General features: G+C 64.5%; 43 protein-coding genes (2 of these 43 running past the window's edge). 22 read left to right on the forward strand and 21 right to left on the reverse strand.

The window, feature by feature from the left end; genetic code table 11:
- Together serA and ACSYDV_RS21705 are read right to left on the reverse strand one after the other, a co-directional pair.
- Nucleotides 1–264: the 5' end (the start) of a phosphoglycerate dehydrogenase gene (gene serA / locus ACSYDV_RS21700; RefSeq protein WP_438326158.1), read on the reverse strand. Its footprint begins 1,323 nt before the window's first position; only the first 264 of its 1,587 coding nucleotides appear in the window; its start codon is at nt 262–264; its stop codon lies beyond the left edge, outside the window.
- Between the two features lie 114 nt (nt 265–378).
- The gene (locus tag ACSYDV_RS21705) at nt 379–1,506 is read right to left on the reverse strand and encodes a phosphoserine transaminase (protein WP_438326159.1); all 1,128 of its coding nucleotides are present in this window, start codon (nt 1,504–1,506) and stop codon (nt 379–381) included.
- A 171-nt stretch (nt 1,507–1,677) separates the two neighbouring features.
- Here ACSYDV_RS21705 and ACSYDV_RS21710 point away from each other — a divergent pair, with 171 nt between their 5' ends.
- Together ACSYDV_RS21710 and ACSYDV_RS21715 are read left to right on the forward strand one after the other, a co-directional pair.
- Complete coding sequence (locus ACSYDV_RS21710) at nt 1,678–2,379, forward strand: extensin family protein (protein ID WP_438326160.1); 702 nt, start codon at nt 1,678–1,680, stop codon at nt 2,377–2,379.
- 37 nt (nt 2,380–2,416) lie between these two features.
- Entirely contained in the window at nt 2,417–3,289 is an 873-nt protein-coding gene (locus ACSYDV_RS21715) for an LOG family protein (RefSeq protein WP_438326161.1), read from the forward strand.
- A gap of 87 nt (nt 3,290–3,376) precedes the next feature.
- Here ACSYDV_RS21715 and ACSYDV_RS21720 read toward each other — a convergent pair whose 3' ends face one another.
- A complete protein-coding gene (locus ACSYDV_RS21720; RefSeq protein WP_438326162.1) occupies nt 3,377–3,808 on the reverse strand; it encodes a c-type cytochrome in 432 nt (143 codons plus the stop codon).
- Nucleotides 3,808–4,461 carry a c-type cytochrome gene (locus tag ACSYDV_RS21725; RefSeq protein ID WP_438326163.1) on the reverse strand — a complete coding sequence of 218 codons (654 nt, stop codon included), beginning with the start codon at nt 4,459–4,461 and terminating at the stop codon, nt 3,808–3,810. Before ACSYDV_RS21725 ends, ACSYDV_RS21720 begins: the two co-directional genes overlap by 1 nt.
- A 182-nt stretch (nt 4,462–4,643) precedes the next feature.
- Here ACSYDV_RS21725 and ACSYDV_RS21730 point away from each other — a divergent pair, with 182 nt between their 5' ends.
- Nucleotides 4,644–5,537 carry a prephenate dehydratase gene (locus ACSYDV_RS21730; protein ID WP_438326164.1) on the forward strand — a complete coding sequence of 298 codons (894 nt, stop codon included), beginning with the start codon at nt 4,644–4,646 and terminating at the stop codon, nt 5,535–5,537.
- Nucleotides 5,538–5,543: 6 nt separating this feature from the next.
- On the opposite strand, the gene ACSYDV_RS21735 is transcribed toward ACSYDV_RS21730, so the two are convergent.
- The 5 genes from ACSYDV_RS21735 to ACSYDV_RS21755 all read right to left on the reverse strand — a co-directional run bounded on the left by ACSYDV_RS21735 (nt 5,544) and on the right by ACSYDV_RS21755 (nt 11,947).
- A complete protein-coding gene (locus tag ACSYDV_RS21735; protein ID WP_438326208.1) occupies nt 5,544–6,212 on the reverse strand; it encodes a CDP-alcohol phosphatidyltransferase family protein in 669 nt (222 codons plus the stop codon).
- Nucleotides 6,213–6,374: 162 nt separating this feature from the next.
- Entirely contained in the window at nt 6,375–6,878 is a 504-nt protein-coding gene (locus ACSYDV_RS21740) for a hypothetical protein (RefSeq protein ID WP_438326165.1), read from the reverse strand.
- Complete coding sequence (gene polA, locus ACSYDV_RS21745; protein ID WP_438326166.1) at nt 6,875–9,688, reverse strand: DNA polymerase I; 2,814 nt, start codon at nt 9,686–9,688, stop codon at nt 6,875–6,877. Before polA ends, ACSYDV_RS21740 begins: the two co-directional genes overlap by 4 nt.
- 401 nt (nt 9,689–10,089) lie before the next feature.
- Nucleotides 10,090–11,268: a formate-dependent phosphoribosylglycinamide formyltransferase gene (purT, locus tag ACSYDV_RS21750; RefSeq protein WP_438326167.1), complete on the reverse strand. Its 1,179-nt coding sequence runs from the start codon at nt 11,266–11,268 to the stop codon at nt 10,090–10,092.
- A gap of 184 nt (nt 11,269–11,452) precedes the next feature.
- On the reverse strand, nt 11,453–11,947 hold the full coding sequence (locus ACSYDV_RS21755) for a GFA family protein (RefSeq protein WP_438326168.1): 495 nt from the start codon (nt 11,945–11,947) through the stop codon (nt 11,453–11,455).
- A 298-nt stretch (nt 11,948–12,245) separates the two neighbouring features.
- Here ACSYDV_RS21755 and ACSYDV_RS21760 point away from each other — a divergent pair, with 298 nt between their 5' ends.
- From ACSYDV_RS21760 to ACSYDV_RS21825, 14 genes are all read left to right on the forward strand, one after another.
- Entirely contained in the window at nt 12,246–12,890 is a 645-nt protein-coding gene (locus tag ACSYDV_RS21760) for an STN domain-containing protein (protein WP_438326169.1), read from the forward strand.
- Nucleotides 12,887–13,558, forward strand: a complete 672-nt coding sequence (locus ACSYDV_RS21765) for an energy transducer TonB family protein (RefSeq protein WP_438326170.1) — start codon at nt 12,887–12,889, stop codon at nt 13,556–13,558. Before ACSYDV_RS21760 ends, ACSYDV_RS21765 begins: the two co-directional genes overlap by 4 nt.
- A gap of 67 nt (nt 13,559–13,625) precedes the next feature.
- Nucleotides 13,626–14,138 carry an RNA polymerase sigma factor gene (locus tag ACSYDV_RS21770; RefSeq protein ID WP_438326171.1) on the forward strand — a complete coding sequence of 171 codons (513 nt, stop codon included), beginning with the start codon at nt 13,626–13,628 and terminating at the stop codon, nt 14,136–14,138.
- Between the two features lie 14 nt (nt 14,139–14,152).
- Entirely contained in the window at nt 14,153–15,103 is a 951-nt protein-coding gene (locus tag ACSYDV_RS21775) for a FecR family protein (RefSeq protein ID WP_438326172.1), read from the forward strand.
- A 72-nt stretch (nt 15,104–15,175) separates the two neighbouring features.
- On the forward strand, nt 15,176–15,973 hold the full coding sequence (locus ACSYDV_RS21780; RefSeq protein WP_438326173.1) for a response regulator transcription factor: 798 nt from the start codon (nt 15,176–15,178) through the stop codon (nt 15,971–15,973).
- A 251-nt stretch (nt 15,974–16,224) separates the two neighbouring features.
- Nucleotides 16,225–17,892: a ShlB/FhaC/HecB family hemolysin secretion/activation protein gene (locus tag ACSYDV_RS21785; protein WP_438326174.1), complete on the forward strand. Its 1,668-nt coding sequence runs from the start codon at nt 16,225–16,227 to the stop codon at nt 17,890–17,892.
- 10 nt (nt 17,893–17,902) lie between these two features.
- Nucleotides 17,903–19,594 carry a DUF2341 domain-containing protein gene (locus tag ACSYDV_RS21790; protein ID WP_438326175.1) on the forward strand — a complete coding sequence of 564 codons (1,692 nt, stop codon included), beginning with the start codon at nt 17,903–17,905 and terminating at the stop codon, nt 19,592–19,594.
- Between the two features lie 12 nt (nt 19,595–19,606).
- Entirely contained in the window at nt 19,607–20,014 is a 408-nt protein-coding gene (locus tag ACSYDV_RS21795) for an ExbD/TolR family protein (RefSeq protein ID WP_294028452.1), read from the forward strand.
- 55 nt (nt 20,015–20,069) lie between these two features.
- Nucleotides 20,070–20,729 (forward strand): hypothetical protein, encoded by a 660-nt coding sequence (locus ACSYDV_RS21800; RefSeq protein WP_438326176.1) that lies wholly within the window; start codon nt 20,070–20,072, stop codon nt 20,727–20,729.
- Between the two features lie 32 nt (nt 20,730–20,761).
- The gene (locus tag ACSYDV_RS21805) at nt 20,762–22,351 is read left to right on the forward strand and encodes a putative porin (RefSeq protein WP_438326177.1); all 1,590 of its coding nucleotides are present in this window, start codon (nt 20,762–20,764) and stop codon (nt 22,349–22,351) included.
- A gap of 8 nt (nt 22,352–22,359) precedes the next feature.
- A complete protein-coding gene (locus tag ACSYDV_RS21810; RefSeq protein WP_438326178.1) occupies nt 22,360–22,839 on the forward strand; it encodes a hypothetical protein in 480 nt (159 codons plus the stop codon).
- A 53-nt stretch (nt 22,840–22,892) separates the two neighbouring features.
- The gene (locus ACSYDV_RS21815) at nt 22,893–35,087 is read left to right on the forward strand and encodes a filamentous hemagglutinin family protein (protein WP_438326179.1); all 12,195 of its coding nucleotides are present in this window, start codon (nt 22,893–22,895) and stop codon (nt 35,085–35,087) included.
- 91 nt (nt 35,088–35,178) lie between these two features.
- The gene (locus ACSYDV_RS21820) at nt 35,179–35,937 is read left to right on the forward strand and encodes a SapC family protein (protein ID WP_438326180.1); all 759 of its coding nucleotides are present in this window, start codon (nt 35,179–35,181) and stop codon (nt 35,935–35,937) included.
- 1 nt (nt 35,938) lies between these two features.
- A complete protein-coding gene (locus tag ACSYDV_RS21825) occupies nt 35,939–36,541 on the forward strand; it encodes an OmpH family outer membrane protein (protein ID WP_438326181.1) in 603 nt (200 codons plus the stop codon).
- A 67-nt stretch (nt 36,542–36,608) separates the two neighbouring features.
- On the opposite strand, the gene ACSYDV_RS21830 is transcribed toward ACSYDV_RS21825, so the two are convergent.
- Nucleotides 36,609–37,307, reverse strand: coding sequence for a pirin family protein (locus tag ACSYDV_RS21830; RefSeq protein WP_438326182.1), 699 nt, complete (start codon nt 37,305–37,307; stop codon nt 36,609–36,611).
- A 53-nt stretch (nt 37,308–37,360) separates the two neighbouring features.
- The gene (locus tag ACSYDV_RS21835) at nt 37,361–38,059 is read right to left on the reverse strand and encodes a pirin family protein (RefSeq protein WP_438326183.1); all 699 of its coding nucleotides are present in this window, start codon (nt 38,057–38,059) and stop codon (nt 37,361–37,363) included.
- A gap of 112 nt (nt 38,060–38,171) precedes the next feature.
- Between ACSYDV_RS21835 and ACSYDV_RS21840 the strand changes: the two genes are divergently transcribed.
- Complete coding sequence (locus ACSYDV_RS21840) at nt 38,172–39,101, forward strand: LysR family transcriptional regulator (RefSeq protein WP_438326184.1); 930 nt, start codon at nt 38,172–38,174, stop codon at nt 39,099–39,101.
- 48 nt (nt 39,102–39,149) lie between these two features.
- Here the strand turns inward: ACSYDV_RS21840 and ACSYDV_RS21845 are convergent, their stop codons facing one another.
- The 9 genes from ACSYDV_RS21845 to ACSYDV_RS21885 all read right to left on the reverse strand — a co-directional run bounded on the left by ACSYDV_RS21845 (nt 39,150) and on the right by ACSYDV_RS21885 (nt 50,715).
- Nucleotides 39,150–40,742: an MFS transporter gene (locus ACSYDV_RS21845; protein ID WP_438326185.1), complete on the reverse strand. Its 1,593-nt coding sequence runs from the start codon at nt 40,740–40,742 to the stop codon at nt 39,150–39,152.
- The gene (locus ACSYDV_RS21850) at nt 40,739–41,146 is read right to left on the reverse strand and encodes a DoxX family protein (protein ID WP_438326186.1); all 408 of its coding nucleotides are present in this window, start codon (nt 41,144–41,146) and stop codon (nt 40,739–40,741) included. Before ACSYDV_RS21850 ends, ACSYDV_RS21845 begins: the two co-directional genes overlap by 4 nt.
- Before the next feature lie 3 nt (nt 41,147–41,149).
- A complete protein-coding gene (locus ACSYDV_RS21855; RefSeq protein WP_438326187.1) occupies nt 41,150–43,081 on the reverse strand; it encodes an amidohydrolase in 1,932 nt (643 codons plus the stop codon).
- Complete coding sequence (locus ACSYDV_RS21860) at nt 43,078–43,326, reverse strand: DUF1427 family protein (protein ID WP_438326188.1); 249 nt, start codon at nt 43,324–43,326, stop codon at nt 43,078–43,080. Before ACSYDV_RS21860 ends, ACSYDV_RS21855 begins: the two co-directional genes overlap by 4 nt.
- Nucleotides 43,327–43,346: 20 nt before the next feature.
- Nucleotides 43,347–44,183: an alpha/beta fold hydrolase gene (locus ACSYDV_RS21865; RefSeq protein ID WP_438326189.1), complete on the reverse strand. Its 837-nt coding sequence runs from the start codon at nt 44,181–44,183 to the stop codon at nt 43,347–43,349.
- A gap of 71 nt (nt 44,184–44,254) precedes the next feature.
- Complete coding sequence (locus ACSYDV_RS21870) at nt 44,255–44,914, reverse strand: hydrolase (protein ID WP_438326190.1); 660 nt, start codon at nt 44,912–44,914, stop codon at nt 44,255–44,257.
- A 207-nt stretch (nt 44,915–45,121) separates the two neighbouring features.
- Nucleotides 45,122–46,504 (reverse strand): efflux transporter outer membrane subunit, encoded by a 1,383-nt coding sequence (locus ACSYDV_RS21875; RefSeq protein WP_438326191.1) that lies wholly within the window; start codon nt 46,502–46,504, stop codon nt 45,122–45,124.
- Entirely contained in the window at nt 46,497–49,574 is a 3,078-nt protein-coding gene (locus tag ACSYDV_RS21880; RefSeq protein WP_438326192.1) for an efflux RND transporter permease subunit, read from the reverse strand. Before ACSYDV_RS21880 ends, ACSYDV_RS21875 begins: the two co-directional genes overlap by 8 nt.
- Nucleotide 49,575: 1 nt before the next feature.
- Entirely contained in the window at nt 49,576–50,715 is a 1,140-nt protein-coding gene (locus ACSYDV_RS21885) for an efflux RND transporter periplasmic adaptor subunit (protein WP_438326193.1), read from the reverse strand.
- A gap of 116 nt (nt 50,716–50,831) precedes the next feature.
- Between ACSYDV_RS21885 and ACSYDV_RS21890 the strand changes: the two genes are divergently transcribed.
- The 3 genes from ACSYDV_RS21890 (at nt 50,832) to ACSYDV_RS21900 (ending at nt 55,217) form a co-directional block, all read left to right on the forward strand.
- A complete protein-coding gene (locus tag ACSYDV_RS21890) occupies nt 50,832–51,491 on the forward strand; it encodes a TetR/AcrR family transcriptional regulator (protein WP_438326194.1) in 660 nt (219 codons plus the stop codon).
- Between the two features lie 355 nt (nt 51,492–51,846).
- Complete coding sequence (locus ACSYDV_RS21895) at nt 51,847–53,982, forward strand: TonB-dependent siderophore receptor (RefSeq protein ID WP_438326195.1); 2,136 nt, start codon at nt 51,847–51,849, stop codon at nt 53,980–53,982.
- Entirely contained in the window at nt 53,979–55,217 is a 1,239-nt protein-coding gene (locus tag ACSYDV_RS21900) for a PepSY-associated TM helix domain-containing protein (protein ID WP_438326209.1), read from the forward strand. The genes ACSYDV_RS21895 and ACSYDV_RS21900 overlap by 4 nt, the downstream gene beginning before the upstream one ends.
- Before the next feature lie 59 nt (nt 55,218–55,276).
- Here ACSYDV_RS21900 and ACSYDV_RS21905 read toward each other — a convergent pair whose 3' ends face one another.
- Complete coding sequence (locus ACSYDV_RS21905; protein ID WP_438326196.1) at nt 55,277–55,726, reverse strand: Fur family transcriptional regulator; 450 nt, start codon at nt 55,724–55,726, stop codon at nt 55,277–55,279.
- 196 nt (nt 55,727–55,922) lie between these two features.
- On the opposite strand from ACSYDV_RS21905, the gene ACSYDV_RS21910 reads away from it, so the two are divergent.
- Nucleotides 55,923–57,671, forward strand: partial view of a TonB-dependent receptor domain-containing protein gene (locus ACSYDV_RS21910; protein WP_438326197.1) — the 5' portion only. It continues 342 nt past the right edge of the window; the window shows 1,749 of its 2,091 coding nt (coding positions 1–1,749); the start codon lies at nt 55,923–55,925; its stop codon lies beyond the right edge, outside the window.

Raw genomic sequence — 57,671 nt, forward strand, 5'->3', positions numbered from 1 at the left:
CTTTTTGGACGCCTCCGGAATGTCGACATTGTCGACGCCGATGCCGGCGCGGCCAACGACTTTCAAATTGGTCGCGGCGGCGAGAACCTCTGCGGTGACTTTGGTGGCCGAGCGGATCGCGAGGCCGTCATATTCGCCGATCATCGCGATCAGCTCGTCCTTGGTCTTGCCGGTGATTTCGTCGACCTGAATACCGCGTTCCTTGAAGATCGCGGCGGCTTTGGGGTCCATTTTGTCGGAAATGAGAACTTTGGGTGCGGTCATTTTTCTATTCCTGTTTTCCCGTCACCCCGCGAAGGCGGGGGCCTGCTATGATGCTGGCGATGACGGCGGAAAAAGCTGGATTCCCGCCTTCGCGGGAATGACGATTAAGCGAGGTTAGCCGTTGAGCGAGGCGTAGGCCCAGTCGAGCCACGGGCCGAGGGCTTCGACGTCGGCGGTGTCGACCGTCGCGCCGCACCAGATGCGCAGACCCGCAGGGGCGTCGCGATAGCCCGCGATGTCGAACGCGGCGCCTTCCTTCTCGAGCAGTCCTGCGAATTTCTTGATGAAATCCGCGTCGGCACCGGCAACCGACAGGCAGACCGAAGTCTTCGAGCGGCTGGCGGGATCTGCGGCGAGGTGAGAGAGCCAGTCGCGGTCGGCGACGATCTTGTCCAGCGCCGCGGCATTTGCATCGCTACGTGCCTTCAGGCCTTCGAGACCACCGATCGACTTTGCCCATTCGAGGGCGAAGATCGCATCCTCGACCGCGAGCATCGACGGGGTGTTGATCGTCTCGCCCTTGAACACGCCTTCGGTCAGCGCACCCTTCGAGACGAGGCGGAACACCTTCGGCAGCGGCCAGGCCGGGGTATAGGTTTCGAGGCGTTCGACCGCGCGGGGGCCGAGGATCAGTACGCCATGGCCGCCTTCGCCGCCGAGCACTTTCTGCCAGCTGAAGGTCGCGACGTCGATCTTGTCCCATGGCAGATCGTAAGCGAACACGGCACTGGTTGCGTCAGCGAAGCAGAGGCCGGTGCGGTCTTCGGCAATCCAGTCGCCGTTGGGGACGCGCACGCCGCTGGTGGTGCCGTTCCAGGTGAAAAGAACGTCGTTCGACCAGTCGATCTCGGTCAAATCGGGGAGCTGGCCATAGTCGGCGCGAATGACCGTCGGGTCGAGCTTCAACTGCTTCGCGGCATCGGTGACCCAGCCCTCACCGAAGCTCTCCCAAGCGAGCGTCGTGACGGGGCGGGCGCCGAGCATCGTCCACATCGCCATTTCAAAGGCGCCGGTGTCGGAGCCCGGAACGATGCCGATGCGGTGGGTGTCGGGAAGCTGGAGCATTTCGCGCATCAGGTCGATGCACAGCTGCAGACGCGTCTTGCCGATCTTGGCGCGGTGCGAGCGGCCGAGGCATTCGGTGTCGAGCTTTTCGGGGGCCCAGCCCGGCGGTTTTGCGCAGGGGCCGGAAGAAAAATGGGGGCGCACAGGGCGCAATTCGGGTGTCGGCACTTCACTCATATATTCTCTCCTTGCAGAGAGCTCGCGCGGCGTTGGGACCGCGTGGCCCGTCGCCGCGTTTAGGGAGGCGGGCGCAACTGTCAAACAAATTGCTTCGGGCGTGTGAAATTATCGACGAGCCGAGCAAATAGGTTAGCGACATGTTAACTATATTCGTTGCACATTGGCGCCATGGCGATCCCCCCGTTCCTGAAGCCCCGGATGCTTATGGCGGCCGCCGCGGCCCTGTCGCTTTCGGCCTGTTTCGGTTCCCCCGACGTCATGAAGCGTGGCGATTCGAAGCGCCCGTCGACAAGCGCCGGCAAGCGCCCGCAAATTAACAGCACACCCTCTTTCACGAGCGCCGAATCGCGGCAATGCGCGGTCGATCTGAAGCAGGCGGGGGTGCGGTTCACGCCGCTGGCCAATGAGGACCATGGCGGCGGATGCAGTTCGATCGATTCGGTAAAGCTGCTCGACATCGGAACGCCGACGACCAATCTTGGCGCGATGACCTGTCCGCTCGCGCGCAACTTCGCAGCTTGGGCGCAATATGCGGTAAAGCCCGCGGCGCGAAAATTTTTCGGGACCGAAGTGGTGAAGATCGAGACCTTTGGCACCTATAGTTGCCGCAACATCTATGGCGGCCGATCGGGCCGCTTGTCGCAGCATGCATCGTCGAACGCGATCGACATATCGGGATTCGTCCTCGCTGACGGGCGGCGGATCATGCTCGATGGCGGATGGAAGGGCGACAAACCGTCGCAGGATTTCCTGCGCGCGCTCCACACATCGGCGTGCCGGCGGTTCGGCACGGTGCTGGGCCCCGACTATAACGCCGCCCATTATAATCATTTTCACATGGACATGAGCGGCAACGGTTACTGCCGCTGACTTGGCTTTGCGCGCGGAAGGCGCTAGCCGTCCGTTAATGACAGAAGATAAACAACCCCATCGTTCGCGTTTCCACAAAGCCAAGGATGACGCGCAGTTCGCCAAACAGGCGACCACGACCCCGCAGACCGCCAGTGCCGCATATAAGCTGGCGTTTCAGGACAAGGAGTTCCTGCTGCGCGAGGATTTGCGCCCGGTGCGCTTCCAGCTGGAATTGCTCAAGCCCGAATTGCTGCTCGACGAAGCCAAGATCGAATCGATGCTCGTCATCTATGGCTCGGCGCGCATCCCCGAGCCGGCAGTGGCCGACGCACTCGAAGCCGCGGCGACCGACGACGCCAGCCGCAACATCGCGCGCCGGCTGAAGGCCAAGGCGAAATATTATGAAGAGGCGCGGGCGCTCGCGCGGATCGCAAGCCAGGTGCCGTGCGATGAAAACGGCTGCCGCCACTTCGTCGTCTGTTCGGGCGGAGGTCCGTCGATCATGGAGGCTGCGAATCGCGGCGCGGCCGACGAGGGCAAGGAATCGGTCGGGCTCAATATCGTGTTGCCGCACGAACAGGCGCCGAACCGGTTCGTGACCCCGGACCTCAGCTTTCAGTTCCATTATTTCGCGCTGCGCAAGATGCACTTTCTGCTTCGCGCGCGGGCGGTTTGTGTTTTCCCCGGCGGCTTTGGCACGTTCGACGAGATGTTCGAGCTGCTGACCCTGATCCAGACCGGCAAGATCAAACCGATCCCGATCGTGCTGTTCGGCGAGGAATTCTGGCGCCGTGTGGTCAATTTCGATGCGCTGGTCGAGGAGGGCGTGGTCAGCGCCCGCGATCTCGACCTGTTCAAGTTCGTTGAAACCGCGGACGAGGCGTGGAAGATCATCCAGGATTTCTACGCGGCGATCGAGCCGGATTGAGGAAAAGGGCGTCGCCCCCGCGAAGGCGGGGGCCGCTCTCGGCCAAGCGCCAAGTTGCCAGCGGCTCCCGCCTTCGCGGGAGCGACGCTATTTCTGCGTTTCCATATACAGGATCAGCGCTTTGCGATCGGCGGGGTCGATGACCCCGGCGAACGCCATGCGCGTTCCGGGCAGCGCCTTCATCGGTTCTGCCAGAAAGGCATCGAGTGCGGCGGCGTCCCAGGTGCCGCCCTTGGCCTTCATCGCGCCTGAATAGGAGAATCCTGCGTGCGAGGCGACCGGACGGTCGACAATGCCGTGGAGGTTCGGGCCAATGCCGTTCCCGCCGCCCGCGTCGATCGTATGGCAAGCATCGCAGCGCCGGAAGACCTGTTCGCCCATGGCGGCGGTCGGTTCGATCGTGGGTGCGGGCGCTTCGACGGCGGTACCTCCGCCCGCCGGTGCATCGGCGGGCTGGTCGCTCTTGCCGCAGCCTGCGAGGGCGAAAGCACCCGCCAACAGGACGGGCGCGAGGCGCATTATTTCTTGGCTTCGGCCGGAGCGGGAGCCGCGGCGGCATCGGCTGCCGGTGCGGCGGCGGGAACTGCGCCATCGGCGGGAGCCGCAGCGGCATCGGCCGGAGCCGCCGCAGCGCCTTCAGCCGGGGCGGCTTCGGGTGCGGGCAGCGGCAGGTTCGAACCCATGCTGTTCATGTAGACGATCAGGTTCGCGCGATCTTCGGGGCTGCTGAGGCCAGCGAAGGACATTTTGGTGCCGGGCGCATATTTACGCGGGCTGGTCAGCCAGGCGTCCATGCCAGCGAAATCCCAATTGCCCGGAACGCCCTTGAGCGCGTCCGAATAGGCGAAGCCCGGGACATGGCCGTGAGCCTTGCCCAGCGCGCCGAACAGATTCGGGCCGATGCCGTTGGCACCGCCCGAATTGATCGTGTGGCAGGCGGCGCATTTGGCGAACACGGCTTCGCCCTTTGCCGGATCGGCGGCGGCGAGCAGATTGGCGATCGGCACGGCCGGCTTTCCGCCGCCCGCGCCGCCATCGGCGTCCTCAATGGGAAAACCGGGCTTTTCGGGGGCGTGGCCGGCGAAGATCATGCTCGATCCGATCGTCAGGCCCAGTGCGCAAATGCCGGCAAACAATACCCAGCCAGCAATAGTGTTGTTGCGATTGTCCATGCTCTGCAAGCCCCGTGTTCGTTCGCGCCCTTGATCGGGACGCATGATCTGATTTGGTCGCTCCCTTACTGGTGCGGGCACGGCGGCGCAAGGGGGCGCGCGCCGATGAATCGGCCGTCGCTCCGGTTGCGTGGCTGCGTTCGCCCCGCTATGCGCCGCGGTTCGGGCGCGGAAGGGCAGACATGGGCAGTTATACGGCTTCGGCACAGCGGTTGGTTGACGAAATGAAGGTTGCGGCCTTGGCCGATCCGGCGCGCGGCCTTGCCTTTCAGGGCGCCCCGGGCGCGAACAGCGATCTTGCCGCGCGCGAATATGATCCGGATTCGCTGCCGCTCCCCTGCTATTCCTTTCAGGATGCGATCGACGCCGTGCGCGAAGGCCGCGTCGACCGGGCTATCATCCCGATCGAAAACAGCCTGCACGGCCGCGTCGCCGATATTCACTTCCTGCTGCCCGAATCGGGACTGTCGATCGTCGGCGAGCATTTCCTGCCGATCCGTTATGGCCTGATGAGCCGCGACCTCGGTCCGATAACGCGAGCGATGAGTCATGAGCAGGCGCTGGGCCAGTGCCGCAAATGGCTGCGGGCCAATCATATTTCGCCGGTCGCGCACAGCGACACTGCGGGCGCGGCCGCGTGGGTCGCCGACAGCGACGAGGTCGGGCTCGCGGCGCTGGCGCCGCCGCACGCCGCCGAGCTTTACGGGCTGACGCTGCATGGCACCGGAATGGAAGATGCGGACCATAATATGACGCGCTTCGTCATTCTGGCGCGCGAGCCGCTCGCCGATCTGTCGGCGGCCCGCGGGCCGCTGATGACGACCTTCATGTTCGAGGTGAAGAATATTCCCGCGGCGCTTTACAAGGCGCTCGGCGGCTTTGCGACGAATGGCGTCAATATGACCAAGCTGGAAAGCTATCAGGTCGCGGGCAGCTTTGCCGCGACGCAATTCTACACCGACATCGTCGGTGCGCCGGGCGACGAAAATATCGACCGCGCGCTCGAAGAGCTGGATTTCCAGACCAAGTCGCTGCGCTTGCTCGGCACCTATCCGATGGCGCGCGTCCGGGGCTAGGTGGCGCTATTCACCCCGGCGCGCGAGGACGCGCGCGGTGGCATAGCTCTGAAGGATGAACAGGGTCACCAATATGCTGGCGACGACCAGCGCGAACAGGTCAAAGGCGGAAAAGGGCGTGTGCGGCACCAGCCCCGCGCCGACGATCGGCATCAACACGGTCATCGTCATCAGCATCAGCCTGAGCTCGGTCGGCCCGCCTGCCATATAGGACAGGCGGAATTCGCCGACGACCTTCGCGGCGAGGAAGGTGTGGATCGACAGCAGGAAATAGCCGACGATCGCCATCAGCGCGACGTCGAGACGCATATAGGGGCTGACCCCGATCGCGCCGATCATCAGCAATGTCCCCATCGCATCGACGCTATGGTCGACGAAATAGCCATAGGACGGGCGTTCGATGCGGCGCCAGCGCGCGAGGCTGCCGTCCAGCGAATCTCCGAACCAGTTGACGACATAGCCCAGAAGCGAAAGCCCCAGCCATTCGCTGTCGAGCCAGCTGAGCACATAACCTGCCGCCACCATCACCGCGCCGGCAAAGCCCAGCGTGGTCAACTGGTCGGGCGTGACCCAGGCGGGAAGGCGCGGGCACAGCCAGTTCAGCAGCCGCCGTTCGCTGCGGGCGAGGATATTTTGCTGGATTCGCACGGGCGGCTTGGCAGCGGTGGGGTTGATATTGCTCAAAAAAGGGGCCTTCGTCAGGGCTGTCACAAAGGTGTCAGCCAGCTGTCATGGCCTCGCCATAGAAAGAAATGGCAGAGCGGGGAAGGGCGTAGGTCTCAACGTGCCTTGTCAGGGGCGCTATTCAGCCGAGAGAGATGGCGCCGATGCGGCCTTTCAGTCCTGCCAGGGGCCGATTTCGCCGACTTCGCCGACGGTACGAAAGCGAACCGCGTCGCCGAGCCAGGCAATTTCCCACATCGGTGCGGGGCGTGCCCATTCGCCGACGACGAAGAGCGGAAATTTGTTTGCCGCGACAAAGGCAAGATCGTCGGCCGAGGGGCCTGGAACGATGGTTTCCGATTTCTGGCGCAGACGGACAATGGCCAGCGTGCCCGGCGGCGGCGGCGGCAGCGACTGCCGCGTCGGCATGCCAATGCTGGTCCCGATGGTGGGATAGCCATTTTTGTCGCGGGTCAGCAGCAGCAATTTGTCGGCGGTGGCATAGGGGCCGCCGACCGGCTGCCCCGCAATCTTGCGGCCCGCGAGTGCGGCGAATTCCCGGATATCGGCGTCGGCGATCGACCCGGGATTCGGCGCGGGAACTTCGGCCTGGGGAAGCGACTGCGCGGCGAGGGGATCGGCGGCTAGCGCCGCCAACAGCATCAACGCCGCGATCAATGCGCTTCGCCCCAACTTTTTCCGGTGCCAATTTCCACTTCAAGCGGGACCGACAGCTTGAGCGCGGGTTCGGCGGCACCCGCCATCACCGCGCGGATGACTTCGCTGGCGGCCGCCGCCTTGTCCTCGGGTGCCTCGAACACCAGTTCGTCGTGGACCTGGAGCAGCATTTTGACGTCGGACAGGCCAGCGTCCGCCAGCGCTTTCGGCATCCGCGCCATCGCGCGCTTGATCAGGTCGGCGCTCGTTCCCTGGATCGGCGCGTTGATCGCGGCGCGTTCGCTGCCCGCGCGTTCATTCTGGCTCGCGGCCTTGATGCGCGGGAACCAGGTTTTCCGGCCGAACAGCGTTTCGGTATAGCCCGTCGCGCGGACGCCTTCGAGCGTGTCGGTGATATAGTCCGAAATGCCCGGGAAACGCTCGAAATAGCGGGCGATCAGTGCCTGAGCCTCGTCTGGGGTGATTTCGAGCCGCCCCGCAAGCCCCCAGCGCGAAATGCCATAGAGGATCGAGAAATTGACCGTCTTTGCCTTGCCGCGGGTGTCACGATTGCTTTCGCCGAACAATTCGATCGCGGTCGCGCTGTGGATGTCCTGTCCCTGCGCAAAGGCTTCCTTGAGTTCGGGAACGTCCGCCATGTGCGCCGCGAGCCGAAGTTCGATCTGGCTATAGTCGGCGGCGATCAGCACACGGCCGGGCGCCGCGATGAAGGCGTCGCGGATCTGACGACCGGTTTCGGTACGGATCGGGATATTCTGCAAATTGGGGTCGGTCGACGACAGCCGCCCCGTCTGCGCGCCGACGAGGCTGTAGCTGGTGTGGACGCGACCGGTTTTGGCGTTGATCTGTTGCTGAAGTGCGTCGGTATAGGTCGACTTGAGCTTGGCCAGCTGGCGCCACTCAAGAATCTTGCGCGCGATCGGTACGCCGTCGCGTTCCAACCGCTCAAGTTCGCTCTGGTCGGTCGACCAGTCGCCGGACTTGCCCTTGCGTCCCCCCTTGAGCCCGAGCTTGTCGAACAGGATTTCGCCAAGCTGCTTGGGGCTGCCGATCGAGAAGGGTTGACCCGCCAGACCGTGAACTTCGCCCTCGATACGCAGCATTTCGGTCGCGAACTCACCCGACAATTTGGCGAGATATTCGCGATCGACCATGATGCCGGCGCGTTCCATCGTCTCGACGGTGGCGGCGAGCGGACGGTCGACCATTTCGTAGATACGCGTCCCGCCCTCGATCGGCAGACGCAGCTTGAGCATTTTCCACAGCCGCAGCGCGACATCGGCATCTTCGGCGGCATATTCGGTCGCGCGGTCGAGCTGGACTTCGGCAAAGCTGATCTGCGATTTTCCCGTCCCGCACATTTCCTTGAAAGTCAGGCAGGTGTGATCGAGGTGCAGTTTCGCCAGCTCGTCGAGCCCATGCTGATGCTTGCCCGCGTCGAGTGCGAAGCTCATCACCAGCGTGTCGTCATAGGGCGCGATGGTCACCCCGTGCTGCGCGAGCACACCGATGTCATATTTCAGATTGTGGCCGACCTTCAGCACGGCGTCGTCCGCGAACAGCGCGCGAAGGCGCCCGAGGGCGTCGTCCATCGCGATCTGGTCGGGCTTTTCGGCGAACATGTCGGTGCCGCCGTGGCCGAGCGGGATGTAGCAAGCCTTGCCGGGCGCGGTCGCCAGACTGACGCCGACCAGACGGCCGGTGACGCTGTCGAGACTGGCGGTTTCGGTATCGACCGCGACGACATGCGCCGCCCTGGCTTCGGCGATCCAGCGGTCGAGCGCATCGACCGTCGTCACACATTCATAGGCGGAACGGTCGATTGCGGGCATCGGCGGCAAGGTCGGGGTCGATGACGCGTCGGCGGCTGGTGCGCCAGGCGTTGCGCCGGCGCGCGGCAATGTCGGCGGACCGCCCGGCGTCGCACCCGTATCGACCTTTGCCGAGAGCGAGCGAAAGCCATGCTCATCGAGAAAGGCCTTGAGCGGCAAGGGCGGAATCGCGCCCAGCTTGAGGTCGTCGAGCGCATCGGGCAGCGGAATGTCGCATTTCAGTTCGACCAAAACGCGCGACAATCGCGCCTTGTCGGCATGTTCGATCAGATTGTCGCGGAGCTTGCCGGGCTTCATAGCCGGCGCAGCCGCGAGCACGGCTTCCAGATTGCCATATTCGACGATCAGCTTGGTCGCGGTCTTGGGGCCGATACCCGGGACGCCCGGTACATTGTCGGCGCTGTCGCCCATCAGTGCGAGGATGTCGCCGACCAGTTGCGGACCGACGCCGAACTTCTCCACCACCCCGGCCTCGCCGATCCGGACATTCTTCATCGTGTCGAGCATATCGACGTGCGGCGCGCCGTCCGGCTCACGGACGAGTTGCATCAAATCCTTGTCACTGCTGACGACGGTGACGTCCCAGCCCGCTGCGACGGCCGCCTCGGTATAGCAGGCGATCAGGTCATCAGCCTCGAAACCCTCAAGTTCGATGCAGGGTAGCGAAAAGGCGCGCGTCGCGTCCCGGATCAGCGGGAATTGCGGCACCAGATCTTCGGGAGCGGGCGGACGGTGGGCCTTGTAATCGGCATAGATATCGTTGCGAAACGACTTGCCGCTGTGGTCGAGAATGACCGCCAGATGGGTCGGACCGTCGGCGTCGTGAAGATCCTTCGCCAGTTTCCACAACATCGTCGTATAGCCGTAAACCGCGCCGACAGGGACCCCTTGCGGGTTCGTCAGCGGCGGCAGGCGGTGATAGGCGCGGAAGATATAGCCGGAGCCGTCGACGAGGTAGAGATGATTCTTTTGGGACATGCGGCGCGGTGTAGCAGGGGTGAGTGGGGCGGCCTAGCTATGTCGAAGCCAAGGTCGGGTGCGAGCGTCGGCTTTGGGGTGGGGAGCTGCCATTCCCCTCTCCCGTCGAGAGAGGGGTACGCAGGCTTGGTTGCATAGCAACCTAGCCGAAGTTGGGTGAGGGGATCGCCGGTAGATTGCTGAAATTGCCGGTTGCGAAGCCTCACACACCCTCACCCAACCCTCTCCCAAAGGGAGAGGGCTTTTACGATAAGTAACGGTCGTTAGCAGCCGTCACCACTTCGTCACCCCGGACTTGATCCGGGGTCCATGACTTCAACGCTGCTGTGGATCCCGGATCAAGTCCGGGATGACGAGTAAGGCGAAGTCGACTTTCGGTCGAAACCGGTCTTGGGGTCGCGTTATCGATAATCGATAACGAGCTTCGCCGCCGCCGCGACCGCGGCGGTGCGGGCTTCGTCGGTGTCGCCTCCTTCGACGCGCGCCAGCGTGATCCCCATGCGGCGCCAGGGGCGCGTCACCGGCTTGCCAAAGATGCGGGCGTCGATCGCGGTTTCGGCATCGGGCGCGGCAAGCGCGTCGGCGAGGCCGGAGATCGCGAAATTTTCGGCATCGCGGTCGGCGAGCAGCACCGCGCTCGCGCTCGCGTCGGGCGCTGCGATGCCGGGGATGGGCAGGCCGAGGATTGCGCGCGCGTGAAGGTCGAACTGGGTGAGCCGCTGGGAGATGAGTGTTACCATGCCCGTATCGTGCGGGCGGGGCGAGAGTTCGGAGAAGATGACCGTGTCGCCCTTGACGAAAAATTCGACGCCGAAAATGCCATGGCCGCCAAGGGCATCGACGACCTTGGTCGCCATCGCTTGCGCGCTCGCGAGCGCGGCGGCGGACATGGCGGCGGGTTGCCAGCTTTCGCGATAGTCGCCGCGTTCCTGGCGGTGGCCGATCGGGGGACAGAAGGAGACGCCGTCCTTGTGGCGGATGGTCAGCAGCGTGATTTCATAGTCGAAGTCGATGAAGGCTTCGGCGATCACGCGCAGCCGGTCGCCGCGCATCCCGGCGGCGGCATAGTCCCACGCACCGTCGACCCCGGCAGCGTCCTTGACCGTGCTCTGGCCCTTGCCCGACGATGACATGACGGGTTTGACGACGAGCGGGAAACCGATCCGCGCCGCGGCGGCAGCCAGTTCCTCGCGGCTCGTCGCATATTCGAAGGTCGAGGTGACAAGCCCCAACTCGCTCGCGGCAAGATCACGGATCGCGTCGCGGTTCATCGTCAGCTGTGCGGCGCGCGCCGACGGGACGACGTGGAAACCCTCGGCCTCCAGTTCGACCAGTATTTCGGTGCGGATCGCTTCGATCTCGGGAACGATATGGTCCGGGCGATATGTCTCGACCGCCTTGCGCAGCGCGTCGCGGTCGAGCATCGAGAAGACCTCGAAGCCATCGGCGACCTGCATCGCGGGCGCCCCTGCGTAACTGTCGCACGCGATCACGCGGCATCCGAGGCGCTTGGCCGAAATGACGAACTCGCGGCCGAGTTCGCCCGAGCCGAGGAGGAGGATGGTGGCGGTGGGGGTCATATGCAGCTCCGAATCTGAAGCCACATCCACACCCTATATCGCGGCGAAGCGCAATGCGCGTTTGTTCAACGCGCCCGTCCGCAATGGCGTCCGCACCGGTCAGGTTGATCCGACGTGTCTTCGGCCGGACGCTGAGTGTCTGAATCGCGGGCTTCGCCCTCTGAGGCGGGGCGTTGTACTGCCTTCACTCCGGCCAATTCGCGGTATCATGGTCGGGATGCTGGTGATTGCTTGCCCGGATCGCGCCGACGAGATCGCTCATCGTGTCTTCGGTCGTGCCCTCTTCGGTCAGGCCGGGAAGCGTATCGAACCACGGCATCCGCCCCTCGACACCGAACTGGACCCGCGGCGGAAAGTCCGCCGGATTGTCGAGCGATCCGGTGGTGACGCTCAGATGCTTGCTTGCCGCATAATCATAATAGAGCGGGGTGCCGCATGCCCGGCAGAAACCGCGCTCGACCTGATCCGAACTTTTGAAGGTCGCGGGAGTGCCGCGCGTCCAGCTGAGCGCATCCTTCGGAATACCGATCAGCGCCGCGAAATAATTGCCCGCCGCCTTCTGGCACATGCGGCAATGGCAGATGTGCGACGTGTCGAGGATCGCGCCCGCATGATAGCGCACCGCGCCGCACTGGCAGCCACCTGAGGCTTGGACATCGAGGCGTTCGGGACGGCTCATTGCGATTTACTCCCATTCTTGCTCGCAAGTTACGCTTATCCTGAAATGCCGTCATCACCCATTTTGGAATGAGCCGAACGATTTTTTAAGCTGCCGTCCGATTGGCTGTCGCATCGGGCCCCGCCGTGGGATGGTCGGCTGCCGTGATTTCCATTCAGTTCGCGTTTTGGTGCCGTCGACAGCGCATGGTCACCAAACTGCAACGCTGGCAGCGCAACTCGCCTGCATTTCGGCGATGGTCTCTATGAGGGGTCGATCAGGCTAAATGGGGCGGACGAGATATTCCGGCGGTGGGGTGTTGCGTACATTCCTTCTGTCACTGGCGTTGCTGTTGCAAGTGCTGGTGGCTGAGCCCGTTGCTGCGCGCGGACAACAGGATGATTGGGGAGTCACGGCGGGTCAGCCGCTTGCCGACGCGCTGCGCCAGTTCGGCAAGCGCAACGGATATGATGTGGTCGTTGCCGAAGAGCTGGTTGAAGGCAAAAGAGCGGCTTCGGTGCAAAAGGCCCGGACGGCTTATGACGCCCTGATGCAAATGCTGAATGGAAGCGGGCTGGTGCCGCGTTTCACACGGCCCGATGCGATCATCCTCGAACGACCCGAGCAACAGGCGGCCCCCGACATGTCGCTCGAAGAGATCGATGTGCTGACCTCCGCCTTTCGTGCGGGCAATGACGAATATCGCTGGTATGGCGAAAAGCTGCTGGGGGCCAGCCTCGCGCTTTTGCGCCGGTCGAGCGAATTGGGCGCGCGATCCTATGATTTCACGCTCTATGTCTGGCTGTCGGCGGACGGACGCATCGTCGGTCTCGACGGCTTTGGCGCAGGGAGTAACGAGGAAGCGCTCGGCACGGCGCGCAGGCTGCTCGATGGCATGAAGGTCGGCTCACCGCCGCCCGCGAATATGCCTCAGCCGGTCGGGCTGCGGATCGTCGCGCAGTGATCGGCGCTATCGAGATCGACGGCAAGGGTCGGCGCGCCGTGTCGAACGGCAGAGGGCTTGGGGCCGCGATTGCGCTCTCGCTATTCCTTCACGTCGGTGGGATTATCCTCTTCAGCCTTGCCCATATCGGCAATGGTGCGGCCGGCTCCCGGTTGGCGGAGAATGGTGAGCCGCTGACGGTCGAGCTTCTGGCGCCCGAGCCTGCGGCAGGCCCTTCGCGCGCGGGGGGTGGGGATCCCGATGTGCGCGAACTGTCCTTCACGCAGGAGCGGAGCGACATGGCGCTCCGGATGAAGGGGGCGAGCAACGCCCCCGCCGCCGGGAATGCGAAATTCGACGCCGAATTGGCGAGCTTGCTGGCGGACGATCCGCTGATGGGGGCGGGCAAGTCGGCCTATGGTGCCATCTTGCGCAAACATATTGCGGCGCACAGCCGGCGCCGTGGCGATCGCATCGGCCGGAACGACGCGGGGCTGGTTATATTGCGGTTCCGGGTCGCCCGTGACGGGCGCGTCGTCGATGCACGTGTGCTGCGCTCGCCGAATGGTCTGATTGGCGAAAAGGCGCTTGCCGCGCTCTGGCGGTCCGAGCCTTTGCCGCAAGTGCCGGGCGAACTGGTCGCTCCGGTCGAGGTCGATGTGCCCATCGACTTTCAGGTCCAGGGGTGAGTGCCGGTGCGCCCGTCCCCGCCGGTCCGCTAGCGCGATGGAGACCTTCGCCCTCCTTCAGCGCTTTATGCAACTTTATCCCGATTTCCGGGAGCGGCTGCGCCGTCGTCTCGGCTCGGCCGACCTTGCCGACGAGGCGCTCAACGAAGTCTATGTCAAACTGCGCACGACGGAAAAATCCTATTTGGTCCGCAACGCGCCTGCCTATCTCTTTCGTCTCACGCTGAACGCTGCTTCGGACCTGCGGCGGTCGGCGAGCCGGCTTTCGCTGGCGGAGCAGGTCGAGGCGGCGTTCGACATTCCCGATCCGGCACCCTCCGCGGCGCGCACGGCGGAGGATCGCCAAGCGATCGGGCAGCTCGAAGCGGCGATCTCCACCCTGACCGAAAGGCGGCGCATGGTGCTGATCGCCGTCCGCGTTCACGAGCGCTCGTGCAGGGAAATCGCCGCCGAGATGGGCGTAACAACGCGCACTATCGAAATGGAGCTGCGCAGCGCGCTCGATCATTGCGCCGAATATCTGAAGAAGAGTGAACGGGAGGATTTCGCTTATGGCCAGCAGAAACCGTCTCGTCATTGAAGGACTGATCCAAGTTGACGACGCCTGATAACAATGAACTGGGGGGACGGCCTGACCGGGACGCGATGGCGCGTAGCTGGGTCGTGCGCCTGAAATCGGGCGAGGCGACGCAGCGCGACGTCGATATGCTGTTGTCTTGGCGCGCGCAAAACGAAGAAAATGAAGGGGCCTTTCGTCAGGCGGTGCGGCTGTGGGAACAGCTTGGGCCGGCGCTGTCCGGTGGTGCTGCATTGCCGGTGGCCGGCGAAGGGCTTTCGCGCCGTTGGTTTCTGGGCGGCGGGGCAGCCATGGCCGCGATCGCGGCGGTGGCGATCATGCCACTGGTTGCGCCCGTTCCGGCAGGAGCCAGGGAGTATCGCACGGGCAAGGGCGAGCGCCGTAGCGTCCGGCTGGAGCCCGAAGTCAGCGCCGAGCTCAACACCGATTCGCGCCTGCTGTTCTGGGCGGACGCCGCCTCGCCGCGCGTGGAACTGTCGCAAGGCGAGGCTTTGATTTCGGCGACCTGCGACCCCGGGCGCCAGTTGATTGCGACGGCGAACGATGTCGAGATCCGCGCCCGCGTCGCGCGCTTTTCGATGCGATCGGACGGCGGCCTGATGCGGGTCGCCTGTCTGGAAGGGCGGATCGAGGTCGTTTCATCCGAAGGCCGTACGACGGTCGAGGCCGGGGCCAGTCTCGATTTCCGGGCGGGCACGGTACGACAGACACCGCGCGATGTCGCAGAAACCAGCACCGCGTGGCAGCGCGACATGTTCCTGTTCAAGGATCGTCCGGCGGGCGAAGTGATCGCCGAACTCAATCGCTATCGCCCCGGGCGCGTCTATCTTCTGGGAAGCCGGAACGACGCCCGGATCAGCGGCGTGATCCATCTTGAGCGCGCGGATGTTGCGGTCGATCACATCGCAAGATCATTGGACATGAAGGTCACGCGGCTGCCCGGTGGCGTGGCGATCCTGCGGAACTGACGCGGCGGTCCCGTCGAAAAAAAGATTTCGCATTTCCGGGTTCCCGAACGTCATGAAAGCGAAGGGGACGAAATGGGTGCTTATCTAGCCTTGGAGCCGCCAAAGATGCTCGACGCCGGGCTGCCCGCGCTGTCGGGCCGGCTGGGCCAGATACGCGCGCGCAAAGAGGCGTTCGACCTGCTGGCCGAATTCCTGCAGAGCCATGACCTGCCCGATCTGATCCTGACATTCATCCCGCCGGGCGACCTCGTCAACCAGACGGTCCAATGGTCGACGCTGACGAGCGAGACGTCCGATCGCCTGCGCGAAGCCGGGTTCGACGGGCGGGACCCGATCCGGCGGTTTGCGCGGCGATCGATCGATCCCTTTGTCTGGACCGGCTGCGAATGGCCCGGCGAAAGAAGCTTTGCCGCGAGAGAGTTGATGGCTCAGCTGCGTAAGGCCGGGATCGAAGGCGGCGCGAGTGTTGCCGTCTGGGGACGCGGCGGGCGCGTCGCCATTGCTGATGCTATCGCGCCGCAGCCGGTGTTGCGCGGATTGTCGCCATCCTTTCTCGATCTATTCTTCGCCGCGACCGCGCTGACTGCGCGCACGATCGAGCGGCTGTCGCTCATTCGCGTCAGCGCGCCGCTGACACGCCGGGAGATCGAGATTCTCGAACTTGCCGCACAGGGGCTGACGAACAACGGCATCGCCGAAAGGCTGGAGATCGTCGAGGAGACGGTCAAATTCCACTTTCGGGGAATAAGGGAAAAGTTGAACGTGCGCAGTCGCGCAGACGCGATAACGCGTTTCGCGGTGCTGGACGCGCCCTGGCCGGGTCGCCGCGAACCGAAATCACAAGATCGTTCGCAGACAGAACGAATATAGCGAACAAATTCAATAAATAATGTCCACAAACTGGCTCGGATCAATACTGATCCGGGCCTTTTGTGCTGTTTGAAAATCATGATAACTAATTAAAAGGGTTAGTATTTTCCGTGTAACAGTGAATCCGTAGCGCAGCGCTCATCGAGAGAGAATCGGACGGACCGATTCGGCTTACCCGGGGGCGTTGCACTGCGATGGCTGGAATGAGATTGAAGGAAGGACGAGATGTTTCTCGTCCCGCATGCGGATGGATGGCGACGGCAAGCCTGCTTGCGATGCTTGCCGCCAATCCGGCAATGGCGCAGGACGAGACGGGCGACGACACCGCGCAGCCGGCGGCCGCGACGGAAGAATTCCGTTTCGACGTCATGGAATATGTCGTGCGCGGCAATTCGGTGCTCGCCGCAGCCGACATCCAGACGGTGCTGATGCCGCACGCGGGTTACGGCAAGAGCGTGCCCGACGTCGAGGTCGCGCGCGGTGAGCTTGAAAAGGCGTATCGCGATCGCGGCTATGCGACGGTCGTCGTCGAAATCCCGCAGCAGGACGTGAGTTCGGGCATTCTCGAGTTGGTCGTCACCGAAGGCAAGGTCGGCCGCGTCCGCGTGACGGGCGCCGACTTCGTGCTGCCGAGTGAGGTTCGCGGCGCGCTGCCCAGCCTGAAGCCCGGCACCGTTCCCAATGTCCCGACGCTCCAGCAGGAACTGTCATCGGCGAACGCGCGCACGACCCGCACGATCACCCCCGAGTTCAAGGCCGGCACGGCGCCGGGCACCGTCGATATCGAACTGGCGGTCGAGGACAAGAAGCCGTGGGGCGCGTCGATCGAGGTGAGCGACCAGTATAACCGCTCGACCGAACGCTTTCGCCTCAATGTATCGGCCAACTACGACAATCTCTGGCAGGCCGGCCACAGCGCGAACATCTTCTTTCAGACCGCGCCGCAGGATTTCGATCAGGTCCAGGTCGTGTCGGGCTCCTATTATGCGCCGATCGGTTACGGCCGGTCGAGCCTGCTCGGCTATATCGTCAATTCGAACACCGATGTCGCGACCGTCGGCGGACTGACCGTCCTCGGCAACGGCCTGACGGTCGGTGGGCGCTTCATGCGGACGCTCGGCAATTCGCCGCAGGGAACGGTGCAGTCGCTGCTGTTCGGCGTCGACTACAAGGATTATCTCGACCAGATCGGCCTCGTCGATCCCGAAACGGGCGAGACACTGACCTTCGACACACCGATCACCTATCTGCCGTTCACCGCGCAATATCGCTGGCTGGGCGGCAACACGCAATCGAACGGCGAATTCAGTATCGGCGCGACCTTCGCCTTCGACGGCCTCGTCGGCCGCCAGCGCGAATTCGGCTATATCCCCGACAATCCGCTGACGCCGAATGTGAACGAGGAATCGGTCGGCAAGCGCGCCGGGGCCGAAGCCAGCTTCATCTATTTCTATGGCAGCGGCGTCTATAACCGCCAGCTCCAGAATGATTTCGACCTGCGTGCGGCGCTCGACTGGCAGCTTGCCCCCGCTCCGCTGATTTCGAACGAGCAATTCGTGCTCGGCGGGGTCGGCAGCATCCGGGGCTATCGCGAAGCGGAAGCGCTCGGCGACAGCGGCGCGCGGCTGTCGCTGGAGCTCGGATACAAGCTCCCGACCGGCAACGACAAGTTCGACTGGCGCGTCGCGGCTTTTCTGGAGGGCGGATACGCCTGGATCGAAAGCCCGCTTCCCGAAGAAAAATCGTCCTTCTGGCTCGGCAGTGCCGGCCTGACGACCAAGTTCGACCTGTACAAGATTTTCTACGGTCAACTCGACCTTGCTTATCAATTTCGATCGGATCCGACGAAGTCGGGGCAGCCTGCCCAAGACGATTTGGGCGGCCTGCGTGCGCACTTCAAAGTCGGCCTGAAATACTGAGGAAATACCCATGAAGAAACTGATTTTCGGAGCGGTCGCGGCCGCGATCGGCCTGTTTTCCATGTCCGCGGCGGGGCAAACGCAAGACGCCGCCTGGCTCGACGACAAGCTGTCGGTGCGCAAGGAAATCGTGGTCAAGCCGGGTGCGGATGGTGCGGGCCTCGACGCCAGGACCGCGACCTTTCCCTTCGTGCTGCGCCTGTCGACGCAGACCTTTGCGTTCGACGATGTGAAGCCCGACGGCGCGGATCTGCGCGTCGCTGGACCCAAGGGCGAACGCGTCGACCATTATGTCGAGAATTTCGACCCGAAGTCGGGACTTGCGACGGTGTGGGTGAAGGGCGTCGGCCTCGACCCGGCGTCGAGCCAGACCTATCACCTTTATTATGGCGGCGACGTGGCCTCGACCGCCAATCCGGCGGGGGTGTTCGACGCGTCGGAAATCCTCGCGCTCGATTTCTCGGGATCACCGGTGAAGGACCGGACGCGCAACAATAATAGCGTGTCGACCGTCCCGACCTCGGCGGGCTTCGCGGGCCAATCGGCGGTGTTCAGCGGCAAGGAAGTGCTGCAGATCACGGGTTCGAGCAGCCTCAATATCGGCGGCCGTCCCTTTACCTTCATGGCATGGGTCAAGCCGGGTGCAGCGGGCGGCGGCAGCGTTGTCGACCGCGCCGGGTCCTTCTCGATCGCCCTTTCCGGCCTTAGCCCCGTCGCGACCGTCGGCGGCGTGCCGATCCCGTCGAGCGCGGCGCTGAAGCCGGGCGGCTGGAACCATATCGCGCTCGTCGTCCGTGGTAACGGCCGCGCCGAACTTTACGTCAACGGCGCACCCGCCGGAACCGGTAGCGCGGCGCTTCCCGCACAGCAGGGTGATATCGTCGTCGGTCAAGGCTTTGCTGGCCAGATCGACAATCTGCGCTTCGCCGCCGCCGATCGCAGCGCGGGCTATGTGCAGGCCGTCGCGCGGTCGGACAATGGTCGCGGCCTTGTGACCTTCGGCGCCGAACAGGAACGCAGCGGGCATTTCGAGCTCGGCTATTTCGTGACTGTCGTCAAAAGCGTCACGATCGAAGGCTGGCTCGTCATCGCGCTTTGCGCCATCCTGCTGGTGCTCGCGATCCGCGTGATGGTGCAGAAGTTCCGCCTCCTGAAGCGGATCGAAACCGAGAACGGCCAGTTCGAAAAGGCCTATGCGACCGAAGCGCAGCTCGATGGTGCGGCGCTTGGCGAGCACGCCGAAAAGACCCCCAGCTCGACGCTGTCGCAGCTTTACAAGGCGGGCCTCCAGGAAGTCGCCAACCGTTCGCAGGCGGGGCGCGCACGCTTTACCGCGCCAGCGATCGAAGCACTTAAAGCGCGGGTCGACGCCGTATCGTCGAACCAGGCGTACAGCCTGTCGGACAAGCTCGTCATCCTGACGCTCTCGATCGCCGGGGGACCGTTCCTTGGCCTGCTCGGTACCGTGGTCGGGGTGATGATCACCTTCGCTGCGATCGCGGCGCAGGGGAACGTCAACGTCAACGCGATCGCACCGGGGGTTGCCGCGGCGCTGCTCGCCACCGCCGCCGGCCTCGCTGTCGCGATCCCCGCGCTGTTTGGCTACAACCTGATCCTCACCCGGATCAAGCGCATCAACGCCGCCAATCGCTCGTTCGCCGACGCTCTCGTCGCGCGGATTGCCGAAGAATATGGCGCCTAAGGAGCCGGGCTCATGGCTAAAGTTCAAGACGAAGACGCCATTTACGACGAGATCAACGTCGTTCCGATGCTCGACCTTGCCTATGTGCTGATCGTCATCTTCATCCTGATGGCGACGGCGCAAGTGGCGGGCATCGAACTCGACCTGCCGCAGGCGTCGAACCGCCAGACGCTGGAGGCCTCGCAGACGCAGGCGATCAGCGTCGCCTCGACGGGCGACCTTTATCTCAACGGCGCGCCGACGACGACTGCCGAGCTTGAGGCCGAGATGCGCCAGCGTTTCGCCGAGGATCCCGAAGTCCCCGTGGTCATCCGCGGTGACACACAGGCCGCCTATGGCAAGGTCGTCGAGGTGCTCGACGTGCTGAAGGGCGTGGGCATCACCAAGATCGGCCTGCCCGCCGAAAAGCCCGCGGGCTGAGTTGGGTATCGGACCGGCCATGACCGCTTTCCCATCCCTCCGGAAGACGCCCGACATGAAACGGGCCGCCGGGCCGGCCGCGCTGATACTTGCGCTGTTGCTGGCCGCCTGGTGGTTCGCGGGCCTCGACAAGGTCGAGGAGCGCGTGCGCGACGAAGAGGTCGAGATGTTCGACCTCGCCGTCCCGCCGCCTCCGCCTCCGCCTCCGCCCGAACTCACCGAGCAGCCGCCCGAGGAGGTCGAGAAGGTCGCCGAAACCGCGCAAGCGGTTCAGCCCGACCCACTCTCGCCCTCACAACCGGCGAGCACCAACCCGCCGGCCGGCGACCTGTCGAGCCTGCTGCAGGATCCGACCAGCGACAGCGGTGCCTTTTCGGGCGGTCCGCGCGGGCAGGGCGGGACCGGCAGTGGTCCGATGATCGGCGGCACCGGCAAGGGCGGCAGCGGCGCGTCGCGTGCCTATGCCGAACTCGTCCAGCGCGCGCTGATGCGGCAACTTCGCAAGCGGCCGAACCTTGCGCAGGCAAGCTTCCAGTTTCGCGTCCGGGTTCGTGTGTCGGGGTCGGGGCAGCTCGAAATCCTGGGATTGTCGGGCGTCCGCCCGGCCGATCTCGAGGCCGAACTGCTCCAGACGCTGCGCGGGCTTAACCGGATCGACACGCCGCCGCCCGCGGGCGTCCCCAACCAGATCACTCTTCAACTCAACCAGGCGTGAAATCCATGACCAAGGAACAGGGAAAATCAACGATGCGTAGCCATTTCCGTAAACCGACCCTTCTGGCCGCGACCGCTGCGCTCGCTGCATTGGCCGCGGTACCGCAAGGCGCCGCCGCGCAGGATCGTCCGACCGATCCATCGACGATCGACATCCTCGACGTTCTCGTCGAAAAGGGCGTGCTGTCGCGCGACGACGCCAATTCGGTGTTGTCCGAAGCGCGCAAGCGCGCCGAGGCGAACAGCGGCGTCGTGCGGGTTCCCTATGTGCCCGAAGCTGTCCGTAACCAGATCCGCGACGAAGTGAAGAAGGAGGTCGTCGCGACCGCCCGGCAGGAAGGCTGGGCCCAACCCGACGCGCTTCCCGAGTGGCTGAGCCGCTTCCATTTCTCGGGCGACATGCGCGTGCGCGGCGAACATGTCGCCTTCGGTCAGAGCAACACGCCGCTGATCTATGACATCAACGCGATCAACGCCGACGGCGGCTATTTCGTCGATGATCTGTTGCCGCTGCGCGCGACGACGAAGGATCGCCAGCGTGCCCGCGTCCGCGCCCGTTTCGGTGTCGATGCCAAGGTGTCGGATAAGGTCGAGGCCGGCCTGCGCTTCGTCACGGGCAATCCGATCGACCCCGTTTCGACGAATGAATCGCTGACCGGCAACTTCGACAAGTTCATGGTCGGGCTCGACCGCGCGTATATCCGCGTGCGCCCGTTCGACAAGGACGGCCGCTTTGCCGGCAGCAACCTCATTCTCGGCAAATTCGACAATCCCTTCTTTTCGACCGAATTGATGTTCGATCGCGATCTGCAGTTCGAAGGCGCTGCGGCGACGTTTGAGGCGCGCCTTGGCGGCGACGAGAGCGCGCCCTCGGTCTTCCTGACCGGCGGCGCTTTCCCGCTCGAGGAATGGGACTTCACCGGCAACGACAAATTCCTGTTCGCGGGCCAGATCGGGGTGAAGACCGCACCGGTCGACGGGCTGCGCTTCAAGGCGGCGGCCGCGCTCTACGAATTCGCGAACGTCCAGGGCCAGTATAATACGCAGGGCCTGCGCGATAACGACTTCACCGCGCCCGATCGCGTCCAGTTCGGCAACTCGGTGTTCAACCTGCGCCAGGACGGCGGCGTCGTGAACACGGTCAAATTCGGCCTCGCATCGAAATTCCGCGTCGGCGCGGCGACCGCGCGCGCCGAATTCGACATCAACCCGACCCTCGTCGGCGCGCTCGATTTCGAAGTGTTGAAAAACTTCGCCTTCGACCGCGACGAACTCGACGACCGTCTGGTGCCTGCGTCGAGCGGCGACATGGCGTGGAATGCACAGCTGTCGATCGGCCACCGCGAAATCGCCGAAGCGAACGCATGGAGCCTCAGCGCCGGTTACCGCCGCCTCGAAGCCGATTCGACCCTCGACCTGTTCACCGACTCCGACTTCGGTCTCGGCGGCACCGACCAGAAAGGTTTCGTCGTCCGCGGCAGCTGGGGGCTCGCCAAGAATTTCTGGCTCACCGGCTCGTGGCTTTCGGCGCGCACCATCGACCTTGTCGATCCTGCGACCGGCGGAGCCGCTCCGCCGATCGACACCGACGTCTTCATGCTCGACCTGAACGCGAAGTTTTGAGGGATATCATGTTGAAAAAGCACATCATCGGCCTGTCGCTTCTCGCGCTGGCCTTCGCTCCCGCCGCGCGCGCGCAGGGCAATGCGCCCCCGGGCGGATGCATCGTCGCCGAGCAGGCGCAGCAACTGATCGATACGCTGAAGCAGCGTAACGACCAGCTTCGCGACATGTCGGAAAAGATGCGCGCAATGGAGGCGGAGGTCGCTGCGGCACGCAGCGCCACCGGCCAGATCGAGGCGAGCCGCAAGGCGATCGGCATTGCCGCCGACAAGAACCGCGAGCTGCGCGAACTCGGCGACGCGATCATCGCCGACTACGAAAAAATGGGTCTCGGCAAGAAGATGGCGGCGACCGAACCGCTGACCGGCCTCTATCGCGTCCGGCTGGAGAATAAGTTGCAGGAGTTCAGCGACCAGGTCGCGGCGCTCGGCTTCTATCCCGAGCGCGACGCGGTGCCGGCCGCCGAACCGGCACCGGCCAACCCCTGATCCGCACACCCTTCGCGCCTACCCCTTTCCCTATTCGATCCCGAGGAATCGTCATGCTGACTCCCAATGCTTTCACCGCCCCCGCCCGCAAGCGCATCACCCGTTTGAGCCGCGCCGCGCTGGCGGCATCGGTCAGCATCTCCTCGCTGCTGATCATGGCCTCGCAGCCCGCCGCCGCGCAGGAAGCCGGCACCCTGCCGGGAACGCAGATCTTGCAGGGCGGGCGCTGGACGGGCGCCAAGCTGCCGACCGTGGCGCAGGGGAACACGGGACTGGTGATGACGATCGAGCAGGAACAGAAGCGCGCGCTGCTCGACTGGTCACGCTTCGACGTCGGGAAGAATGAGGAGGTGCGCTTCCAGCAGCAGGGCACCGACTGGATCGCGCTCAACCGCATCTTCGACAGCAAGCCAAGCGAAATTGCGGGCAAGATCACGGCCAAGGGGCAGGTGTGGTTGCAGAATAGCAACGGCATCATCTTTAAGGATGGGGCGCAGATCAACGCGCACAGCATCCTTGCGACGGCGCTGCCGATCACCGAGAACCAGCTGTATAATGGCCTGTTGTCTGGCAATGGGGTCATCCGTGGCCAGGCCGCCAACCCGCTCTTTCCCGCCCAGAATATCGGCATGGTGCCGCGCCCGCCGGTCGGACTCGATCCGGGCAGCCTGCTCGGAGAGGCGCCGGCGCCGGTCGCGGGCGAGCGCACCAGTGTCATCGACTTCCTCGCGCGCGCCGCGATCCGTATCGCGATCCTGCGCGAAAAAGGCATGGAGGGCGTCGACCAATATAACATGGGCTACGGCCTCGATACCCTGAGCTATTACGACGCCGCCAAGGGCCGGAATGTCTATTTCATCGATCCCGACTTTGCGAATGTCGGCCTGGGCGCAGTGCTCGAAAGCATCATCGCCGGTATCGACGTGTCGAAAATGGGCGAATATGAATATTCGAACTTCACCAACATCAGCCAGTTCTGGACAGGGATAAGCTGGCAGGGAATACCCGCCGGATCGCAAACGATCCCGCAGAATCTGCGCGACGAGGTGGCGGCGCAGATCAAGACGCAGTTCATCGATCAATATGGCGCGCGCCTCGCCGCGACGCAGCAGAACTATAATCATTACATCGCCAATTCGCGCATCACGGTCGAGCGCGGCGCGACGTTGACGGCGAGTTCGTCCGACAGCGCCAGCCCCGGCAAGATCATGTTGTTCGGTCCGAATGTATCGAACGCAGGCAAGTTGCAGGCGCGCGACGGGCAGGTGCTGATGGCGGCCGGCGAGCAGGTCAAGCTCAGCGCCGGACAGGCGTTCACAAACTCGGCGCGCGGCGGCCTCGCGGTCAATGTGATGGCGACGCCTATCAACGATTCCTATGGCAGCTACCCCGGCTTCCCGTGTTGCCGGCCCGAAGCGCGTCTGGAGTGGGAAGCAGATTATCTCCGGCGGGCTGGCGATGTGGGCATGACCGTCGCCAACAGCGGCGAGATTCTGGCCGATCGCGGCGCGGTGACGATGGTCGGCGCCAATGTCGATCAATTGGGCGCCATTCGCGTTACCAACGGCGCGCGTCAGCGCAACGGAACCGTCGTGTTGCAAGCCAGCCATGGTTTCATGCTCAGCGAATATTCGGTCGGCGGCAATTATTTCGCCGGCAAGGTCACGCTGGGTGAAGGCAGCGTCACCAGCATAACGCCCGACACCTCCGATATCACCGGCCTTGCTGCCGACAGCTTTGCCAAGGGGCGCGTCCTGATCGCAGGCAATGAAATCGTCCTCGAGAAAAATTCCAGCGTGATTTCGCGCAGTGGCGAGGTCGTGATCCACGCCAGCCCGAGCGGCGTCGGCGAACGTGGCGGCAGCAGCCCGGCTGCCACCGACGGATCGGTTCAGGAAGTCCGCGGCGACAAGGGCAGCTTTGTCATGAAGTCGGGCGCGCGGATCGACGTATCGGGTCTGCGCGATGTCGAGCGCAGCGTCGCCGACAATATTTTCGCGGTCGAGGTACGCTCGAACGAGGTGTCGGCCTCACCGAAGCAGCGCGACGGCATCCTCGTGGGCGAGACCGTCTATGTCGACCGCCGCGACGGCGCGGCGATCGTCGACTGGACCGGCGCGCTGGCGGGCGAACAGCGCACCGCCGAACAAATGTCGGTCGAGGGCGGCAACGTGCGCATCCGCGCGTCCGAATTCGCCATCGTAGAGGACGGCGCGACGATCGACGTATCGGGCGGCAGCACCAAATATACTGACGCCGAAGTGACCGTTACGCGCCTGCAGGACAGCTTCGGGCGCTTCCACAATATCTCCGACGCCGATCCGAACCTGCGCTATGTCGGGATCAGCAAGGCGACGCGGCTCGAGAAGGGGTATGTCGAGGGCTCCGACGCAGGGTCGGTCGAATTGCTGTCGGGCAGTTCGCGCCTGTTCGGCAAGCTCACGGGCGATGTCGTCGTGGGCGACCGCCAGATGATGGGCGCGCTCGGCCAGATCCGCGCCCCGCGCCTTCCCGCCGGCGCTGTCGGCGCGAGCCTTGTCGGCGAAATCGGCATGCCCAAGGCGGGTTCGGCGACGCTCCATCGCGGCGGGCCCGAATATGGACCCTGGTCGTCGACGTACAGCTTCGTCGTCGCCGACGAAAAGGCGTTCACTGGCACACTGTGGACCGAGACCGAAACCAATGGGCCGTTCGTCGAGAGCGACGCCATGCTGCTCGATCCGTTCGCGGTCGGCACCAGCCATGGCGAGCAAAATTATGCCGAAGGCGACCCGCTCTGGACGTCCAAGGGAGTCTATGAAAACGGCCAGCCGCGCTGGGTTTCCTATATCGAGGATGATTTCTTCTCGGGCATGGGCAACGTCGTGCTGGGTTATGGCAGCGGTCATCAGACCCAGACAATCAATCCCGGCGTCTCGATCCGTCTCGCGCCGGGTGGCGGCTTTTCGACCAGCAGCGAAAATGGCGTTGGCCGCGTCGGCAGCAATGTCTCGATCATCGCGCCGTCGGGCAATATTGCGCTCGGTGCCGCCAATGGCATGACGATCGGCAGCGACGTCCTGTTGTCGGTCGCGGCACCGTGGATCAATGACGTCGATGCGCCCGCCAATGTCATCCGCGGCTATATCGACGGCGGGACGATCAGTCTGCTCGGCTCGACGCTGACTGGCGACATCACGCTCGATGCCGGCGGCGGCGGCTGGTACCAGCGCGTGAAACCGGGGCAGAACAGCCAGGGGCAGGGTGCATCCACCCGCTTCAACGAGGGCGATTTCCGCCTGTTCGAAGGCAAGGGCGGCAAGATCGAACTGGGCGGTGGCGGCCAGACCGTCGGCGCGATTCTCGATTTCGCCGATATCAGTCTTGGCGGCCTCGGCGGCGGTGGCATGCTGGCGCTGATCGCTTCGGGCGACGTCGTCGTCGGCCCCGCCGGCGGATCGGCAGGCGAGGCCGAATATATCGACGAGACGCTGTTCCGCGACATGGGCGTCGGCAGCCTGGCGCTCGGCGCCGATACGCTGACGATCGCTTCGGGCGCCAACCTGTTGTTCCAGACGCGCAATATGCGCTTTCGCGGCCGCGCCTATGACGTAGCGAGCGGTACCGACCTTCGCGACGTGACCGACCTTGCGCTTCTGCCGCCGCACCTGCGTCAGGGCGGCGCGCTCCAACTGCTCGGCGATGCCATCACGATCGAAGCGGGCGCGCTCGTCGAAGTCGACGCGCTTGGCAGCATTCTGCTCGACGCGTCGCAGATCCGGGTCGACGGCACGCTGCGCGCGCACGGCGGCTCGATTGCGGTCGGCGGGACGTCCGCATCGACCATACATCTCGGCAATAGCGCGTTGCTCGACGCGACCGGCATCGCGCAGACGGTGAAGGTGCCGGGCGGTGCCGACGGCCGCGATTTCTGGTACGACGGGCGGATCGTCAATGGCGGCGCGGTTGCCGTGGAGGGCAGCCATGTGGTCATGGATGCCGGCGCGACGATCGACGTGTCGGGGACCAGCGGCCTGCTGTCGATCCTGCAGCCCGGCCGCTATGCGGTGGTCAAGGTGAATCAGGTGATCGGCAGCGATGCCGGTGCGATCGATCTCAATGCCGACGGTGGCTATTTGCTCGGCAACCTGCGCGGCGAAGCGGGCAGCCAGTTTAATTATGGCGGCAAGCTTGAGATCGCCGGCGGGCTCGACGGCAAGCTGTTGCTCCCCGAATACACCGACTGGTCGACGGGCGAGGCCGGCCTGCAATCGATCCTCGATAATCTTCAATATGCCTTTTTCCCCGAACCGACGCCGGAAGACCCGGTCAGCCTACGCCAGTTTTTCGCGAACAATTACGGCTGGCTCGAATCGCAGCTCGGCTTCGGTGCCGGTGACATCGAGGACATCCAGATCACGAGCATCGCGGAGTTCACCGATTTCGTGCGCACCGTGCTGAGCCCGCTGGTCAAATATAATCCCTCGGACGCCGACGGTGCACTCGTGCTCGACGCCGACATGACGACGGCTCCGAACGTGCCGCCGCCGAGCCGCTATGCATTTCCGGAAGGCTATGAGCCCGCCGACAAGGCAGCCTTCGACCGCTCGATGACCTTCGTGCTCGCCGCGCTCGGCAATGTCCAGAATCCGGAGCAACTCGGTCGCGGCTCGCGCGCCACGGTCGGTGCGAACATTCTGCGCGACATGAAGCGTTTCGATACGCTGTCGATAGCGGGTAAGCTGGAATCGGATCAGGCGATCGATATTTCGAGCCAGCGGGTGCTGACCGTCGCGGGCGGGTTCAACGGTACGCAGGACATGTCGTTCAGCAGCCGCAACGTCTATCTGACCAGCGGCGGCGCGATCGGCTTCGCGCTGAAGGAACCGGCGGGCGGGACGCTGACGGTTTCGGGCGAGACGGTCGAAATCGCCGGCAAATTCGAGGTCGGCGGATTCGAAAAGGTCGTCATCGCGGCCCAGGGCGACATGCGCGGCGGCTTTGGCGTAGTGGCCGGGCAGCCGGTCCCCGAAGAGGGCGAGGTTACACCGGGAATCCATACGACGGGCGACCTCGTGCTGCGCGCGGCGCAAATATATCCGACCACCGACGGCGTTCTTCGCTTTGATTCAGACCGGAGCATCCGCGTCGAACAGACCGGCCGCCGAGCTGCGCCGCTGTCCGCGGGCGGAACGCTTATCCTCGAAGCGCCGAAAATCGAGCAGGCGGGCACGCTGCGCGCGCCGTTCGGCGAAATCCGCCTGACCGCAACGGGCTATAATGTAACCGACGAAAGCGGCACCGAGACATTCGTTCCGGGCAGCGTCGCATTGCTTCCGGGCAGCGTCACATCGACGGCCGCCGATGGCCGTACCATCCTTTATGGCTACACCTATGACGGTCAGAGCTGGTACGCGCCGACGTCGGCGGGGACCACCGGTGCGACCGAATTGTCGACCCCGCCCGAAAAGCGGGTTTCGCTGAGCGGCGATATCATCGACGTGCAGGAAGGCGCGACGATCGACGTGTCGGGCAGCGGCGACGTGCTCGGGCTGGAGTTCGTCGCGGGGCCGCTGGGCCAGACGAACATTCTCGACGTGCCGGGCAATTATGCGATCGTCCCGGCCTATGGCAACGACATCGTCGCACCGATCGATCCGCTCTATAATCCGGGCACCTCGAGCGACAGGGTCAACAGCGGCACGACGGCGGGCTATCTGCCGCTCGGTTCGTCGGTGTGGCTGGCCGCTTTCGACGGCAACCCCGCGGGCTGGTACACGCTGCTTCCGGCCGAATATGCGCTGACCCCGGGCGGCTACCTGCTCTCGCTCGCCGGTGACACGCCGATGACGACGCAGGCGCGCCGGGCGTCCGACGACAGCTTCCTGGTGCTCGGGCGCCGGGGCCTGTCGGGCACCGGCATCACCGACCAGACGCTGTCGACCTGGCGCCTGACGAGCGGAAGCGACGTGCGCAAACGCTCCGAATTCTTCGAAACCTATGGCAACAGCTTCTTCTCCAGTGAACGCTTCCTCGAAGGGCTGCTGCGCTCGGGCAATCCCTATAACGCCGACCCGCGCCTGCCGGTCGATGGCGGCTTCCTGACGCTCGCGGCAAACCGCTCGCTCGAACTCGACGGCACCATTCTTGCCGGCGGCGCCAGCGGCGTGAAGGACGCCCGCGGCGGCATCGTCGATATCACGTCGGACAATATCGTGATCGCGGCGCCGGGCACCGACGTCAGCGACCTCGTCGGTTATCTGGTTCTCGATCCTTCCAAAATCTCGAACATCGCCGAAAGCTTGCTGATCGGGGGTGTCCGTCGTCAGGGTCAGGGCGGGCTGGAAGTCGTCACCGGCCAATATACCCGCGATTCCGCCGACGAGGTCCGATCACCCGAAAAGAGCGTCGGCGCCGAAAACGTCGTGATCCGCACCAATGGCGCCAACCCGCTGACCGGCACCGAACTGCTGTTCGCCGCGAACCAGAGCGTGCGTGTCGAAGGCGGGTCGGTGATCCGCGCCCAGGGCGACGGCGCGGACGCGGCGAATATCGCAATCGCGCCGAGCATGCCTGCCTATTTCAACGAGCAGGGCCAATTGGAAGCCGCTGCCGAAGATCGCGGCGGAGCTTTCCTGCGCGTCTCGAACCTCGGCGACATCAGCGTGTCGCGCCAGAATGTGCAGAGCGTTGCCGGGGACATGATCGTCGAGGCGGGCGCCGTACTCGAAGCGGCGGACGCGGTCCTGCTCGACTCGACCGAGAACACGATCGTCGGCAACGGCGCGGTGATCAAAGCCGATGCCATCACCGCAGCGGCGGGTCTTGTCAGCCTTGGTGCGGTTCCGCAGGGCACCGACGGCCTCGTCTTCGCGGGGGCAACGCTGGCCGCGCTGACGACGGCCGACAAGCTGACGCTCAAAAGCTATTCGACCATTGATTTCCATGGCGATGTGGCGCTCGACCTGACCGGCACGGTCGCGCTCGACGGCGCGGCCTTCATCGCGCGCGGCGAAACGCCGGGCAATGTCAGCATCACCGCCGGTACGATTGAACTTAGCAACAGCGATGCCGCGGCGACCGACGCCACCGGCAACGGCGGCGGGCTGGCATTGGGCGCGAAGAATATCGTGATGGGCGAAGGAAAGGTCGATTTCGCCTTCGACACGACGACGGTGAATGCCGACCAGCGGGTGATCTTTGCCGGCCTCGGCGAAAGCAGCTTCGACGGTGCGCTCACGATCCGTGCCGCCGAGATTACCGGTGAGAGCGGCGCGGGCCATGTGGTGACTGCGGCGGGGGCGGTGGAACTGCGCGCGAATGGCAGCACGGCGGCGCTTCCCGCCTTTGCTTCGGCGGGCGCCTTGCTCGATTTCCGCGGAACCGATGTCCTGATCGATGCCGCGATCCGCGCGGGGTCGGGAACGGTGCGCGCGACCGCGCGCGAGGGTGATGTCCGGCTGGCCTCGGGCGCGAAGATCGACGTCGGCGGCGCCGATGTGTCCTTCTTCGAAGTCCAGGGCTTCCTGCCCGGTGGCAGTATCCAGCTCACCTCGGTCAATGGCGACACGCTGGTCGATGCAGGGTCGCTCCTTAACGTGTCGGGCGGTTCGGCGGGCGGCGACGCCGGCGCGGTGGCGCTGTCGGCGGGGCGCGGTATCGTAAGGCTGGATGGCTTGCTGAAGGCCGATGTCGCCGACGGTTATCGCACCGGCAGCTTCGCGCTGACGACCTCGACGCTCGACGACTTCGGCGGCCTCAACGCCAAGCTCAACAGCTGGGGCTTCTCGCGCCGGCGCGACTTCGCGATCCTCGATGGCGACGTGGTGCTGAACGGCACGACACGTGTCGATGCGCTCCGCATCGTCACCGGCAACGGCGATATTTCGGTGGCGAGCGACGCGATCCTGGGCAGCGACAGCGCCAAGGGCGGGACGATCCTGCTCGCGTCGGGCGGCGACCTGATCGTCGCCGACGGCGCGCGCTTCGACGTGAACGCGAAAGGCGCCGACCAGCGTGGCGGTTCGGTCGACCTGCAGGTCGCGGTCGGCGGCAATATCGACGTCGGCAATGCGTCGATCGACGTATCGGGCAAGGGCAAGGGGCAGGGCGGAACGGTCCGGCTGCGCGCGGCGCAGACCGGCAACGACGTCGCTGTCACGCGCTGGGGCGCCGATGTCTCGGGTGGCAACACGCAGCTCGAAGCCTTCCGGGTCTATGATCTGAACGATGCCGATGGCGATGCATCGAACGGCCATCTGGCTGAAATCGACACGGCGTTGCAGCAGCAGGTGATCGCCGATGCGATGGCGTTCATGGATGGCAATGGCGCCGGCATTCGTGCGCGGCTCGGCCAGACGGGTAATGCCGCATTCCAGCTGGTGCCCGGAATCGAACTGCGCTCCGAAGGCGATATGGACCTTGTCCACAATTGGAACTTCAAGGATGCGCGCTTCGACGGAAAGGGCGGCGTCTTGACGCTGCGCGCCGGGGGCGACCTGACGATCAACGCCAACCTGTCCGATGGCTTTGTCGACGGGCGCGCGACCCCCGACACCATCGCGCCGGAGGGACTTCCCTATGGCTGGACGCCGGGCGCGGCTCCGCTTCCCGATACGCCCGCATCCGATTTCACCAATGACGACAGCTGGAGCTACAATCTCGTCGCGGGCGCCGATTTCGCTCAGACCAACGTGCTGTCGACGCAAACCGGCAGCGGCGGCGCGATCGAGGTCGGCGGGCTGGTGCGGACCGGCACGGGCGACATCAATGTCGCCGCCAGCGGCGACCTGACCTATGAAAAGGCGTCGCTGATCAATTATCAGGGCAGCTGGAACGGATCCGATCCGGCGACGCGGATCACCGTTCCGAAAGGCACGCCGGTCGCCGACGGCACGATCCTGAAACCGACGAGCTACGCGTCTGCAGACGGCGCCGGGCGTACCCTCTACCCCGAGCTTCCTGCGGGGACGGTGCTGCGCAAGGGCACGAAATTGCCCGCAGGGACCGAAATGCCCGACGGCAGCGTGCTCGCGGCGGATACCGTGTTGACCGCCGATGTGACGCTGACCGCCGATACCCGCTTCCCCGGCGAAGTCGTCATTGCCGGCAAGACCTATCTCGGCGGAGACCTCGTCTGGGAAATCGCCTCGAACCGGTCGAACGACCCGAGCGCGCCGGTCCAGATGCACGTCCCTGCCTCGATCGCCGGCCTCGGCGATCTCGAGGTCCGCGTGGTGGTCGGCGGCTCCGGCGACGTCGCGCTTGTCCTAGCCGACGGGCGTTATATCCGGGATGACAGCACCTTCACCTTCGAAGACGTGCGGCCGATCGAGATGGTGAACGGCGCGATCTATACCGTCGGCGTCGAGGATGGCCCGGTCGCCAATTTCACCGACAAGACACATGTCGGTTTCTCGAACAACAATGTGCCCGGCATCATCGCGCACCGATCGTATATGACCAAGGGCGGCGACGTGAATGTGAACGTGGGCGGCGCGATCACCGGCGCGGGGACGATCCTCGAAAATTATCGGTGGATGGTGGCAAGCGGTTCGACGCCGACGACGGCGCTGTTCGGTTTTTCCTATCCGGGCAAGGATCCGAACGCGCTCTTCAACATGGAATATGCCCAATATCAGGCCGACGAGACCGGTCAGACCGCGCTTTCGCTGCTCGCCGATCAGTTCGGCCAGGGCATCGGCGCGCTGGGTGGCGGGGACGTCAGCATCACCAGCGGCGGCGATGTCGACAATCTGGTCGTCGCGCTTCCGACGTGGGTACGAGTTTCGGGCGGCACGACCGACATGCCGACCAAGACGCTGCAGCTGTCGGGCGGCGGCGATCTGGTGATGAGCGTCGGCCAGAATATGAAGGGCGGCCTTGTCCAGGTCGGCAAGGGCCGCGCGACGATCGATGTCGCTGGCAGCGTGATCGCGACCGATCAGCGGACAGGGATCGCCCTGGCGCTCGACAACGCCGCCTATCTGCAACTCGCCATCGACGATGCGCAACTCAGCCTGCAGGCGGGCGGCGACGTCAATCTGCGCGGCGTGTCCTCAATGCTGGGCGTAACCTCGCTGCCGCTGTGGCTCAACGGGCGTTATAGTAACAACGGCAACCAGCCGAGCTGGCTTGGCTACACGGCCGAAACCAGCCTTCGCGTGACCTCGCTGGGCGGCGACATCAACTTCCGTACCCAGTCGGGCCCCAATGGCGGTGTGAACGTGCTGCCCAGCCAGACCGCGTTCGTGGCAACGGCGGGCTCGATCAACTTCGGGACGGAGGACAAGGCCGGCTCCCGTGTCATGGTCGATATGTGGCCCGACACGCGGCTCGACCTTCTCGCGCAACAGAATATCCAGTTCCGCCTTGCGGGCAATTATGACGGTGCGGGCTTCACCATCGGCTATGCCGATCCGCTGTGGGTGCCCCGGGCGATCAATCCGGGCAGCAACAATTTCAATGTCGGCCTGTTCCAGTCGACGATTACGCAGGATTCGCTGAACGGCCACTGGATGTTCAACCAGGCGGGGCCGGGTTATGGGATCGATGGGCCCAACGTGCATAGCGGTTCGTCGAGCTATAGCCGCATCTATGCCGCGCAGGGCGACATGATCGGATGGAACGAGGGCTATGACATCGATCCGAGCGGCGGCAACGGCATGCACGGCGGAACCTTCACCTTCGGGCACGAAACGCGCCTGAAGGCGGGCGGTGACATCCGCATGGGCGACATCAGCTTCATCACCCACGACGGCAGCGACGTGCCGGTGATCGAGGCGGGCGGTTCGATCTATCTGCCCGACGCGGTACTCTATGGTCCCGGGCGCCTGTGGGTGCAGGCCGGTGACGAAATCTGGATGGGCCGGACCGAAGGACGGGGTATCCGGGCGCGGGAGGCGTACAGCATCGTCCCGACCGCAGCGCCGCTCAGCGGGGGCAGCATCAGCGTTCTCGCCGGCATCGATCAGGAACCCGAGTATCAGGCGTTCCTCGACTTTTATCTCGATCCTGAGAATGTCGCCGATGCGCCGGTATGGCTTCGCCAGTATTTCGTCGAAGGCGACCGCGAGGGGCTGACGGTCTCGACCGATGTCGTGCTGGCCGACGGCCAGACACGGACCACCGTCTATGCGATCGAACTCGTCAATTACATGCGCGAGATGGCAGGGAAGGAACCGATCCCGACCGAAGCAACCGACGAGGTCAGCGGCAGCCGCCCGATCACCCGGGGCAAGCTGGTCGCCGAAATCGATCCGGCCGAATATGCCGAGGCGCTTGCCGCGTTCAAGGCGCTCGACCCCGTGCTCCAGCGGCCGCTCGCGGTCAACATCCTCAACGCCGAGCTGAAGACAGCCGGGCGCGAGGCGGTGGGACGCTCGCCCGAAACCGACGGCCGCTATGTCCGTCAGGGTGACCCGACGCGCGGTTATGATGCAGTCGGCCGCCTCTTCCCCGGTGCGCAGCGCAAACCGGGCGATACGCTGGCCGAAGGCGAGCATCGCTGGACGGGAAATATCGAGATGATGGTCAGCCAGATCCGCGGCGAAAGCGGCGGCAGTGTCGACCTGTTGGCGCCGGGCGGCTCGATCCAGCTCGCCAGCCTTGCGATATCGAACACCAATCCGGGCACCGCGGGTATCGTCACCCAACGCGGCGGCGGGGTCAATGTGGTCACCTATGGCGATTATATCGTCAATCAGAGCCGCACGATGACCGCCGACGACGGCGATATCCTGATCTGGTCGTCCTTCGGCAATATCGACGCCGGTCGCGGTCGCAAGACGTCGCTTTCGGTGCCGCCGGTCGCCTTCCCGATCAACGCATGGGGGCAGACCAACATCCAGCTTTCAGGTCTGCCCAACGGCGCGGGTATCGCCACGCTCGACCAGGTTGACGGCAAGCAGGGCGGCGACGTCGACCTTTATGCCTTTAACGGCATCGTCAACGCCGGCGATGCGGGCATCCGGGCATCGCGCGACCTGTTCGTCGGGGCGGTCGAAATCCGCGGGCTCGACAACATCACCGTGGGCGGCGAGACGAACGTCGATCTGACGACCGAGGAAGGGTCGGTCGGCCCGCTCAACCTGGAAAACTTCGCCCAGTCGGCGGAGGACGATGCACTCGACAAGGCCTTTGACATGGCGACCGAAGTCGAAAAGCTCCGCACCGTCCGCCAGACGATCCTGACCGGCTCGGTCGTCAGCTTCGGCACCGACGACTGCGTCGAAACCGCAACCAACCGCTGCCCGGTCGATCGCGACTGACCGGAGCCGGGCCGGGAGGGACGATGCGTTCCTTCCGGCCACAGCATTTCTCCCGGCTATCAATTCCCCATCTTTGACGGACAGGTTCGACATGACCGAAAAAACAGAAACGCGATTTCCGCTCTTTTACCGGCAGCCCGAATTGCTCACGGCGGCGCAGCACGCCGACCTGCGGCTCCGCCCCGGCGGCTATGGCTTTGCCCGGGATGCCAATGCGATCCCGCTGACCGTTATCGAATTCGGCGCCGCGATGCGCCACTATCCTGTGGTTTTTGCGGCCGGAGACGGCTTTCCGGTCGCGATCCTCGGGCTCGACCGCCGCAACGGATTTGTCGATGGCGAAGCATGGGCGCCGGGTTGCTATGTGCCCGCTTATGCGCGGCGCTATCCGTTCGTCTTCGTCGACCGGTCTCAGGACAGCTTCGTCCTCGCGATCGACCGCGCGGCGCCGCATTTTGCGGGAGACGATGAGGGTGCGGCGTTGTTTTCGGACGGGAAGCCGACCGAAGTGGTCGACAACATCCTGACCTTCTGCCGCGATTTCCACGGTGCGCATATCCAGACCGATGCCTTTGTCGAGGCACTGCTCGCACAGGAGCTGCTCGTCGACCAGCATGCCGATGCGCGGCTCGATTCGGGTCAGGCCCTGATGCTCCGTGGTTTCAAAATCGTCGATCGCGCGAAGTTCGATGCGCTGCCGGACGCGCTGGTGCTCGAATGGCACCGCAAGGGATGGCTCGCGCTCATCCATTTCCATTTCCTGTCCCTCGACCGCTTCGCCGACCTGTTGGCGCGCGCAGAGGGCGCCGCCGTACCGGCGGAAGCCGTCACCGAAACCGAGGATGCCTGAAATGATCCGGATCATAACGATAAGTGTCATCCTCCTTGCGCTCGCCGCCGCACCGGTGGCTGCGCAGCAGGCTGCTCCCGCGCCCGCGCTCGGCGGCCCGGTCGTCCCCGGCGTGTGCCTGCTCTCACGCGAGGCGGTTTTTGCCAATGCGGCTGTCGGAAAGGCGGTATCGGCGCGGATCGCGGAACTGACGCGCGCAGCGCAGGCCGAAGTGGACCAGCAGCGCACGCCGCTTGAGGCCGAAGCGAAGGCACTCGCGGCACAGGGCGACGATGCCAAAACCAAGCCGCGCCGCGATGCCCTTGCGACGCGCTGGCAGGCGCTGCAGCGTCAGGCCGCGCAGGGCAGCCGCGAGATCGACGCAACCCGCGCCAAGGCGCTCGCCCGCGTGGCCGACGAAGCGCAGCCGGCGATCGCAAAAGTTTATGGCGAGCGTAAATGCGGATTGCTGTTCGATCGCGGCGCGCTGCTCGGCGGGAATTTCGCGAACGACCTGACGGCCGAGGTGGTGAAGGCGCTCGACGCCAGAATCACGACGATCCAGTTCGAGCGCGAAAAATTGGATCAGCCCGCGGCGGAACGGAACTCGCCGGGCACCGAATAATCTCATCCCCTATTGGGAAGGAGGGTACGACCCCGGAAGCTGACGACCGGACAAAATGTCCATATGGTCATGGCAGGTCGATGAGCAGGACCTCGGCGTCGGAATCGGCGTGGAGGGAAAGCATGGCTTCCGAGGTCAGGGCCGCACCGTCACCTTCCCGCATTTCGGTGCCATTGAGGGCAATAATGCCGCCAATGATCTGGACCCAATAGCCACGCGCCGGATCGAGTTCGCGTTCGAGGACGGCGCCGTCGTCCAGTTTAACGAGCGACATAATGGCGTCCTGCCGCACCGTCAGCGATCCGTGGCGTCCATCGCCGCTGGCAATGGTGATCCAGCGATTGCGCGGTTGTCCCGGATCGATGGATTTTTGATCATAGGAGGGCGGGCCGCCGGTTTCGGCGGGTATGATCCATATCTGAAGCAGGTGGGCGCGTTCGTCGGCGCTGGGATTGCGTTCGCTGTGGCGGATCCCGGTGCCGGCGCTCATTCGCTGGACCTCTCCCGCGCGAATGATGGCGCTGTTCCCCAGATTGTCGCGATGCTCGACCGCGCCCTTGAGGACGATCGTCACAATTTCCATGTCTTCATGGCCGTGTTCGGGAAGCCCGGCACCGGGGACAATATAGTCCTCGTTGAGCACGCGAAGGTCGCGGAAGCCCATATGTTTGGGGTCGTTATAGTCGGCGAAGGAGAAGCTGTGGCTGGCGTCGATCTGTCCGCCCCGGTGGCGGCCGCGTGCGCCGCGGTCTCTGAAACGGATCATGATCGTCTCCGGAAAAGGGGAGCGCCGCCGCAGGGGCGGCGCTCCGGTTGATGTCAGGCCGCGTCTACCAGGACGATTTCACTGTCCTCGATTGCGGTGACATGCAGCACTGCCATGTCGCTGATCGCGGCGCCATCACGCGCGTTCACGCGGACGTCGTCGATCTGCACCGCGCCCTTTGCGGGAACCAGATAGGCTTTGCGGTTCTGGCCCAGCGGATATTCCGCCGTTTCGCCAGCGCGAAGCGTTGCGCCGACTACGCGCGCGTCGGTGCGGATCGGCAAGGCGTCATTGTCATCGTCATAGCCCGACGCGAGCGTCACGAATTTTCCCGAGCGTTCGCCCTTGGGGAAAGGTTTCGCGCCCCACTGCGGCGCTTCGCCGTCGCGGGTCGGAATGATCCAGATCTGGAAGATCTTCGTCGTGACGTCCTCCAGATTATACTCCGAATGACGAATGCCCGTGCCCGCGCTCATCACCTGAACGTCGCCGGCCTCGGTACGACCCTTGTTGCCCAGATCATCCTGATGCGTGATCGCGCCTTCGCGGACATAAGTGATGATTTCCATGTCGCGGTGCGGGTGCGGCGGAAAGCCGGTCTGCGGCTGGATCGTGTCGTCGTTCCACACGCGCAGATTGCCCCAGCTGGTGCGGGCGGGGTCCTGATAGCCTGCAAATGAAAAATGATGCTTGGCGTCGAGCCAGCCGTGGTTGGCGCCGCCGAGGCTGTCAAAGGGGCGAAGTTCGATCATTGCTTGTCTCCGGGGCACACCGGGATCGGTTGCCGTTGAGAAGCATTTAGGCATTGAAGCTTGTCCTGTTCAGTGGGATAAAACTCATCGAAACGTTCGAGGAATTTGAAAAGTGAATAATCCGGGTACGCCGACCTTCGACCAGCTGCGAATCTTCCTCGCCATCGTCGATACCGGCAGTTTTGCTGCGGCCGGGCGCCGGCTCAATCGGGCGGTGTCGGTCATAAGCTATGGCATCTCCAATCTGGAGGGGCAGCTCGGCGTCACGCTTTTCGACCGGGAAGGAACGCGCAAGCCGCAGCTGACCGTGGCGGGCCGCGCGCTCCTGTCCGAGGCGCGCGCGATCTCGCACGGCATCGACGGGCTGCGTGCCAAGGTGAAGGGGCTGCTCGATGGCCTTGAGGCCGAGGTCGACCTTGCGGTCGACGTCATGCTGCCCGCTGACCGGCTGGGCCGCGTGCTGCGGGCCTTCGCTGCCGAATTTCCGACCGTCCAGCTTCGGCTGCATGTCGAGGCGCTGGGCGCGATCACGGCGATGATCCTCGACCGCAAGGCGATTGTTGGAATATCGGGGCCGCTCGCGGCCGGGGTCGAAGGCGTCGAGTGCATCGCTGCGGGGTCGATCCCGATGGTGCCCGTCGCGGCGCCCGATCATCCGCTGGGGCGCATGGACCGGATCGCCCCGGGCGCCGGGCGCGACTATACGCAGCTGGTCCTCACCGACCGGTCACGTTTCACCGAAGGTCAGGATTATTCGGTGTTGAGCCCCAAGACATGGCGGCTCGCCGATCTGGGCGCGAAACATGCCCTGCTGCGCGAAGGGATTGGCTGGGGCAATATGCCGCTGCCGATGATCGAGCCGGACCTTGGGGCAGGCACGCTCGTCCAGCTCGCGATGCCCGATCATCCCGGCGGCACCTATCGCTTTGCCGGCGTATGGCGCCGCGACACGCCGCCGGGGCCGGCCGCGTCCTGGCTGCTCGAGCAATTCGTCGAACTTGGCCGGCAAGATGCGGAACTTGCCGGCATGATCGATCTTTAGCGTTTCAGCATCGCTGCCGCAGCGCGGCGAGGAGGGCGAGAGCGCGCACTAGCCGCGCGTAACGAAGTGGCGCACGACCGGCGGCGTATCGTCCGTTTGAAACGCGCGCAGCGCTTCCTGCTGTATCCGGTCCGCGTTGGTCACACGGTCGTGCTGGCGCAGATGTTCGAGCCAGCTTTCGACGGTGAAGCTTTCGATCACCGTGCCGGGGACGGCCGTATCCTCGTAAATGCCCCAGTGGATCGCGCCGTCGCGGCGGCGGATGCGGCGCATTTTCCGCATTTCGGCGAAGAAGGCGGGCACCTGCGCCGGATCGATGCGATATTCGACCGTCACCAGAACCGGACCGCTGTCATGCTCGACATCGCCATCGACCATCGGCGCCGGCCAGTGGGCCGACGGTGCAAGGTCGAGCGTGCTCGCCTTGTCGAGCGGGAAACGCCAGGCAAGTATCAGTCCGGCAAAGCCTAGCAGCGTCGCTGCCACCATCAGGGTCGATGGCACGCCGATGCGCGAGGCGAGCGATCCCCAGAGCGCCGATCCCCCCGCGATGGACCCCTGAAAGACGAGAAGGTAGATGGCGAGCGCGCGGGCCTTCACCCAGGCGGGAGAGGTCGCCTGCGCGCCGCCGTTGAGCGAGGCCATCATCGCGATCCATGCGAGGCCCGCGACGAACAGCGCCGCAGATGCGGTCCAGAATCCGTTGACGAGCGCCAGTGCCGCCATTGCGGCCGCGAGCAGGGTCGAGGCAGCCAGCGTCATCGCATTGGCGCCCATGCGACCGCGCAGTTTCGGCATCAGTATAGCGCCGCTGATCGCGCCGAGGCCCATGAAGGTCAGCAGTCCGCCATAGCCCGCCGGGCCGAGCCCGAGATCGCGGCGAGCGATGATCGGCAGCAGCGCCCACAGGCCGCTGGCAAAGACGAAAAACCCGACCGAACGGATGAGTACCACCTGCAACTCGGGCGCACGCATTGCGTAACGAAGCCCCGCGCGCATCGCGCCGATCATATGTTCGGCGGGAAGATGGCGGTCGGGGACCGATCGGCGCCACCGGAACAGGACGATGATGACGCCGACGACCGACAGCGCGTTGACCGCGAAGACCGCAGCGGGTCCGGACGCGGCGATGATGACGCCCCCGAGGGCCGGACCGATGGCGCGGGCGATATTGACCCCGAGAGAGTTCAGCGCGACCGCTTGTTGCAAGGCCTTCTTGTCGACCAGCTCGGGCACCACCGCCTGGAAAGCAGGCGCGGAGAAGGCGGCGCCGACCGCGATAAGGGCAGTGAAGACGAGCAGCACCCACGCGGTGGTGAGGCCTGCGAGGGTTATGGCGGCCAGCCCGGCGGCGCCGATCAGTCCGAACAATTGTGCGCCGATCAGCAAGCGGCGGCGATCGACGATGTCGGCGAGCGCCCCGGCGGGCAGCGCCAGCGCGAACATCGGGAAAGTGGTCGCGGCCTGTACCAGCGCGACCATCAAGGGGTCGGGCGACAGCGAGGTCATCAGCCAGCCCGCGCCGACGTCGTGCATCCAGGTGCCGACGTTCGAAACGATGGTGGCGATCCACAGCGCGCGGAACATCGGGCTGGCGAGGGGGCGCTCGCTGGCAGGAACGGCGGCAGCGGCAGAGGTCATGTCCGGCGCTCCCGCAGGATCGCAGCCAGCATCAGGCCGCCGATCAGTCCGACATGTTCGAGGAAGGTGTTGCGTTCGTGAAAGCGTGCCATGGGGTCGGCCACCTGCCAGAAGGGATGAGCGATCAGCGTCGCGATCGCGGTGAAGACGGCGAGCGCACCGGCGCCAAGCCATGCCCGCCGGCCGACGATGATCAGTAGGGAGCCCCCGATCTGGACGAGGATGGTAAGCGTGACGGTAAGCGCCGCGGGTTCGAGCCCGAAATGCCGCGCTTCGCCGATCGCGCCGCCAAGATCGAGCAGCTTTGCGAAGCCACTCGTCCAGTAAGGGAGGGTGAGGAGCGCTGCGGCCAGGACCGCGAAGCGCGTATCGCCAAGCAGGCGTGCGATGGGTGCGGGCGTCATCGCTCAGACCGCCCAGCAGCCACAGCCGAACGCACCCCAGAAGCTCTGGACGTCGGCGGCGGGCGTATTGGCGCCAAGCGCTGCAGCATGATCATGGCCGTGTACTTTGCAGGCGCTGGCGCAGCCGCAAGCCGCCGCCATCTTCTGCGCGCCCTCGGGTTGGCGATAATATCCGCCGAAGGTCGCGACGGGCGACCAGTCGGGCATCGGCTTGGGCAGATCGGGGGCGACGGTGCGATAATCTCCCTCGCTGTGGACGATTTTGCCGCCGAGAATGGTCAGAACCGCGCGGAGATGGACAATCTCGCTCTCGGCAACGCCGAAATAATCATCCGACAACAGCGCGAGGTCGGCGAGCTGACCGGCCTTGATCTGCCCCTTTTTGCCGACCTCGTTCGAGAACCATGTGTTCTTTTCGGTCCACAGGCGGAGCGCCGTTTCGCGGTCGAGCCGGTTGCGGACCGGATAGAGTGTCGTGCCGCCCAGCGTCTTGCCGGTGACGAGCCACGACAGCGACACCCAGGGGTTGTAGCTGGCGACGCGCGTTGCGTCGGTGCCGGCGCCGACGGGGATGCCGGCCTCCATCATTCGACGGATCGGCGGGGTGGCCTCCGCCGCCTTGGCGCCATAGCGTTCGATGAAATATTCGCCCTGGAACATCATGCGGTGCTGCACCGCGATTCCCCCTCCGAGTTCCGCGATCCGGTCGATGTTCCGTTCGCTGATCGTCTCGGCATGGTCGAAGAACCAGTTGAGGCCCTGAAGCGGAATATCCTTGTTGACCTTTTCGAACACGTCGAGCGCGCGACCGATCGTCTGGTCATAGGTGGCGTGAAGGCGCCAGGGCCATTTGCGCTCCGCGAGCAGGCGCACGACGGGTTCGAGGTCGCTTTCCATATTCGCCGGCATATCGGGGCGCTCGACGCGGAAGTCCTCGAAGTCCGCGGCTGAATAGACCAGCATCTCGCCCGCGCCATTATGGCGATAAGTGTCGTCGCCATCGCCGGGCTTCACCTGCGTCGACCAGGTCGCAAAGTCCTTGAGTTCTTCCTTCGGCTTTTGTGTGAAGAGGTTGTACGCGATGCGCAGGGTCAGTTCGCCATCCTTGTGGAGCTTTTCGATGATCTGATAATCGTCGGGATAATTCTGAAATCCCCCGCCCGCGTCGATCACGCTGGTCACACCGAGCGAATTGAGCTCGCGCATGAAATGTTTCGTCGAATTGACCTGATATTCCTCGGGCAATTTCGGCCCCTTCGCCAGCGTCGAGTAGAGGATCACGGCGTTGGGCTGCGCTAGCAAAAGACCCGTGGGGTTGCCGGCGGCGTCGCGGACGATTTCGCCGCCCGGCGGGTTCGGCGTATCCTTGGTATAGCCGACGACGCGCAGCGCTGCGGCGTTGAGCAGGGCGCGGTCATAAAGGTGCAGGATGAACACCGGGGTGTCGGGCGCGGCGGCGTTGATCTCGTCGAGCGTCGGAAGTCGCTTTTCCGCGAATTGATGTTCGGTGAAGCCGCCGACGACGCGCACCCATTGCGGGGGCGGCGTGTTCGCCGCCTGCTTCTTGAGCATCGCCATCGCGTCGGCGAGGCTCGGCACACCGTCCCAGCGCAGCTCCATATTATAGTTGAGCCCGCCCCGGATGACATGAATGTGGCTGTCGATTAGCCCGGGGATCAGGCGGCGCCCTTTCGCGTCGATGACGGTCGCGTCGGGGCCGGCGGCGGCGCGAACTTTTTGTTCGCCGCCGACGGCCAGGAATTTCCCGTCACGGATCGCGACGGCTTGCGCCTCTGGATTGGTGCGATCGAGCGTCGTCACCCTGGCGTTGACGATGACGAGGTCGGGCTGGGTCATGGCGAAGCTCTCCGAAGCGGTAACAAGGGCGGTGGTGGCAGCGCCGGCAAGGGCCTGGCGGCGGGTAATCGGGTTCATGTATCATCCTCCTTGCGAGGAGCGGGGGTGCCAAGAATTTGCGGTGCACAATTCTCGCGAACGAAGCGTGCCAGTTCGGGGCCGTCGGCAATACGCTTGACGATTGGCACCATCTGCTCGCCCAGCAGGATTCCGGCGAGGCCGACGAGGGCGACCACCGGAGGGGCGGGAGAACGGACGCCGATGAGGCCATAGACCAGACCGGCAAGCAGCCCCGCGCCTAGCGAGACAAGATAGATTTTCATCGCTCCGTTCTCCCTCTTTATCAGGCTTTGGCAAAGGCGAGCAGGTCGGCGTTCAGGACGTCGGCGTTGACGGTCAGCATGCCGTGCGAGAAGCCCTGGTAGATTTTCAGCGTTGCGTTCGGCAGGATTTCGGCCTGCAGGACCGCCGCATTCTTATACGGCACGATCTGATCGTCATCGCCATGCAGGACGAGTGTCGGCACGCTGATCGCTTTGAGATCGTCGGTCTGGTCGGTTTCCGAAAAGGCCTTGATGCCGTCATAATGCGCCTTGGCGCTGCCCATCATGCCCTGTCGCCACCAATTGTCGATCACCGCCTCGTCGATCCTAGCGCCCGAGCGGTTGAAGCCGTAGAAAGGGCCCGCCGCGACGTCACGGAAGAAGCTGGCACGATTGGCGGCGAGTGCCGACCGGAATCCGTCGAATACTTCGATCGGCAGGCCGCCGGGGTAACGGTCGGTCTTGAGCATGATCGGCGGCACCGCACTCACCAGCACAGCCTTTGCCACGCGGCCCTGCGGGATGCCGTGGCGAGCGACATAGGCTGCGACCTCGCCGCCGCCAGTTGAATGGCCGATGTGGATCGCGTTGCGCAGGTCGAGATGTTCGGCGACCGCTGCGGCGTCGGCCGCATAATGCGCCATGTCATGGCCTTCGCTCACCTGTTCCGACCGGCCATGGCCGCGGCGGTCGTGCGCGACGACGCGGTATCCGTTGGCGAGGAAGAAGAGCATCTGGGCGTCCCAGTCGTCCGACGACAGCGGCCAGCCATGATGAAAGACGATCGGTTGGGCGTCCTTCGGACCCCAATCCTTGTAGAAGATGCCGGTGCCGTCGCTGGTGGTTACAAAAGCCATGAGAAATTCCTTCGGGAAGCTGAAATTCTATCGGGGGTGGGCCAGGCGGTCATGCGCCCGGCCCGGGGGTGTCAGTGGCCGCCTTCCGAAGCGCCGAACATGGCCTTGGCATAAGTGATGCCCAGGCCATAGGCGCCGCCCCATTTGCGGGCGATCCCGGTGGTCAGGTCATAGGTTTCGGCGCGCGCCCAGTCGCGCTGAAGCTCGAGCAGATATTGCAGTGCAGTGATCGGCTTCGCGCCTGCCTGCACCATCCGTTCGACGGCGCGCTCATGCGCCTCTTCCGAAATGTCGCCGCTGGCGTCGGTGATGACAAAGACTTCGAACCCTTGTTCGAGCGCCGAGAGGACCGGGCCGACGATGCAGACGGAGGTCCACAGTCCCGCAAAGACGAGGCGGTCCTTGCCGATGCGATTGATCTCGTCGACGACGGCTTCGTCTTCCCAGCTGTTCATGGACGTGCGGTCGAGCAGCTTCTGGCCTGCGAACGCGTCGGTGATCTCCTCGAACATCGGGCCCGAGAAGCTCTTTTCGGCAACGGTGGTCAGAATGGTGGGGACCTTGAACCCCGCCGCGCCGTTCGAGACGAGGGCAGCATTGTTGCGCAGCAGTTCGGCGGGGATGGATTTCGTCGCGAAGGCCATCTGCGCTTGGAAATCGATCAGGACCAGCGCGTGGTTGAGGGGATCGAGCAGGGCTTTGGCGGGGGTGGGGGTGGCTTTGATCGACATGGCGGCGGTTCCAATCTTGCTGTTTCGAAGTCCCGATCCTCTCGGGGTGACGCCGGTTTAGGCCGGTGAAATTATACGAAACAGTCAGATAAAACTAACCGATATGTTCTATAAATCTGAAAAGCTCTTTGACGGGGGCGGCACCGATCTTACCGGTGCCGCCCCGTTTATTCCCCGGATGTCTGCCTAATGCGTGCATGGACGGTTTCAGCTCCAGCCGCCGCCAAGCGCCTTGAACAGGTCGATCCGCGCCGAACCCAGTTGCTGTGCAGATGCCGCCAGCGTGGCGCGCGCTTCGATCAGCGATTGCTGTGCGATGACGGTGTCGAGCAGCGACAGCGATCCAGCGCGATAGCGGGCTTGCGCAAGGTCGTAGGCGGTCTGGGTCCGGTCCCGCGCTTCGGCAAGCGCCGCATGACGCTGTTGCCCGGCGTCATATATCGCGAGGGCTTGCTCCACCTCCTTGAGCGCGCCGATCACCTTGCCGTCGAACGTGGCGAGCGATGCGTCGCCCTGCGCTTCGGCCTGTTTGACCCGCGAGCGCGCGACCGCGATGTTGGGAAAGCTCCATGACAGCAGCGGACCGAGCGAAAAGCTGAAGCTGTCGCTGCCCTTCGTATCGTCGTTGCGCAGGAAATTGCCGTTCGCGCCAAGCTGGATGCGTGGATAGAGATCGGCGGTTGCCACGCCGATGCGCGCCGTGTCGGCGGCGAGGCGGCGTTCGGATTCGCGCAGGTCGGGGCGGCGGCGGAGCAGGGCGTTGCCGTCGCCAACCGGAAGCGCGGTCACCGGCGCCGGAATCCGGGTGCAGCTCTGGACCTCGGCAGGCACGTCGCCGGGCTGGCCGCCCAGCAAGGCTGCGAGTTCGAGCAAGGCGACGCGGCGTCGGCCTTCGACCTGGGGAATCGCGGCGCGCGCCGTGGCGACGGTGCCGGCGGCGCGTTCAACCTCCAGCCGGCCGACCGATCCGGCGCGTTGCTGCGCGGTCACGATGCGCAGGCTGTCCTCGGCGGTTGCGAGCGAGGCGCTGGCGATTGCCGCCGAAGCGCCGAAAGCGCAGGCGTCGCCATAGGCGCGCGCGGTTTCGGCGGCAACGGTCACGCGAACGGCGTCGCGGACCGCCTCGACGGCATCGGCATCGGCGCGCGCCGCGCCGATCGCGCGGCCGACGCGGCCGAACAAATCAACCTCCCAAGCGACGGCGAGCCCGCCGCTGTGCGTCCATTGCCGGTCGCCGGCGGGTTGCGGGTTGCCGCCCGCCGCGCTGCCGTAGCTGGTTCCGCCACTGAGGTCGGTGGTCGGCAGACGTCCGGCCCGGGCTTCGCCCAGAACGGCGTCGGCCTTTGCCAGATTGGCGTTGGCGACCCGCAAATCGGTGTTCGCGGCAAGCGCGCGTTCGATCAGGCCGTCGAGAACGGGATCATTGTAGAGGCGCCACCAATGATCGGGCAGTTCGGCCGCGCTGTCGACGCCGGCTGCGACGGTCGTATAGGCGCCGGCCGCTTTCGCCACGGGCTGCGGCGGCTCGTAATGCGGGCCGACGGCGCAGCCGGCGGTGGTGAGGGAGAGCAGGAAAAGCAGCTTACGCATATGCAACCTCCGCCTGCGCCAGTTCGGTTTCGCGCGCGCTGTGCGACGCCGCGCGGTGATCCCTGGCGATCAGGCTGTAGACAGTGGGAAGGACGAAGAGGGTGAACAATGTGCCGATCAGCATGCCCATCACGACGACGATACCAATGGCGAAGCGGCTGGAAGCACCGGCGCCGTTGGCGAACAGCAGCGGTACGAGTCCCGCGACCATCGCCGCGGTGGTCATCAGCACTGGCCGCATACGCACCGCCGCCGATTTGCGGATCGCGGCAATCCGGTCGAGCCCCTCGTGCTTCTGGATCTGGTTGGCGAAGGACACCATCAATATGCCGTGTTTCGAAATCAGTCCGATCAGCGTCACCAATCCGATTTGCGTATAGATGTTGAGCGTCGTGTAACCGAGCCACAGCGGCACCAGCGCCCCGCAGATGGCGAGCGGTACGGTGACGAGGATGACCAGCGGATCGCGGAAGCTTTCGAACTGCGCCGCAAGGACGAGGAAGATGACGATCAGCGCGAAGCCGAACGAGATCGTCAGCCGGTCGCCTTCGGTCACATATTGACGGCTATCTGAAAGCCAGTCGACGCTGGTTCCGGCGGGCAGCGGCTGGCTCTTCAGGAAATCGACCGCCTGTCCCATCGTCACGCCGGGCGCCAAAATGGCCGAAAGCGTGACCGAGTTCATCTGGTTGAATTGCGTCAGCCGGTTGGCCTCGGGACGCATTTCGACCTTCGTCACCGTCGACAGCGGCACCAGCGTGCCCGACGCGGTCTTGATATGATATTGACCGAGATTGTCGGGCGTGAGCCGCTGCGCCGCGGGAACCTGCGCGATGACATCATAGGACCGGTCGTGCCAGTTGAAGCGGTTGACGTAATTTTCGCCCACCATCGTCGCCAGCGTGTCGGCGACGGCTTCCATCGTGATCCCCATTTCGCCCGCCTTGGCGCGATCGACGCTGATCCGCGCTTCGGGGCTGTCGAAGGCGAGGTCGCTGTCGACGAAGGCGAACAGCCCGCTTTGCCAGGCCGCGCCCTTCACCTTTTCCAGCGCGGCGTGCAGCGCGGCGAAATCGTCCGACGAGCGGATGACCATCTGCACTGGCAAGCCGCCGCTCGAAGCGGGGAGGGCCGGGGCCTGAAAGGCGGCGGCATAGACACCGGTGATCCCGGCGCCCTTGGCATTGAGTTCGGCCTGAATCGCGTCGGCGCCGCGTTCGCGATCTCCCCATTCCTTCAGGATGACGCCGCCAAAGCCGTTGTTGAGGCCATCGGTGCCATTGTCGAACCAGCTGCTTACATATTCGGGCAGCCCGCGGAACAATTGCTCGACCTCTTGGGCGTAGCGCGCGGTATATTCGACATTGGCATATTGCGGCGCCTTGGTCTGGACGAAGACATAGCCTTGATCCTCCTGCGGCGCGAGTTCGCGCTGCGTGCCGGTGAACAGGATCACGATGGCGCCCATGACGACCGCGCCGACCAGCAATACCGCAGGCCGCGCCGCGAGCGTTGCGCCGAGCAGGCGGCTGTACCGGTCGGTCGCGCGCTGCATATTGTGCTCGATCGCGCGCGACAGTCTGCCCTCGTTCATCTGGCTGTTGAGCAGCAGGCTGCTCATCATCGGCGACAGCGTCAGCGCGACGACCCCCGAAACGACGACCGATCCCGCCAGCGTGAAGGCAAATTCGCGGAACAGCGCGCCGGTCAGCCCGCCCATCAGCCCGATCGGCGCATAGACCGCCGCGAGCGTCAGCGTCATGCCGATGACTGGCCCGACGATTTCGCGCGCGCCGAGCAAGGCGGCGCGGACCGGCGACAGGCCCTCCTCGATATGCCGGTGGATATTCTCGACCACGACGATCGCATCGTCGACGACGAGCCCGATCGCCAGCACCATCGCGAGCAAGGTCAGCAGGTTCAGCGAAAAGCCGAAGGCCAGCATCAGCGCGGCGGTGCCGACGAGCGACAGCGGGATCGTCACCACGGGGATCAGCACGGCACGCAGTGAGCCCAGAAACAGGAAAATAACGATGATCACGATGACGATGGCCTCGATCAGCGTGTGGCTGACCTCTTCGATTGACGCGTTGACGAAATGCGCCACGTCGAACTGGCTGATCACTTCGACCCCCGGCGGCGCCACGCGCTGCATGTCGGGAACCAGCGCCTTGACGGCCTTGACGATCTCTAGCGGATTGCCGTCGGGGGTGGGCGTGATGGCGATCGAGACGGACCGGCGGCCTGATGTCAGCGCGCTGCTGTCGTAATTTTGCCCGCCGATTTCGACAGTCGCGACGTCGCCGAGCTTGACGATCCCGCCATCGACACGCTTCACCACCATCTGCCGGAAGGCGTCGAGGTCGCGCAGGTCGGTGCCGGCGGTGATGTTTATCGCGGTGTCGGTGCCTTTCAGGCGGCCCGGCGCGGACTGAACGTTGTTCGCGCGCAGCGCTGCGGCGATGTCGCCGGCCGACAGACCGCGTGCGGCGAGACGCACGGGATCGACCCACACGCGCATCGCCAGCGTCTGGCCGCCGCTGATCTCTGCGGAGGCGACCCCGGGGACCGCCGTGATCAGCGGCTGTGCGATCCGTGTCGCGAAATCGGTGATCTGTGGGACGGGCAGGGTGTCACTGACGAACGCCAGATATTGCACCGCCGACGCGCCGTCGGTCATCTTGGTGATGACGGGATCGTTGGCCCCGGCGGGCAAGCGATATTTCACCTGCTGAACCTTCGCCAATATTTCGGTCATCGCGCGGTCGGCGTCGGCGTTCAGCACCAGCTTCGCCTTCACCTGGCTCTTGCCGAGGGTCGAGGTGGAGGTGAGATAGTCGATGCCGTTCGCGGTCGCGATCGCCTGCGCGATCGGGGTGGTGACGAAGCCCTGCATGACATCCTGCGTGGCGCCGGGATAGCCGGTGTCGACGACGATCGTCGCGCTTTCCATGTTCGGATATTCGCGCACCGGCAGCGAAAAGAGCGCCGCGCCGCCGACGAGCAGGATTAGCAGGCTGACCACCACCGCGAGGATCGGGCGGCGGATGAAAATGTCGGTGAAGGCCATCTCAGCGCGCTCCCTTGGCCGGCGCGGCGTGTGCGGGTGCGAGCGTCACCGGCGCACCCGGCTGGACGCGCAGCTGGCCGTTGATCACGACGACATCGCGCGGGCGGAGGCCGCTGGTCACGACAACCTTGTCGCCGAAGCGGCGGCCCGTGGTGACGGGTACCACCTCTGCGGTGCCGCCGCGGCCGGCCTTGTCCAGCTTCACGCGCGTGACGCTGTCGCCCGAGGCCGAGGTCTGGATCGCGGTGGCGGGGACGACCAGCGCTCCGGCGATGGGGGGCAGCGCGAGCCGCGCGGTGACATACATGCCGGGCCGCAGCGCAAGGCCGGGGTTGGGCAGGGTCGCCTGCACCATGACGTTGCGTGTGTCCTTGCCGACCTGCGGCTCGATCGCGGTGACGCGCGCGGTGAAGCGCCGGTCGGGCCAGGCGTCCGAAAGGATATCGACCGTCGCGCCGGGTGTCAGGCGGGCGAATTCCTGCTGCGGTACGGCGAAATCGACATAGAGGTTGTCGAGCGCGGTCAGCGTCGCCACCGGATCGCCCGGATTGAGATATTGGCCCGGATTGACCTGCCGGATGCCCAGCGTGCCGGCGAAGGGGGCGCGGAGCTGCTTCTGCACGATCCGCGCATCGATCTGCCGGACCGCGGCATGCGCCTGCGCATGCTCAGCCCGCCGCTGTTCGAGCAGTTCGCGCGGCTCGGCGCCTGATGGCGCGAGTTCGTTCGAACGCGCCAGCTGCAGGCCAGCGAAATTCGCCTTCGCCTGCGCGGCAGCACGATCTGCGCGTTCGGGCGCATCGAACAGTTGCACAAGCAGTTCGCCGGCGCTGACGCGTTCGCCGGCGGTGAAGCGGATCGCGGTCACGCGTCCGGCCACTTCGGGGGCGAGCACCACTTCGCGGACGGCGCGGAGCGAACCGACCGCTTCGAGCGCGGCCGGGACGTCGGTGGGCGTGACCGTGACGGTCGAGACCGGCACTGGTTGCATCTGGCCGGGCGCGGTCTCGACCGTCCGGGCAGCGCGCCAGGCGTAGAGACCGCCCCCGAGCAGGAGCAAGGCAGCCGCGACCGGCAGCACCGGGCGCCAGCGCCGCATGCGGGGAGGGAGGGTTTCGTCGGAATGTTCAGAAGATGACACGGGGGGACCTCATCAAGAATAGACTCATGGTCGAAATTATTGCGAATGGTTATTAGTTGTATCGAGGCGGGTCAAGAGAGTCGCATCGCGGGCCGCGATGCTGCTAGACTGCGTCGATGTCAGAGAGAGACTTTACCTCGGTCAGGCGGGCGTCGGCGCGGCCCGTCCGTCGACGCCCGCGTTCGGGCGACACGATCCCGCCGCCGCCGCGCAGGGCCGATATCCGCCGGGACCAGCTTGTGCGGGCGGCGATCACCTTGCTGGTCGATCGGGGTTTGCCGGACAGTTCGATCGACGACATCGCCGCGCAGGCCGGCGTCGCGAAGGGGACTTTCTATCATTATTTCGCGAGCAAGGCGGACCTGATGGATGCGCTGCGCCAGCATTTCAGCGACGCGTTTCAGGCGCGTGTGGCGGCGGCGGTCGAAGCGCGCGGCCCCGATGACTGGAACGGCCGGCTCGAAGCGTGGATCGTCACGGCGACCGAGGCCTATTTCGACATGCATGCGCTGCACGATGTGGTGTTTCACGGCCCGTCGATGCCGCATCGCCAAGCAATGGACGACACTGACCTCGTCCGCCACCTCGCGGCGCTGGTGGCGGCCGGACAAGTTGACGGCGCGTGGCATCTGTCCGGCGAGAAGCCCGTTCAGGTCGCGGCGTTCATCTTTCACGCGCTCCACGGCATGGCGGATGACGCACTGACGGCGGAGCGATCCGTGGACGAGCTCGGCGCGCGGATCGCGCAGCTTTCGCGGCGCGTGCTGGGCGTCTGAAAAAGCCGATTTGCCGTAATTGACGTACAAGAGATGCTCCATTCGCGAATCGTGGAGCCTCTCCATAAAAGCTGAACCTAAGTTGAGGTAAAGCAAATAATCGCGAGGTGACGGAGATAGCCTCGCGATCACCGGCATATCGCGCTGGTCCGCTTCGACGTCGAATGGCGGTGCACAGAGGCCTGGGCGCGACACTCGATCATATGGCGACGGTCGCAATGGAAGCCGAAGGTCAGGCGATCGACTGGGACGAGCGCGGAAACGAATGGGTTTCGAACGGGCCACAAAGCGCCCAACGAATTCTTGCGAATAATTCTCAACTACGCTAGCGGCGCGGCCGAAAAGGGGAATGAGAATGATTCGCAAGATTGCGCTGGGCTTGTCCGCCTCGGCCGCCGTAATGGCGTCGACTGCTTTAGCTGAAGAGGCGGCGGACAATGCGGGGGACGAGATCATCGTAACCGGCCGCGTGTCGAAGCTTTACCGGGTTGAAGAGACGGCCAGCGGCAAGATGCCGACAGAGCCGCTGGCATCATCGCAGTCGATTACCGTTCTCACCGCAGATCTCATCGAAGACCAGGGCGCTCGCGATGCGCAGGACCTCTATCGTAACATTTCGGGCGTCAGCTTCTTCTCCTACGCTGGCGTGACGGCTCGCGGCTTCCGTCAGCAGGAAAATTTCTATGACGGTCTGCGCGGAGACCCCTATATCGGGTTTGCCGTTCCTCAGCTCTTCAACATCGAGCGCGTTGAGTTCCTGAAGGGGCCGGCTGGCATGCTTTATGGCCAGACCGCACCGGGCGGGCTTTTCAACTATGTGACCAAGAAGCCGTCGCAGACCTTCTCGGCCTCGGCCAAGCTCGTTGCGGGGACCGAAGATCGTTACGGCGGGCAGGTCGAGGTGACGGGGCCGGTGAACGATGCCATCTCCCTGCGCGGCGGTGCCTTTTTTGAAGACCGCAACCTGCCGCGCAAGTTCGCCGGAAACAGATCGCTGCTTCTCGATGCGGGCGCCACCTTCGACTTCGGCGTCGCAAAGCTGACGACACAGGCATGGCGTATCGAGCAGGATCTCGCCGCCAACCGCCTGCGGGGGATTGCGGTGGACGCCGATGGGCATTTCCTTGCTGATCGGCGCTGGAACCATAATGAGCCCAGCGATTTCCTCGACCTTCGCTCGACGGCGCTGCAGGCCAAGCTTGAATTCGAGCCGACCGAGAATCTGAAGATCGATGTGGCGGGGCGTCATATCGATGCATCCGAGAAGCAGAAATATCACGAACCGATTGCCTTGCTCGACCGCAATGCCGATGGACGTTTCGATGCGATCGCGCGGCAATATCGCGATCAGTATCGCGGCACGAAAAGCTGGTCGTTCGGCGGCAATGCTGTCTGGTCGGCCCAGATTTCGGACCGCGTTTCGAACCGGGTGCTCGCAGGGTTCGATTACAGCACCGAGGATGCCGTCTCGACGGCTTCGCAGCTGAACGGGCGTGCGACGGCAGTCGCGGGCTTGCCGTGCCCGCTCGATTTCGCAAACCCGGTGTATCGCGCCTGCGATCCCGCCCTCTATGCCATGCAGGCGGCAAGAACGACCTATACCGATACGAAGCGCAATGGTTTCTATGTCCTGAACGAATTGACGGTAGGCAGGCTGATTGCGGTTGCAGGGATCCGTACCGACAGCTTCGAGGATGTCAGCATCGCGGCGGACGGCTCGCGCACGCAATTCAAGGATCGCGACGAGAGTTATCGCGTCGGCCTCGTCTGGCGCCCGCGCGACGATATCTCGCTATTTGGTCAATATGCGACGAGCTTCGAGCCACAATCCGCCTCGGCGCAGGACCCGCGCGCAGGTGGGCCGTTTCCGCCGACGACGGGCGATATGTTCGAGGGCGGAATCAAAACCGCGCTCTTCGGCGGGCGCGTCCAGAGCGGCTTGTCGGTTTACAAAATCAAGCGGCAAAACCTGTTGCAAGCCGATCCGGACGGGGACACGAATACTCCCCTGGACGGCATCGACAATATGATAGCATTCGGCGAAGTGACCTCGAAGGGTGTCGATGTCGATATCGCCACCGACATTACCGACAATTGGGTGCTGACGCTGACCTACGCCTATAATGACACGAAGATAACCAAGGATAATGGACTCACGCCGCCGACCAATTCGGTCGCGGGTGGCCGTTTTGCGAACGCGCCGAAGAACAAGCTCGGCTTCTGGACGCGCTACCAGATCCCGAGCGCGGGTTTGGCCTTCGCCTTCGGCGGCGACTATGTTTCGAAACGGATCAGCCTCTCGAACCAGCCGGTGAACCCCTATTTCATATTCGACGGATCGGTGAACTGGACGCGCGGTCCATGGGATGTGCGGCTGCGGGTCGATAATATCTTCGACAAGACCTATGCTGCCTCCGGCTTCAACGACCGTGGCGGACATTTTCCGGGCGAGCCGCGATCGGCCTTCGTCGAAGTGGGATATAAATTCTGACCGCACAGGCCGCCAAATCTCCGCCGAAGAAATCGGGTGGGCGCCGCCTTTGGTGGGCCGTCCACCAATGGGTCGGACTCAAGCTGTCGCTGTTCCTCGCGTTCGTCCTCTTCACCGGGACGCTCGCCGTGCTCAGCGCCGAGATCGACTGGCTCATTCATCCGACGCTGCGCGTCGATCCGTCGACGGTCGAAGGACCACCGCGCTGGGACGTGATCGCTGAAAATGCGGCGCGCTATCCCGGCGTGGCCACGATCAACTATATTGCGCGTCCAACCGCAGGCGCGTTCGCGGTGAGGGTTTCGTTTCAGCGCGCCGACGAGAGCCGCGGGTATCTCCATGTCCATCCCACGACGGGGAAGGTGCAGGGGGAGCAGAGCTTCGTCGACGCCCAGCGCGTGCTGCGCAATCTTCACCGCCATCTCAACCTGCCCACCAAATATGGTATTCCGATCGTCTGCTCGATGGCGATCCTCTTGCTGATCAGCCTCGTCACCTCCTTCGTCGTCTATCGCAAATGGTGGCGCGGTTTCTTCAAGCCGATCCGCTGGCGCGATATTCGCACGGCTTGGGGCGATTTCCACCGACTGGCGGGGGTCTGGAGCCTGTGGTTCGTCGCGCTGATCGCGATTACGGGCCTCTGGTATCTCGTCGAACAGCTTGGCGGCGACGCACCCGATCTTCCAGAACCCGCGAGCAAAATTGTCGCTTTGCCGTCAGGGGCTGCGGCCTTGGGCGCGGCACGGCGGCTGAATGCAAGTCTGGCGGCAGCGACGAGCGCCGACCCGGCGCTTGCCATCGAGTCCGTTCAGTTTCCGGATGAAAAGTCTGGCGCCTTCGTCTTTCAGGGCCAGCGAAGCGCCTGGCTGGTCCGCCCGCGCGCCAATGCCGTGTGGGTCGACGCGGCGTCCGCACGCTTCGTGACGGCCAGCGATGGCGGCGACCTCGGCGTGCACCAGCGCATTTCCGAGATGGCCGACCCGCTGCACTTCGGGACTTTCGCGGGCTATTGGACGCGTATTCCCTGGTTTCTGTTCGGCCTTTTGATGACCGGCCTGGCCTTGTCCGGCGCCGCCATTTACTCGCACCGCATCGCCCACGGCGCGCGTCTCGCCGTCGCTAAAAGGCCGATTATGTCGGGCGTTTGGCGAGGCATGGGGGGATGGCGATGGCTCTCCCTTGCCCTTGTCCTGACCGGCGGCGTGATGATCGGCTGGATGTTCTACAAGGGCTGAATGCGTTGAGGCCGGCTTTCGCGATCGCCTATCCGGACGCTGCCAGTCCCGCGCCCTGATCAGATCGATTGCGCTCCCCGGCGACATGATGGGCAGATACCTACAACTTCAGCGATCACGCGTCCGCGTTTGAAGCCCGACCTGCTGCAAATCCGGTCGAGCGCCATATCGATTTCTAGATCCAGTGCTGCGGTCCGCCCGCAGCGGCGGCAGAGCGTGATCATGCCGGGGGCCCCGGGGGCCTTCACATAGGCGTTCAGCGATTCCACACGGCGGATGCGCGGACCTAGTCGCTCGAGGGCGCGATAAACCTGGTTTGGCGCCATCGGCGCGCCGAGTGCGCGCGCCTGCCGCGCGATGGCGTAGGCGCCGAGCGGGGCGTGGCTGGCGCAGAGGATCGAAAGAACGATCGCCTCTAGGATCGCGGACGTGCGCTTTCTTTCCGATCCGTCCGCCTCGGCGCCGTTCGCTTCGCCTGTCGACGACCGGCGCTCCCGATCATCGGTCAAGGGACCGGCGCAAGCGCCAGTTGGCGAGGCCAAGGCACCACGCTGAAATCGCTGTTATTTCGACGAGGCCGGCCGTTGTCTGGCGCCGGGCAAGGCGCGCGGGGAGAGCATGCATGAAAGAAAAAATCCCTGCCGGGGTTGTGGTATGAGATAACGTATCATATACGGCCGCCGTCCAGATAGGAAAGGGGTTTTTGTGAAATTTCGAGTATTTTTGCTGTCGGCTGCGGTTCCGGCAGTCGTCCCGCATATGGCCTTCGCCGCCGAATCGATTCCGGTAACGAAGCCCGCAACGCCGCCCCACGCGGGGTTCATCCAGGCCGGCAGCACCGCCAATCCCGAGATTATTGTGTCGGCCAATGTGCTCGGTCTTCGAGCCGATGAGACCGCCACGCCCGTAATCACGCTTTCGGGCGACGAACTCATCCACCGCCGTCAGGCGACGCTCGGCGATACGCTTGCAGGGCAACCAGGCATTAATTTCGACAATTTCGGCGGCGGCGCGAGCCGGCCGGTCATTCGCGGACAGACCGCCCCGCGCGTTCAGGCGCTGTCCGACGGTGCCAGCGTCCATGACGCTTCGGCGATCTCGCCCGACCATGCGGTTACGACCGAACCGCTGTTGCTGCGCGGGATCGAGGTGCTGCGCGGTCCCTCGGCCCTGCTCTATGGCGGCAGCGCAATCGGCGGCGCGATCAATCTGCTCGACGAGAAGGTCCCCACGTCGATCCCCGACGGCGGCATCGCGGGCACGCTCGAGGGCCGCTTCGGCACCGCGGACGATGAGCGGTCGCTTGTCGGCGGGGTCACCATCGGCGGGCAGGGGCTGGCGCTGCGCATCGAAGGCGTCCATCGCTCGTCCAACGATTACCGCGTACCCAAGGGGTTCGGCGAACGCCATGTCGACGGGTCGTATAATGACACCTCGACCTTCACCGTTGGCGGTTCATGGGTCGGCAGCGGGGGGTATCTGGGCGTCGCCTATACGCGCCAGCGCAGCGAATATGGCCTGCCCGGCCACAGTCACGATTATGAGGGATGTCATCCCCACGGCAGCAGCCTTCACTGCGGCGGCCACGGGCATGACGACGAGGATCATGACCACGACCATGATCACGACCACGAACATGAGGAAGTGCCGTTCGTCAAATTGCGTAGCGAACGCTTCGATATCCGCAGCGAATATGAAGACCCGCTGCCGGGCTTTGAGAAGGTGCGCTTCCGCCTCTCGTTTACCGATTACGAGCATGACGAGATCGAACATGACGAGGTCGCGACGACGTTCAGCAACAAGGCGCACGAACTGCGCTTCGAACTGGCGCACAAGCCCATCGGCCCCCTGCGCGGTGCGTTCGGCGTCCAGCATTCGGAAAGCAAGTTCAGCGCGGTTGGAGAGGAAGCCTTTCTGCCCGAAAGCGAAACGCGCAATACTGCGCTCTTCCTGATGGAAACGCTTGATGCCGGTCCGGTCCGCCTCGAACTCGCGGCGCGGCAGGAATGGCAGCGGATCGAGACGACGCTGAACCGCGAGGTCCGTCACAGGCCCTTCTCGATCTCCGGCGCGGCGATCTGGGACATCGGGGGCGACTATTCGCTCGCATTGTCGCTCGCGCGATCGCAGCGCGCGCCCAATGTGCAGGAATTATATGCGCGCGGTATCCACCTTGCCACCAACACCTACGAACTCGGCACCGCGACGCTGGGCAAGGAAACGGGCAAGTCGGTCGACCTGACCTTCCGCAAGACGAAGGGGACGACGACTTTTACCATCGGCGCTTATCATCAGGATTTCGACGACTATATTTTCGCGAATACGCTCGACCAGTTCGAGGATTTCCGCCTTATCCGCTACACCGCTGCCGACGCGACCTTCACCGGTGTCGATGGCGAGGTGCGGCATGACTTCGGCGCCGTCGGCGTGTCGCTGTTCGGCGACTATGTGCGT

The organism is Sphingopyxis selenitireducens (assembly GCF_051550705.1).
Classification (GTDB): domain Bacteria; phylum Pseudomonadota; class Alphaproteobacteria; order Sphingomonadales; family Sphingomonadaceae; genus Sphingopyxis.

What these genes read in the sequence shown, in the direction of transcription:
- ACSYDV_RS21790 (WP_438326175.1), top strand. Translation starts at nt 17,903, where the DNA reads ATGAAGAAACTGATTTTCGGAGCGGTCGCGGCCGCGATCGGCCTGTTT.
- ACSYDV_RS21800 (WP_438326176.1), top strand. Translation starts at nt 20,070, where the DNA reads ATGAAACGGGCCGCCGGGCCGGCCGCGCTGATACTTGCGCTGTTGCTG.
- ACSYDV_RS21860 (WP_438326188.1), bottom strand. Translation starts at nt 43,326, where the DNA reads ATGAAAATCTATCTTGTCTCGCTAGGCGCGGGGCTGCTTGCCGGTCTG.
- purT (WP_438326167.1), bottom strand. Translation starts at nt 11,268, where the DNA reads ATGACCCCCACCGCCACCATCCTCCTCCTCGGCTCGGGCGAACTCGGC.
- ACSYDV_RS21810 (WP_438326178.1), top strand. Translation starts at nt 22,360, where the DNA reads ATGTTGAAAAAGCACATCATCGGCCTGTCGCTTCTCGCGCTGGCCTTC.
- ACSYDV_RS21830 (WP_438326182.1), bottom strand. Translation starts at nt 37,307, where the DNA reads ATGATCCGTTTCAGAGACCGCGGCGCACGCGGCCGCCACCGGGGCGGA.
- ACSYDV_RS21795 (WP_294028452.1), top strand. Translation starts at nt 19,607, where the DNA reads ATGGCTAAAGTTCAAGACGAAGACGCCATTTACGACGAGATCAACGTC.
- ACSYDV_RS21870 (WP_438326190.1), bottom strand. Translation starts at nt 44,914, where the DNA reads ATGTCGATCAAAGCCACCCCCACCCCCGCCAAAGCCCTGCTCGATCCC.
- ACSYDV_RS21865 (WP_438326189.1), bottom strand. Translation starts at nt 44,183, where the DNA reads ATGGCTTTTGTAACCACCAGCGACGGCACCGGCATCTTCTACAAGGAT.
- ACSYDV_RS21890 (WP_438326194.1), top strand. Translation starts at nt 50,832, where the DNA reads ATGTCAGAGAGAGACTTTACCTCGGTCAGGCGGGCGTCGGCGCGGCCC.
- ACSYDV_RS21725 (WP_438326163.1), bottom strand. Translation starts at nt 4,461, where the DNA reads ATGGACAATCGCAACAACACTATTGCTGGCTGGGTATTGTTTGCCGGC.
- ACSYDV_RS21855 (WP_438326187.1), bottom strand. Translation starts at nt 43,081, where the DNA reads ATGAACCCGATTACCCGCCGCCAGGCCCTTGCCGGCGCTGCCACCACC.
- ACSYDV_RS21730 (WP_438326164.1), top strand. Translation starts at nt 4,644, where the DNA reads ATGGGCAGTTATACGGCTTCGGCACAGCGGTTGGTTGACGAAATGAAG.
- ACSYDV_RS21825 (WP_438326181.1), top strand. Translation starts at nt 35,939, where the DNA reads ATGATCCGGATCATAACGATAAGTGTCATCCTCCTTGCGCTCGCCGCC.
- ACSYDV_RS21770 (WP_438326171.1), top strand. Translation starts at nt 13,626, where the DNA reads ATGCAACTTTATCCCGATTTCCGGGAGCGGCTGCGCCGTCGTCTCGGC.
- ACSYDV_RS21780 (WP_438326173.1), top strand. Translation starts at nt 15,176, where the DNA reads ATGGGTGCTTATCTAGCCTTGGAGCCGCCAAAGATGCTCGACGCCGGG.
- ACSYDV_RS21845 (WP_438326185.1), bottom strand. Translation starts at nt 40,742, where the DNA reads ATGACCTCTGCCGCTGCCGCCGTTCCTGCCAGCGAGCGCCCCCTCGCC.
- ACSYDV_RS21710 (WP_438326160.1), top strand. Translation starts at nt 1,678, where the DNA reads ATGGCGATCCCCCCGTTCCTGAAGCCCCGGATGCTTATGGCGGCCGCC.
- ACSYDV_RS21755 (WP_438326168.1), bottom strand. Translation starts at nt 11,947, where the DNA reads ATGAGCCGTCCCGAACGCCTCGATGTCCAAGCCTCAGGTGGCTGCCAG.
- ACSYDV_RS21835 (WP_438326183.1), bottom strand. Translation starts at nt 38,059, where the DNA reads ATGATCGAACTTCGCCCCTTTGACAGCCTCGGCGGCGCCAACCACGGC.
- ACSYDV_RS21815 (WP_438326179.1), top strand. Translation starts at nt 22,893, where the DNA reads ATGCTGACTCCCAATGCTTTCACCGCCCCCGCCCGCAAGCGCATCACC.
- ACSYDV_RS21720 (WP_438326162.1), bottom strand. Translation starts at nt 3,808, where the DNA reads ATGCGCCTCGCGCCCGTCCTGTTGGCGGGTGCTTTCGCCCTCGCAGGC.
- ACSYDV_RS21880 (WP_438326192.1), bottom strand. Translation starts at nt 49,574, where the DNA reads ATGGCCTTCACCGACATTTTCATCCGCCGCCCGATCCTCGCGGTGGTG.
- ACSYDV_RS21875 (WP_438326191.1), bottom strand. Translation starts at nt 46,504, where the DNA reads ATGCGTAAGCTGCTTTTCCTGCTCTCCCTCACCACCGCCGGCTGCGCC.
- polA (WP_438326166.1), bottom strand. Translation starts at nt 9,688, where the DNA reads ATGTCCCAAAAGAATCATCTCTACCTCGTCGACGGCTCCGGCTATATC.
- ACSYDV_RS21715 (WP_438326161.1), top strand. Translation starts at nt 2,417, where the DNA reads ATGACAGAAGATAAACAACCCCATCGTTCGCGTTTCCACAAAGCCAAG.
- ACSYDV_RS21895 (WP_438326195.1), top strand. Translation starts at nt 51,847, where the DNA reads ATGATTCGCAAGATTGCGCTGGGCTTGTCCGCCTCGGCCGCCGTAATG.
- ACSYDV_RS21805 (WP_438326177.1), top strand. Translation starts at nt 20,762, where the DNA reads ATGCGTAGCCATTTCCGTAAACCGACCCTTCTGGCCGCGACCGCTGCG.
- ACSYDV_RS21820 (WP_438326180.1), top strand. Translation starts at nt 35,179, where the DNA reads ATGACCGAAAAAACAGAAACGCGATTTCCGCTCTTTTACCGGCAGCCC.
- ACSYDV_RS21850 (WP_438326186.1), bottom strand. Translation starts at nt 41,146, where the DNA reads ATGACGCCCGCACCCATCGCACGCCTGCTTGGCGATACGCGCTTCGCG.
- ACSYDV_RS21705 (WP_438326159.1), bottom strand. Translation starts at nt 1,506, where the DNA reads ATGAGTGAAGTGCCGACACCCGAATTGCGCCCTGTGCGCCCCCATTTT.
- ACSYDV_RS21785 (WP_438326174.1), top strand. Translation starts at nt 16,225, where the DNA reads ATGGCGACGGCAAGCCTGCTTGCGATGCTTGCCGCCAATCCGGCAATG.